Annotated in this window: 50 protein-coding genes and 3 tRNA genes (2 of these 53 cut by a window edge); 35 read left to right on the top strand and 18 right to left on the bottom strand. The window is 39.2% G+C overall.

Features of this window, described 5'->3' with window-relative positions; genetic code table 11:
* The 6 genes from sprA to I6J02_RS10015 all read left to right on the top strand — a co-directional run.
* A protein-coding gene (sprA, locus tag I6J02_RS10040; protein ID WP_201681538.1) for a cell surface protein SprA crosses the window boundary here: on the top strand, positions 1-2,482 show its 3' portion. Its footprint begins 4,544 nt before the window's first position; 2,482 of the gene's 7,026 nt are visible here — the last part of the coding sequence; its start codon lies off the left edge, out of view; the stop codon is at positions 2,480-2,482.
* A gap of 649 nt (positions 2,483-3,131) precedes the next feature.
* Positions 3,132-6,404 (top strand): SusC/RagA family TonB-linked outer membrane protein, encoded by a 3,273-nt coding sequence (locus tag I6J02_RS10035; RefSeq protein ID WP_236582393.1) that lies wholly within the window; start codon positions 3,132-3,134, stop codon positions 6,402-6,404.
* A gap of 14 nt (positions 6,405-6,418) precedes the next feature.
* Complete coding sequence (locus I6J02_RS10030) at positions 6,419-8,170, top strand: RagB/SusD family nutrient uptake outer membrane protein (protein ID WP_201681536.1); 1,752 nt, start codon at positions 6,419-6,421, stop codon at positions 8,168-8,170.
* A 27-nt stretch (positions 8,171-8,197) separates the two neighbouring features.
* On the top strand, positions 8,198-9,250 hold the full coding sequence (locus I6J02_RS10025; protein ID WP_201681535.1) for a DUF5017 domain-containing protein: 1,053 nt from the start codon (positions 8,198-8,200) through the stop codon (positions 9,248-9,250).
* A gap of 766 nt (positions 9,251-10,016) precedes the next feature.
* On the top strand, positions 10,017-11,381 hold the full coding sequence (locus I6J02_RS10020) for a family 43 glycosylhydrolase (RefSeq protein ID WP_201681534.1): 1,365 nt from the start codon (positions 10,017-10,019) through the stop codon (positions 11,379-11,381).
* A 124-nt stretch (positions 11,382-11,505) separates the two neighbouring features.
* Positions 11,506-11,979: a GAF domain-containing protein gene (locus I6J02_RS10015; RefSeq protein WP_201681533.1), complete on the top strand. Its 474-nt coding sequence runs from the start codon at positions 11,506-11,508 to the stop codon at positions 11,977-11,979.
* Positions 11,980-12,021: 42 nt separating this feature from the next.
* Here I6J02_RS10015 and I6J02_RS10010 read toward each other — a convergent pair whose 3' ends face one another.
* From I6J02_RS10010 to I6J02_RS09950, 13 genes are all read right to left on the bottom strand, one after another.
* Positions 12,022-13,242, bottom strand: coding sequence for a DUF3999 family protein (locus I6J02_RS10010; protein WP_201681532.1), 1,221 nt, complete (start codon positions 13,240-13,242; stop codon positions 12,022-12,024).
* Positions 13,226-15,730, bottom strand: a complete 2,505-nt coding sequence (locus I6J02_RS10005) for a DUF2339 domain-containing protein (RefSeq protein ID WP_201681531.1) — start codon at positions 15,728-15,730, stop codon at positions 13,226-13,228. The genes I6J02_RS10010 and I6J02_RS10005 overlap by 17 nt, the downstream gene beginning before the upstream one ends.
* 97 nt (positions 15,731-15,827) lie before the next feature.
* Entirely contained in the window at positions 15,828-16,745 is a 918-nt protein-coding gene (locus tag I6J02_RS10000; RefSeq protein ID WP_201681530.1) for a WD40 repeat domain-containing protein, read from the bottom strand.
* Between the two features lie 67 nt (positions 16,746-16,812).
* Positions 16,813-17,397 carry a bifunctional phosphoribosyl-AMP cyclohydrolase/phosphoribosyl-ATP diphosphatase HisIE gene (gene hisIE, locus I6J02_RS09995; RefSeq protein ID WP_201681529.1) on the bottom strand — a complete coding sequence of 195 codons (585 nt, stop codon included), beginning with the start codon at positions 17,395-17,397 and terminating at the stop codon, positions 16,813-16,815.
* Positions 17,398-17,501: 104 nt separating this feature from the next.
* Positions 17,502-18,254, bottom strand: a complete 753-nt coding sequence (gene hisF, locus I6J02_RS09990) for an imidazole glycerol phosphate synthase subunit HisF (protein ID WP_201681528.1) — start codon at positions 18,252-18,254, stop codon at positions 17,502-17,504.
* A 3-nt stretch (positions 18,255-18,257) separates the two neighbouring features.
* Entirely contained in the window at positions 18,258-19,010 is a 753-nt protein-coding gene (locus I6J02_RS09985) for a HisA/HisF-related TIM barrel protein (RefSeq protein WP_002997169.1), read from the bottom strand.
* A gap of 17 nt (positions 19,011-19,027) precedes the next feature.
* Complete coding sequence (hisH, locus tag I6J02_RS09980; RefSeq protein WP_201681527.1) at positions 19,028-19,621, bottom strand: imidazole glycerol phosphate synthase subunit HisH; 594 nt, start codon at positions 19,619-19,621, stop codon at positions 19,028-19,030.
* Positions 19,622-19,696: 75 nt separating this feature from the next.
* Positions 19,697-20,836, bottom strand: a complete 1,140-nt coding sequence (hisB, locus tag I6J02_RS09975) for a bifunctional histidinol-phosphatase/imidazoleglycerol-phosphate dehydratase HisB (protein ID WP_201681526.1) — start codon at positions 20,834-20,836, stop codon at positions 19,697-19,699.
* 10 nt (positions 20,837-20,846) lie between these two features.
* Entirely contained in the window at positions 20,847-21,905 is a 1,059-nt protein-coding gene (hisC, locus tag I6J02_RS09970) for a histidinol-phosphate transaminase (protein ID WP_201681525.1), read from the bottom strand.
* Positions 21,906-21,952: 47 nt separating this feature from the next.
* Positions 21,953-22,864, bottom strand: coding sequence for a ribonuclease Z (locus I6J02_RS09965; RefSeq protein WP_201681524.1), 912 nt, complete (start codon positions 22,862-22,864; stop codon positions 21,953-21,955).
* Positions 22,865-22,867: 3 nt separating this feature from the next.
* Positions 22,868-23,245, bottom strand: a complete 378-nt coding sequence (locus tag I6J02_RS09960) for an STAS domain-containing protein (protein ID WP_201681523.1) — start codon at positions 23,243-23,245, stop codon at positions 22,868-22,870.
* A gap of 125 nt (positions 23,246-23,370) precedes the next feature.
* Positions 23,371-24,318, bottom strand: a complete 948-nt coding sequence (locus I6J02_RS09955; protein ID WP_201681522.1) for a phosphoribosylaminoimidazolesuccinocarboxamide synthase — start codon at positions 24,316-24,318, stop codon at positions 23,371-23,373.
* A 90-nt stretch (positions 24,319-24,408) separates the two neighbouring features.
* Complete coding sequence (locus I6J02_RS09950) at positions 24,409-25,383, bottom strand: PhoH family protein (protein ID WP_201681521.1); 975 nt, start codon at positions 25,381-25,383, stop codon at positions 24,409-24,411.
* A 343-nt stretch (positions 25,384-25,726) separates the two neighbouring features.
* On the opposite strand from I6J02_RS09950, the gene I6J02_RS09945 reads away from it, so the two are divergent.
* From I6J02_RS09945 to I6J02_RS09860, 18 genes are all read left to right on the top strand, one after another.
* Positions 25,727-26,512, top strand: a complete 786-nt coding sequence (locus tag I6J02_RS09945) for an S-adenosyl-l-methionine hydroxide adenosyltransferase family protein (RefSeq protein WP_002997184.1) — start codon at positions 25,727-25,729, stop codon at positions 26,510-26,512.
* 59 nt (positions 26,513-26,571) lie between these two features.
* Entirely contained in the window at positions 26,572-27,123 is a 552-nt protein-coding gene (locus tag I6J02_RS09940; protein WP_201681520.1) for a hypothetical protein, read from the top strand.
* A gap of 60 nt (positions 27,124-27,183) precedes the next feature.
* Positions 27,184-29,019 (top strand): ABC transporter ATP-binding protein, encoded by a 1,836-nt coding sequence (locus I6J02_RS09935; RefSeq protein ID WP_201681519.1) that lies wholly within the window; start codon positions 27,184-27,186, stop codon positions 29,017-29,019.
* A 97-nt stretch (positions 29,020-29,116) separates the two neighbouring features.
* Positions 29,117-29,458, top strand: coding sequence for a YtxH domain-containing protein (locus I6J02_RS09930; protein WP_201681518.1), 342 nt, complete (start codon positions 29,117-29,119; stop codon positions 29,456-29,458).
* A 72-nt stretch (positions 29,459-29,530) separates the two neighbouring features.
* Positions 29,531-30,190: a heme exporter protein CcmB gene (locus I6J02_RS09925; protein ID WP_201681517.1), complete on the top strand. Its 660-nt coding sequence runs from the start codon at positions 29,531-29,533 to the stop codon at positions 30,188-30,190.
* Between the two features lie 24 nt (positions 30,191-30,214).
* Positions 30,215-30,886, top strand: coding sequence for a cytochrome c biogenesis protein CcsA (ccsA, locus tag I6J02_RS09920; RefSeq protein ID WP_201681516.1), 672 nt, complete (start codon positions 30,215-30,217; stop codon positions 30,884-30,886).
* A 15-nt stretch (positions 30,887-30,901) separates the two neighbouring features.
* Entirely contained in the window at positions 30,902-31,114 is a 213-nt protein-coding gene (locus tag I6J02_RS09915; RefSeq protein WP_201681515.1) for a CcmD family protein, read from the top strand.
* Positions 31,115-31,196: 82 nt separating this feature from the next.
* Positions 31,197-32,180 carry a DUF6427 family protein gene (locus I6J02_RS09910; RefSeq protein ID WP_201681514.1) on the top strand — a complete coding sequence of 328 codons (984 nt, stop codon included), beginning with the start codon at positions 31,197-31,199 and terminating at the stop codon, positions 32,178-32,180.
* 377 nt (positions 32,181-32,557) lie between these two features.
* Positions 32,558-33,880 (top strand): hypothetical protein, encoded by a 1,323-nt coding sequence (locus I6J02_RS09905; protein WP_201681513.1) that lies wholly within the window; start codon positions 32,558-32,560, stop codon positions 33,878-33,880.
* 12 nt (positions 33,881-33,892) lie between these two features.
* Positions 33,893-34,495, top strand: a complete 603-nt coding sequence (gene lptC, locus I6J02_RS09900) for an LPS export ABC transporter periplasmic protein LptC (protein WP_201681512.1) — start codon at positions 33,893-33,895, stop codon at positions 34,493-34,495.
* Between the two features lie 156 nt (positions 34,496-34,651).
* Complete coding sequence (locus I6J02_RS09895; protein WP_201681511.1) at positions 34,652-36,763, top strand: SurA N-terminal domain-containing protein; 2,112 nt, start codon at positions 34,652-34,654, stop codon at positions 36,761-36,763.
* 56 nt (positions 36,764-36,819) lie between these two features.
* Entirely contained in the window at positions 36,820-37,341 is a 522-nt protein-coding gene (locus I6J02_RS09890; protein ID WP_201681510.1) for a DUF2480 family protein, read from the top strand.
* Positions 37,342-37,375: 34 nt separating this feature from the next.
* On the top strand, positions 37,376-38,167 hold the full coding sequence (locus tag I6J02_RS09885) for a DUF3108 domain-containing protein (RefSeq protein ID WP_201681509.1): 792 nt from the start codon (positions 37,376-37,378) through the stop codon (positions 38,165-38,167).
* Positions 38,168-38,171: 4 nt separating this feature from the next.
* Complete coding sequence (locus I6J02_RS09880; RefSeq protein WP_201681508.1) at positions 38,172-38,735, top strand: DUF3109 family protein; 564 nt, start codon at positions 38,172-38,174, stop codon at positions 38,733-38,735.
* Positions 38,736-38,796: 61 nt separating this feature from the next.
* Complete coding sequence (locus tag I6J02_RS09875) at positions 38,797-39,768, top strand: polyprenyl synthetase family protein (RefSeq protein WP_201681507.1); 972 nt, start codon at positions 38,797-38,799, stop codon at positions 39,766-39,768.
* A gap of 2 nt (positions 39,769-39,770) precedes the next feature.
* Entirely contained in the window at positions 39,771-40,829 is a 1,059-nt protein-coding gene (locus I6J02_RS09870; protein ID WP_201681506.1) for a TerC/Alx family metal homeostasis membrane protein, read from the top strand.
* A 235-nt stretch (positions 40,830-41,064) separates the two neighbouring features.
* Positions 41,065-42,249: an aminopeptidase C gene (locus I6J02_RS09865; protein WP_201681505.1), complete on the top strand. Its 1,185-nt coding sequence runs from the start codon at positions 41,065-41,067 to the stop codon at positions 42,247-42,249.
* A gap of 127 nt (positions 42,250-42,376) precedes the next feature.
* The gene (locus tag I6J02_RS09860) at positions 42,377-43,609 is read left to right on the top strand and encodes a thioredoxin family protein (protein WP_201681504.1); all 1,233 of its coding nucleotides are present in this window, start codon (positions 42,377-42,379) and stop codon (positions 43,607-43,609) included.
* Positions 43,610-43,682: 73 nt separating this feature from the next.
* On the opposite strand, the gene I6J02_RS09855 is transcribed toward I6J02_RS09860, so the two are convergent.
* On the bottom strand, positions 43,683-45,821 hold the full coding sequence (locus I6J02_RS09855; protein WP_201681503.1) for a prolyl oligopeptidase family serine peptidase: 2,139 nt from the start codon (positions 45,819-45,821) through the stop codon (positions 43,683-43,685).
* A 213-nt stretch (positions 45,822-46,034) separates the two neighbouring features.
* Here I6J02_RS09855 and I6J02_RS09850 point away from each other — a divergent pair, with 213 nt between their 5' ends.
* From I6J02_RS09850 to I6J02_RS09825, 6 genes are all read left to right on the top strand, one after another.
* Complete coding sequence (locus I6J02_RS09850) at positions 46,035-46,799, top strand: UDP-2,3-diacylglucosamine diphosphatase (RefSeq protein WP_201681502.1); 765 nt, start codon at positions 46,035-46,037, stop codon at positions 46,797-46,799.
* Positions 46,800-46,886: 87 nt separating this feature from the next.
* Positions 46,887-47,216, top strand: coding sequence for a DMT family transporter (locus tag I6J02_RS09845; protein WP_002997227.1), 330 nt, complete (start codon positions 46,887-46,889; stop codon positions 47,214-47,216).
* A gap of 97 nt (positions 47,217-47,313) precedes the next feature.
* Positions 47,314-48,387 (top strand): peptide chain release factor 1, encoded by a 1,074-nt coding sequence (prfA, locus tag I6J02_RS09840; protein ID WP_201681501.1) that lies wholly within the window; start codon positions 47,314-47,316, stop codon positions 48,385-48,387.
* 71 nt (positions 48,388-48,458) lie between these two features.
* Positions 48,459-48,532: transfer RNA gene (locus tag I6J02_RS09835), tRNA-Asp, on the top strand.
* Positions 48,533-48,591: 59 nt separating this feature from the next.
* Positions 48,592-48,665: transfer RNA gene (locus I6J02_RS09830), tRNA-Asp, on the top strand.
* Positions 48,666-48,718: 53 nt separating this feature from the next.
* Positions 48,719-48,792 (top strand) — tRNA-Asp (locus I6J02_RS09825).
* A gap of 80 nt (positions 48,793-48,872) precedes the next feature.
* Here the strand turns inward: I6J02_RS09825 and I6J02_RS09820 are convergent.
* Entirely contained in the window at positions 48,873-49,826 is a 954-nt protein-coding gene (locus tag I6J02_RS09820) for a glycoside hydrolase family 43 protein (RefSeq protein ID WP_201681500.1), read from the bottom strand.
* Positions 49,827-50,203: 377 nt separating this feature from the next.
* Here I6J02_RS09820 and I6J02_RS09815 point away from each other — a divergent pair, with 377 nt between their 5' ends.
* The 3 genes from I6J02_RS09815 to I6J02_RS09805 all read left to right on the top strand — a co-directional run bounded on the left by I6J02_RS09815 (position 50,204) and on the right by I6J02_RS09805 (position 53,643).
* The gene (locus tag I6J02_RS09815) at positions 50,204-50,785 is read left to right on the top strand and encodes an RNA polymerase sigma factor (RefSeq protein WP_201681499.1); all 582 of its coding nucleotides are present in this window, start codon (positions 50,204-50,206) and stop codon (positions 50,783-50,785) included.
* A gap of 39 nt (positions 50,786-50,824) precedes the next feature.
* On the top strand, positions 50,825-51,931 hold the full coding sequence (locus I6J02_RS09810) for a S1C family serine protease (RefSeq protein WP_236582392.1): 1,107 nt from the start codon (positions 50,825-50,827) through the stop codon (positions 51,929-51,931).
* 197 nt (positions 51,932-52,128) lie between these two features.
* On the top strand, positions 52,129-53,643 hold the full coding sequence (locus I6J02_RS09805; protein WP_201681497.1) for a TPM domain-containing protein: 1,515 nt from the start codon (positions 52,129-52,131) through the stop codon (positions 53,641-53,643).
* 77 nt (positions 53,644-53,720) lie between these two features.
* On the opposite strand, the gene I6J02_RS09800 is transcribed toward I6J02_RS09805, so the two are convergent.
* A complete protein-coding gene (locus tag I6J02_RS09800; protein ID WP_002997239.1) occupies positions 53,721-54,356 on the bottom strand; it encodes a peroxiredoxin in 636 nt (211 codons plus the stop codon).
* A 179-nt stretch (positions 54,357-54,535) separates the two neighbouring features.
* Here I6J02_RS09800 and I6J02_RS09795 point away from each other — a divergent pair, with 179 nt between their 5' ends.
* A complete protein-coding gene (locus tag I6J02_RS09795; RefSeq protein WP_201681496.1) occupies positions 54,536-55,675 on the top strand; it encodes an acyl-CoA dehydrogenase in 1,140 nt (379 codons plus the stop codon).
* Positions 55,676-55,746: 71 nt separating this feature from the next.
* Here the strand turns inward: I6J02_RS09795 and I6J02_RS09790 are convergent, their stop codons facing one another.
* A complete protein-coding gene (locus I6J02_RS09790; protein ID WP_201681495.1) occupies positions 55,747-56,736 on the bottom strand; it encodes a hypothetical protein in 990 nt (329 codons plus the stop codon).
* A gap of 249 nt (positions 56,737-56,985) precedes the next feature.
* Between I6J02_RS09790 and I6J02_RS09785 the strand changes: the two genes are divergently transcribed.
* Positions 56,986-57,594, top strand: a complete 609-nt coding sequence (locus tag I6J02_RS09785) for a DoxX family protein (protein WP_201681494.1) — start codon at positions 56,986-56,988, stop codon at positions 57,592-57,594.
* Positions 57,595-57,604: 10 nt separating this feature from the next.
* Here the strand turns inward: I6J02_RS09785 and I6J02_RS09780 are convergent, their stop codons facing one another.
* Positions 57,605-57,671 carry the 3' portion of a type IA DNA topoisomerase gene (locus I6J02_RS09780; protein WP_201681493.1) on the bottom strand. 2,048 nt of this gene lie beyond the right edge of the window, so only the last 67 of its 2,115 coding nucleotides appear in the window; the start codon falls outside the window, past its right edge; it ends in the stop codon at positions 57,605-57,607.

Below are 57,671 nucleotides of genomic sequence, written 5' to 3'. Positions count from 1 at the left end.
AGCCCGCCTGAATCTGAAACTTGCAGATTTTGCAAACGTTTCTGTATCGGGAACTAAATCTACAATTGGATTCGGATTCCTATCTCAAAGAATGAATGAACGCCGCCGTTCTGAGGATATGTACTTTGACATTATGTCTAATGCGGAACTGGGAAAATTCTTCCCAAGAAATTACGGCCTTGTCATTCCGTTTTATTTCAGTTATTCTAAACAGACATCTACTCCGGAATACAATCCGTTGAATCCGGATATAGAACTGAACTCTGCATTAGCAACTATGTCTCGTAATCAGCAGGATTCATTAATGAGGTTGGTACAGGACTATACAACACGTAAAAGTTTCAGTCTGACCAATGTCCGCAAGATCAGAACCAACAACGAAAAGCCGATCAGACCATGGGACATTGAGAACTTCAGTGCGACATATGCTTACTCCGCATACAATCACAGAGATTTCTCCGTAGCCTCTTCCATTCAGCGCAACTATCGTGCAGCATTAGATTACAATTACAGTAACCCTTCTGTTAAGTTTATAGAACCGTTTAAAAATGTAATTAAATCTGATCACCTCAAACTGATCAGAGACATCAATTTCAACCTTGTTCCCTCATTGATTAATTTCAGAATAGATGTGAACCGGGTGTATAGTGAAAATACAATCCGGGATAATACCTCCGATAATGTGTTGCCGACATTGTATAATAAAAACTTCAACATGAGCCGTATTTATGGCATCAGCTGGGACCTGAGTAAATCCCTCCGTCTGGATTTCAATGCGACTAACTATTCCATTATTGATGAACCGGATGGTCGCTTGAACGGAATAAAACGGGATACCATGTGGAACAACTTCTGGAAAATGGGCAGAACCACCGATTATAATCACATGTTGAATATCGCCTACACTTTGCCAGTTTCCAAACTACCTTACATGGATTGGGTAAATGTAATAACCCGGTACGGAGCACAGTTTACATGGCAAAGTGAACCTCTGTTATCATTGCGCAATCCGGATATAAACGTAGGAAACAGTATACAGAATAACCGGACAATACAGATCAATCCATCATTGAATATGGTTGGGCTCTATAATAAATTTGGCTTTATCAGACGTAATTCCGGACGGAATGCAAAAGGTTCGAAAGCCTTCTTTATTCAACTGTTGACCTCCATACGCAAAATTGACGGAGCCTACACTAAAATCGAGGGAACGTATTTGCCGGGCTATCTTCCGAAGACAAAAGCTTTTGGTTATGATTTTGAAGCCAACGCTCCGGGTTGGGGATTCCTGTTCGGTAGCCAAAGTGATATCCTTCAAAAAGCGATCAATAATAACTGGCTGTCAACCGACTCTCTGCAGACACAGCTGTTTACACGTTCTTTTGCAGAAAATCTTTCACTGGTTGCCAATCTCGAGCCTGTAAAAGGTCTTCGTATTGACCTTACGGCAGCACGTACAGACAATTACAATTACACAGCAACAGTAATGTATAATTCGGGATCAGGAACGTTTGAACGTGTCACGCCATTCACAACGGGTAACTACAGTATTACGCAGATTGCCATCACTACTGCATTCAAAAATCATCAGGATCTGTTCCAAAAGTTTGAAGAAAGCCGTATGGTAGCTTCCCAGCGTCTCGCACAAACCAACGCCAACTCGGTAGGACAAAGTGCAGACTTCTATGCAGATGGTTATGGAAAAGCACAACAGGATGTTGTCGTGAATGCCTTCTTATCTACCTACCTTGGAAAAGATGTCAGCAAGAATAAGCTGAGCAGCATACCACGTACTCCACTTCCTAACTGGCGTGTCAGCTACAACGGGCTTGGCAAGCTACCGGGATTGAGCGATGTATTTTCTTCATTAACAGTTCTGCACAGCTATGCTTCACAATATACAATCAGCGGGTACAGCTCAGTGATACGCTATGAAGAAAATGCAGGTGCACCTTCGGAGAGAGATATTAATAATAACTTCCTGCCGAAAAATCAGTTCCAGCAGATCTCTATTATTGATCAGTTTGTGCCTTTGGTAGGTTTAGATGCCCGCTTCAAAAACAACATATCAGCAACCTCAGAATACCGCAAAAACCGCAATGTAAACTTCAGTCTGCAGAATAGCCAGATGGCAATTTTGACTGAAGAAGCATTTGTGCTGGGAGTTGGATTCAGAAAGAATAACTTCAGATTGCCATTCGGCTGGTTCAGCGACAGAAAAATGAATAACGATCTTAATTTTAAACTGGATGTAGCGATCAATGATCGTAAAACACTGGTCTACAGATCTGACCTGAATCGTTCGGAAGTATCCGCAGGTAACAAAAGTATTAGCTTCAATCCTACATTAGATTATATGCTGAATCAGACCTACAACATACGTCTGTTCCTGAATACGAATTCTGTAAGACCATATACCTCTCAGAATTACGCAACTTCTTATACCAACTTTGGCATCAATCTTAGAGTAATGTTTCAATAACGATCATTACTTAATGTTAGAAAGGGATTGCTAGATAATAGCAATCCCTTTTTTATTACAGCAGTCTGGCAGCATGGATTTATATTCTGTATTGAACCTAATAGTGCATTTTCCTTCCCCCGCACTGATAATTATCCTCACATTAATACCACTCCATCTAACTACTCCCCTGTTTTATTCATCTTTTCTTTCCTAATATGCGACATATCACTACATCGATTTCGCAATATATATTTGCATGAGAAGAAAAATAAATATATTATTGCAATCGGTTGCACATACAATATAAATCGCACAACTAACTAATTATATCGTTTCAATACGCTTTTAATATTTATCGGGAATAGTAAATAAAGTAAACTAACTAATCTTATTTGTTATTCTTTATAGCTCCAATTTTCTTGTAATAAGAGGTGGATGATTATGATAACTGATCAGGTACAATTGACGATAGCATAAATAACCAAATACCATATTAACGCTTAGTATTATGACAAAAAAAAATCACCTGAAAAATGAAATGTCGCTAACATTATGCTGCAGAAAATTTGGAAAAAGAAAGAGAATGCCCTACTCAAACATGACTTCACCTGGAATGTGTCCTGTTTTGAAAAAGTACACCGTCTCTTTATTTTTCAGTTTTCTGCTGATGCTAATTACAATCACGGGCAATGCCTCGGCGACACCTCAGCCAGGACAACAGAAAAAGGAAACTATTCGGGGAATCGTCAAAGATGAACAGGGTAATCCCTTAGAAGGAGCCTCTATACTCATTGTTCAACTCAAAAAAACAACTTCATCAGATAAGAAGGGAGAGTTTGCTATTGAAGACGTGCCGCATGGTACATATACCCTGCAGCTATCCTACCTTGGTTACATACCTACCCGTACTGATATTACAGTGAAAGCTGGCAATCCCAGATTATCATTTACGTTACAGACAGATGCAACAGGTCTCAATGAAGTTATCGTAGTGGGTTATGGTACTCAGAAGCGTTCAGATTTGACAGGCTCTATAGCTAAAGCTCCGGTAGAAGATATGCAAAAGGCTCCGGTAGGAAATTTTACAGATGCGTTGGCAGGACGTGTAGCTGGAGTGGTTGTAAGTGCTCCCGGAGGTCAACCCGGAAGTACGCCAAATATTGTAATCAGGGGTAACAATTCTATAAGTCAAAGCAACTCTCCTCTTTGGGTTGTAGATGGCTTTCCAATGGAAGATGCCAACGCCACCTCTATAAATCCAAATGATATAGAAAGTGTGGAAGTGCTTAAAGATGCATCAGCCACTGCTATATATGGAGCCAGAGGTGCGAATGGCGTTATTCTCGTCACGACAAAAAAAGGTAAGGCAGGTCCTCCTGTGGTTACTTTCAATGGAAGTTACGGATGGCAGAAGATTGGAAAAACGATGAAACTGATGAGTCCTGAAGATTTTCTAAACTATCAGTCAGAACGAGATATTCTGACGAACAATCTGTATCGTAATCCTGTCTCAGGTATATTGGGTCCCGGTACAGTAACAGATTCCATTTATTTTCGTAACGCCATGATTGAAGACTACAGAAACATTGAAGGAACAGATTTTCAGCGGAGTATGTTTCTTAACAGTCCAATGCAGAATTACGATATCAGTATTCGCGGAGGTACAGATAAAACCAAGTATTCCCTATCAGGTGGCATACTCGATCAGGATGGTGTCTTGATCAATTCGGGATTTCGCCGATATCAGGGAAGAATAAATCTGGAACAAGTTATTTCAAGGATATTTAAAATTGGTGCAGATGTAAACTATGCCAACCAGAAAGGATGGGGAGGTTCGCCGGTTCCGGCAAATATCAGTGGATATTTCACAGCACAAATGTCACCTTTCTACACCATGTGGGGATATCGCCCTGTTTCCCCTTTAGGAAAGGACGGAAGTCAAACAGTCGATCTGGAAACAGATTTTCTAGATCCTGCACAATGGAATACGAGCAGTATAGCCAATCAATATATCATCAATCCGCTCATCAATCAACAGCATCGCGTAAGAGACAACATCACCAATTCACTCAATGCCAATGCCTATATAGATATTGACATCCTGAAGGATTTGAAATTACGTATTACAGGAGGAATCAATCAATGGGCTCGTAAAGAGATACAATTTAATGATGCCCAGACAGCGGAAGGCAGCCCGCTTACAGCCAATGGATCTACTTATGGAGTGAATGGTTCGGTAACCAATAGTGAATTTACCGGATGGTCAAACGAAAATATACTGACATGGAATAAGAGTTTTGTCGAAAAACATAATCTGACAATGACAGGAGTAATTAGTGAACAGGGAGGACTTTATACACAGGATGGTGCCGCAGCAGTCAAATTGCCAAAGCCTGAATTAGGTATAGCAGGGCTATCGCAAGGAACTCCTCAGAATGTACTCTCTTCAAAATCAAACTGGACACTGGCCTCCTTTATGGCAAGGGCTAACTACAACTACGATTCTAAATATTTCTTAACGTTCTCCTACAGAGCCGATGGGTCATCCAAATTTGGTCCCGATAATAAATGGGGGAATTTTTGGTCTGGTGCAGTGAAATGGAACTTTTTCAATGAATCTTTTCTTAAAGATACGCAATGGTTATCAAACGGAGCACTTAGGGCGAGCTACGGACAGACAGGTAACAATCGTGTCAGTGATTTTGCGACCTATTCAAGAATGGGTATACTCACACCAGTTGTAGCACATAGTTCTGACGGAGCTATTTTTGCAAATGAAGTTCCTCCTTTTGCATATCCCAGTTCTTTCGGAAATCCGCAGTTACGCTGGGAAACAACAGAGCAAACAAATATCGGCCTTGATCTGGGAGTATTCAAAGGGCGTATTGCTCTTACAGTAGATGTCTATCGCAAAAAAACAAAAGATTTATTGCTCAACGCAGCAGTTCCGTTAGTACAGGGATACCGCTCCGTATTTAAAAATATCGGAAGTATGCAAAATCAAGGGCTTGAAATTGGACTTACAACGACTAATGTACAAACAGCTGATTTCAGATGGACCAGTAATTTTAACATTTCATGGAATCAGAGTAAAATTCTTGCCCTCGCTCAAAATCAGGAATCAATCCCGTCGACTACAGGGTTCGATGCACAGTTTTCAAATACCCCATCCTACCTTTCAAAGGTAGGGCAGCCTATCGGACAAATGTATGGTCTGGTATGGGATGGCGTCTATCAGTATGAAGATTTTAATTACACAACAGCTCTCAATACATCTGCCGGATTTCCGGGACAAGGAAGCCATTGGGTATTAAAAGATAATGTCCCTACAAACGGAAATAACAGAGCGTCTATACAGCCCGGAGATATTAAGTTCAAAGACCTCAATGGTGATGGCATAGTCAATGCGGAAGATTATACTGTAATAGGTCGCGGACTTCCTATACATACCGGCGGTTTTGGTAATAATTTTTCATACAAAGATTTTGATCTGAATCTGTTCCTGCAATGGAGCTATGGTAACAATATTCAAAATGCGAACAGGATTATATTTGAGGGGAACATCAATAATACCCCCCAATTTAATCAGTTTGAGAGCTATAACAATCGCTGGACACCGGAAAACACAAATACTACAATTTTCAGAACAGGAGGAGCAGGTCCCAGCGGAACATACTCTAGCCGGACAATTGAAGACGGATCCTATTTACGTCTGAAGACCGTCTCAATTGGCTATAGTCTGCCTGCGACAATCACAAACAAAATGAAACTTCAAAAATTAAGAATACATTTTTCCGGACAGAATTTATTAACGCTGACAGGCTATTCAGGTTTGGATCCCGAAATCAGTACCTATAACAGTGTGCTGACACCAGGGTTCGACTGGAGCGGATACCCTCAGTCCAGGACTTTCACATTAGGACTAAATGCTACATTTTAATCAATAAAGAAATTATGAACAACTTAATCCAATTTATTTCTGCTTTATTTCAATTTAAACAGAAAAAAGTCATATTCATATGCTCAGGCGCTTTGTTATTATCAACTATAAGCTGTACAAAATTTTTAGAAACTACACCTCAGGATTTTGTACCGCCAGCCAACTACTATCAAAATAAAGAAGAGCTTACTTCTGCACTTGCCGGTGTTTACGGCCCTTTGGGTTTGTATGAGGTATATGGAGAATTATTATCTATACAATCTCAAGGTGCTACAGATGAAGGATTTGGCATATATTTTTCCGGTATAGCAAATGATGTATCCATGAATCTCCAAACCTATACACACAACAAGATAAATGCGTTCTGGCAACATTGTTATACCGGAATAGAACGTTCTAATCTGTTGTTGGAGTACGCCGACAAAGCCAATGCTGACGCCAAATTTATTGTCATGGTAAAAGCCGAAGCAAAATTTATGAGAGGATATTATCATTTTTTACTTGCCCAATATTTCGGAGGTATACCCATAAAAATAGAATCGAGTAAAGATCCCGATAAAGTAGATTTTCCGCGCGCAACAGAAAAAGAAGTATACGATCAGATCTTAAAAGATATGACCGAAGCTGAGCCTGATCTGGTTGACATCAACTCTCCGGAATTAAAGTCAGCTTCAAGCAGAGTGTCTAAATCTGCTGCACAAGGTATCCTAGCAAGAGTATGTCTCAAGATGGCGGGCTATCCGTTATACGACAAAAGCAAGTATGCAGATGCCCTTTCATGGGCTAAAAAAGTGCAGTCTTCAGGCTTTCACACCTTACTCTCTACCAATGACGCAAACCCGAATGTAGTGAACTTAAGAGGAATGACTCTACAATATCCTGCTACTAACGGAAATCCTGCCTATGCTAACAATGGTTATGCGCAGGTATTTCTGAATGAACTGACAAATCGCTATGATGTGAGAGAAAGTATCTGGGAAGTAGATTATTTTATTCAGGGTATAGCTGCCGGTAAGACAGGGTACATTGGATCTCAGATCGGCTTGAGGAATGGAAACAATGATCCCATTTACGGAAGAACTGCACCTACTATCAATGCCCAACAATATTTATACAGCAAATATGCTGAAGGTGACCTGAGAAGAGACTGGGCAATAGCTCCTTATGTTAATATGGGAGATGGAGGAGCGGCAGGAGCTCCCCGAAGAGTATTTTATGCATCCAATGATCTGCTTAGCAGGTCTGTAGGTAAATGGAGAAGAGAATACGAAGCTTTGGGACCCGGGTTTAATGTGAAGCCTAACTGGTCTACTCAGATCAATTTTCCGGTATTAAGATACTCCGACGTCTTGTTAATGATATGTGAAGCCGAGTTTATGGTGAACGGACCTACTCAAATAGCGTTAGATGCCATCAATCAGGTAAGAAGAAGAGGATATGGTAAGGATTTAAATACCCCTTATCCAGCTGTAGATCTTACGGCTGCAAGTCTTACCTTATCTGAAATTCAGGATGAAAGAGCAAGAGAGCTTTGTTTCGAAGCGATTCGTAAAACAGATCTTATCCGCTGGGGAATCTATATCAAACGAATGCAGGAACTGATTGATTTCAATAATACATACGGAATGCCGGGAGGTGCAACTTTAACAAATGCTAACCGGGCTGCATTAAATGCACTTGCAGGAGGAAATAAATTCCTGCTATGGCCTATTCCTTCAGGAGAAACTCAGGTAAATAAAGAAATTACGCAAAATCCCGGTTATTAAAAATCATTAATCTTAACGTGATAACATATGCGATCATATAAAACATTATTGGCATTACCAGCATTATTTCTGTTCATGTCATGCGAAAAAAACATTTCTCCCGAACCCATCCGATTTGATGTGGAAATGTTTACCAATTCTGGTACAAAGGCAACACAATTTAAAGTGAATGATACTTTAAACTTTAAATTTACGGGTAATCCTGACCGAATTACATTCTACTCCGGTGAAGTTGGAAGTATGTATGCTAACCGGGAAAGGACAAGCGATCCTTCACCTGACAATACACTGAGATTTTTTACCAATCGAGGTACTGCCGGGTCAGGAGGATTAAAGTTGTTGCTTTCGACTGATAACATGCTCTATACACAATTTAACAACAAAGACTCTCTCTCAATACCTGCGGCTAATTGGAAAGATATCTCCGATCGTGTAACATGGGCAAACGGAGCCAGCAATATTCAATCAGGCGATATCAGCCTGAATACAGAAACCACTACAGGCTCCGGTACCGTCTGGCTGGCTTTTAAATATACTGCTCCCGCTGGAGTAGCACAAAGTACATGGACCGTTGGAAATATCGATTTACGTCACAAGTCAGGAAGTACTATTTACACCATCTTAACTTCTGCCATTGTGGTACCAACAACCTTCCCGACTTTTACAGTAAGTCCGGGTTGGGGATCCGTAAATGTGTCCAACTCTTTAATTAAATGGGCATATAACGGGGGTAGTGCAGGAGATCCGAAAATCGGACAAAGTCTTTCATCTAACACCGGCACACAGAGTTTTGTGATCCGGGGCAATACAAATGCTGCTACAGCCCTGGAATCAGAAAGCTGGATTGTGACAGGCCCGATTGATTTAAAAAGAGTTTTACCAGATGTTGGACTTTCAGTGAAAAACAAAACTGAAAATGCTGAAATCGTATCCAAAGGTTTTTATGCTTCACCAAAAGCAAATTTCACTTACAAATTTACAACACCAGGAACCTATGAGATGGTCTTCTTTTCGCAAAATGATACTGGTTTTGGACAAAATTCTATAACAAAAACAATAAAAGTAGATATTATACCCTGATACAAGGTATAATATCCCGCAAGGAATCAACTGAAAGTGATGTTTCAGGTGTAAATTACTATATTAATATGAATGGGATTGCTACAGGGTAACAATCCCATCTTTCTTTATTGTAGATTTAACAGCAGGTCAAACCTCAAAATCTACATCGTTTTCGCAATAAAAATTTGCTTTCAAGTAATATTTAATTTATTATTGCAATCGGTTGCACTAACTATTTAAATTAAAACTAACCATCTTCCATAACAATTTCCTATACTGCACAAGTGCATATTGGAGTTGAGTGATAAAATTTATCGCCACAGGGTTTTAAGTATTATTCCAATCACGAAGATAATATGTTTCTATACACAATAAATTACACCTGCTGCCTAACCATAAAGAACTAACTTTCTAATTATCTCTGTATGAAATCACTTATTAAGCTGTTGCCACTAAAATCCCTTCTAACTGCAGTTTTTATATTATCCTTTGCCAACGCTACACACATACAAAGGGAAATACTATTTTTCTTATTCCACCGGCGATACCCATAAACTAGTGTATGCAATTGGAGATTCACCTTATGGCCCGTTCATCTATCAGGGGATAGTTCTGCTCCCTGTAATAGGATGGACGACACATCACTCCATTGTTGAATTTAAAAATAAATGGTGGCTTTATTATCACGATACCGAATTATCGAATGGTAAAACCCACTTAAGAAATATTAAAGTAACCGAGTTAAGATATAACAAAGATGGCAGCATCATAACCATTGATCCTTATGGCAAAAAATAACATTTTAAACAGATCATTCATCTGTCTGTACAGTATTCTGTCGTGCAGTATAGCACTCGCACAAAATCCAATAATCGGTATACCGGGCATTTCCGATCCTCATGTAAGGGTTTTTAACAACAAAATATACCTGTATTCCGGGCATGATGACAAACCCACCGATACCACCTGGATAATGAAAGACTGGAGAGTATTCTCTACCTCTGATCTTGTAAACTGGAAACAGGAAACCATAATCTCACCCAAAGACAATTATATGGGTGCCAACTCTACAGATTGCTGGGCCGGTGACGCAGCTGAAAGAAAGGGAAAATACTATTTCTATTTTTCAGACAGGAAAAGAAGTATAGGCGTAATGAAGGCCGATTCACCTGGTGGAAAATATATGGACGCACTGGGCAAACCCCTGGTCGCACCCATGCACGATCCAACCATTATTACAGACGATGATCCAAATAAAACACCTTATTTGGTGTATGGTGACAAAGAAGGCGGAGGTTATCATATCGCAAAGCTCAATGAAGATATGATATCGCTTGCTGAAACACCCAAACCTATCACAATCACAGGCGAAGGATGGGAAAAAGTGGGCGGTTGGATGGATAAAAATTATATTTTCAAATATAAAGATACGTACTACCTGAGCTGGGGAACGGAATATGCGGTATCCAAAAACATATATGGGCCTTATACTGGAGCCGGATCTACTGGAAAAGGTCATCATTTAGGTGTATTGGCCCACAGCAGTTTTTTCTGGTGGAAAGGACAATTTTACCATGCATGGTGCTATTACCTTAAACAAGGTTACAAATTCAGATCAACGATTATTACCTATTGCCATTTCGATGATCAGGGGCGTCTTGTAACTGACACCGACTTTCTGGACAAGCACTTTGCTAACGGAGTTGGACAGTATGATGCAGGTTGGCCTAAAATAGAAGCCGAATGGTTTTATGAAAAAGACAGCCTTACCCGTAAACAATCCTCTGCTGATGGTGGCTTTGAACTTGCCGGAATGCATAACGGCGGCTGGATTCGTTTTGCAAATGTGGACATGACCAGCAGCGGCAAACAGTTTACTGCACAATTAGCCGGTCTCTCGCCAAAAGGTAAATTGGAAGTACGTACTGGTAGCATAAGCGGTCCCTTGATCGGAACAATAAAATCCGTTGCAAATAAAAGTAAAAGCCCAAATCAATATCAGATCTTATCCTGTAATATCAATCCGCCAAAAGGCAAAACGGACATATTCTTAGTGTATAAAGATGCTGATAAAAAAGCAGCTCTATCGTTGGACTGGATAAGTTTTAACCAGAAAACAGGTTCACGAAATACCGATCACAAAAAGTAACATATATAGCTATGCTCTTGAAATATTAATTTTAAAACCCAATACTCCTCCAAACATTTTGTAATTTTGAATACTTGTCTTTAATCAAAGACGAGTATTCAATACTTGTGGAGCAACAACATATATGGCAGAAGATCTGAATATACTTACAGGAAATAAAGCAGAACAATATAAAGGACTGATCCCTCAGATAGAGGCTTTAATTAGCGGAGAATCTAATCTGATTGCTAATCTTGCAAATATCAGCGCTGCACTCAAAGAACAGTTCGGATTCTTTTGGGTAGGATTTTATCTTGTTGAAGCTGAAGAATTAGTTTTAGGTCCGTTTCAGGGTCCCGTAGCATGTACACGTATAAAAAAAGGAAAAGGTGTCTGCGGAACAGCCTGGGCAGAAGAGCAAACCCTTATTGTTCCGGATGTAGATAAATTTCCCGGTCATATTGCATGTAGCTCCTTATCCAAATCAGAAATTGTGCTACCCGTACGTGTAGGCGGAAAAATTATTGCTGTACTTGATGTAGATAGCGATACCCTGAATTCATTCGATCAGGAAGATGCTGTATATTTAGAAAAAATTCTTTCTTTTATACCGGCTTAATCCGACGTGAGTATTTACATAAACGGATCCTGATTTCGGATCTTACTTCTTATTAACATCTTTCAGGAAACCGATAGCAAAATAGCATATCACGATTATTGCGATGACCATCCCTCCCCATAGCAGGATATTACCAAAAGTTTTTTTCCAGGCTTCATTCTTAATAGCTCCGATTCCCGGTTTTAGGGGTTTCAACTTGCTTACCGTCAATACGGGAAGCTGATCACTGGCATTATTCTTAAATAAAGAAAGATCATAATCCGGAGCCTTGTAAGCAGAGTCTATCACGATACTGTACTGCTTGCCCGCAGCAAGATTAGTAATAATATTTAACGCAGTCTGCCCTAGAGAAAGACTGTCAATTCGCAGAGGAGGACTATCCAGATTCTCGATCTGAATATAAAAATCCTTTACAAACAGACTCGGAACAACTATATGCGTATTGGCCGGACTCAACTCATACTGCCCGATCTCCACGAGCTGATCCTCCCATCTGTTACGCTTTACCTGTACCAACTGACTGGCAAGTACAGCAACTTTACGCTGATATAATTTCGGATCAGCAACAGACAGAGACACATAATCAATAATCTGAAAGTCAGGCAACATCACATGAAGAATAGAATTTTTATTTTCTGACTTCATATCGAATTTAACTCCCTGAACAGGCTGATATGTGGCGACTGTCTTGACGCTTTCATAACGTCCCACCTCTAACACATTGATCGGACTGGAACCTTTATCCCGAATTATAATCTTCAGATACCTGTAGTTATTCAGTGGAAAAGTAATTTCCTGATCTTTAAAGGTCTGACCTGATCCGACAAGATTGTCTAACAACTGATTCTCTGAAAGGCTGAACCAATTCACAGAGTCATTACTTCCTGTCAGTGTATACCGCTTGCTGCTATTGCTGTTCGCAATTCGTAAAGACAGAGAAGTCCAGGTTTCCTGCTTTGTATTCCGGATGATAAGAGTTGTCACACTATCCGCTATAATCTCTTTTTTGACGATAGTCAAAGGCAAAAATTTGTCCCCCGCAGATGCATTTACAAATTTCACAAACGGCACTTCCTGACCTCCGTTATCTCTGATCCGGATTTTTGAGATATCATTACCGATAACCGAACGAATCCCCGCAGAAATTTTAAACTGATAATATCCCTCTTTTTTGTTTCCTTCCAATGTGGCACTGTATTGCTGGCCATATACCTGGATAACCGCTAAAAGACTGCATAAAAAAACACTAACTATTCTTTTCATGAGGAAGTTCTTTATTATCAACTACAATTAGTTTTTTTATTCTTTGGTACACAAAAGAGATGACCAGAATAAGTACACCGAGCAGGATAAATGCTATAATCTTACCCGTCTCAGATACATCCTTAATATCATACACAAACAGCTTGAGAATAGTTACACCGAGTAATGAGAGTGCTGCAATACGCAACATTCTCCAGTCCTGTTTGATCCCCAATATCAGAAATACAAATGAAAGTACTCCCCATGCCACAGGGAACATAACCTTGAATACCATATTCTCGCGTGCATGGTAAATACCAAAAGTTTCAGCGAATGCAAGGGTATGAACGCTAAGTTCTACACTGCATATAAATACCAGTACAAATACAAGTGGCCACACCAGCAACTTGTGTCTGAAATACGTACTGGCAACATTTAATATAGTGTCTTTTACCATCCGGTAAAGTTGGAAGATCAGACAAATAAGAATCGGATAATGTAAGAAGAAAGCAAGATACCTGCCTTCTACTTTATTCAGCCGGTTCAACGTTTCTATAAAAGGAATACGGTGTACAAATACTAAATACGCCGCTATATTCAATATGACTAGCGCATAGCAGAGTATACGGGGCAATACAGGAGTATTCGATTTAGTACCATAATAAACCAGTACAGTAGCAAACACAAAATGTGTCAAGGCAATACATGCCATAACAGACCCGTCATTAGACATTCGGTTAGAAGCCTGATAAGAAACTTCTAATATCACAACAACGTAACTCAGTGCAATGGCGACACCCGCTACTATCCTCCGGTAATCAACAGGATTAAAATCCACATTAAAACTCAGACGTTCGACTTCATCACTTTGCTTAAATAATCGATAAGACACATAATACGAAGCAACGACAAGGAGTCCTGTTAGGAATATCTCATTCAATCCGATCTGCATCACCGTATCGGAAGGGACATAATCAATTGTCCAGTCTATAAATAAACTGAAGAGAACCAACACCTGCAGGATAATTCCGAAAGCATAGTATATGGTAAACTTCGATTTTTTGGCCAGCCATAGTAATATGACAGCTTCACAAGCCCAGAACGCAGTAATATAGTTGCCTTTAAACTGAATTGGAATGGTCACGACGGCAAATAGCAAAGTCAGACCAATCAACAGATAGACAATCTCTTCGCTCAATCTGTACTTGCGGTAAATAGTCACCGCAAAAATAAGATTGTATACAGCCAGAATTAAAGAAAACAGCCCTTTATACTCCGAATTCCAAACGGATAAAATGGCAAGCCCGAAACTGAAATACAGGAATGTATTCGCCAGGATAATAATAAGCTCCCATTTGGTAAACTTGTTCTTGAACCTTACATTATTGATAATAAACGCCAGACTAAAAATAAGGAAGAACAGTGTCAGATAGCCGAAGGCTCCCGCGTAAGTGGCATCCTTTACAAAATCCGTTTGAAAATACCAGCCGGCATAGATGAGAAAAGTTGCTGCAAAAGCTACAAAATTGACCCAGTTCCATCTCTTGAAATAGGATACACTCAGCATTCCTATGTTCAGAATAGAAAGATAGGTAAACAGTACGTGATAATTACCCTGACCGGTACTCACCATAAACGGAACTGCAAATCCACCGATAATAGATAAGATAGCAAGCTCCTGACGGTCATAAAGCAGTGATATAAAGATACTGAATACCGTAATCAGCACCATTATTCCGAATGCCAGCGATTGACTGAAGAGATGATAATCATGGAATGCAATCCCAATCGTCAGATAGAATACACTGACCGCTCCTGCCACAAATACAGAACTGAAGGCTGCAAATTTTCGACGTAAAAAGTGCGCTACCCCCATCAGGAGACCTCCGGAGAATATCCCTATACCCACACGGCCGGCTTCATTGATCCAGTCTCTGTCAATCGCAAATTTGACAAAGAAACTGATCCCCAATACCAGAATCAGGATACCAATCTTGTTGATCAGATTTTCTCCGATAAATTTTTCCAGATCAGGATTATTCTGTTTGAATCTTTCAAACCAGCTTAAGGCAGGCTCTTGCTCTTCAACAGGACTTACAGAATCAGAAACTTCATTTGGAATATACATACCAGTAGGTTCAGGATTAGTATTCACGAGACTTCCTGCTTGATATCGCTCAGTTAATTCTTCCGGTTCCTGAGGTAATGCCGGCAACTCAGGTTCAGTACTACTTTCCTTGATATCCTGAGGAATAGGTGGTGGGATATCGACTTCAGGTGTCTGCAATACTGGAGGTTCAGCTATTTCCTCAGCAGAAGCAGTAGATTCTGCAGCCACAGGAAGAGCAGATTCATTCAGCTTCTCGATGACCTGATCCATTTTTTTCTGAAGCTCAAACTGATGCTCCTGAAATTTATAAAGCCCTTCGTTAAGGCTCTTTAATTGATTTTTAGTATTTATAATAGAATAAATAACAAGTACAATTAAGGCAAACGCCAAATATTCCATAGTAATCCGCTTAGGTTAGTAATAATTCTAACAAACCAAATCTAACCAAAAACATTTAAAAAATTTAACGATTCTTTATAGTAGCAGATATTTGTAATTAAATATCTACTTTCCAGATACGTACAATTTTATCATCTCCTCCTGTAATAAAATACTCGCCGTCTGCTGTCCAAATACCTACATTTATAGACAGGTGATGACTTTCATACCCTTTATCCCGACTCACATTTTTCAGAAGTCCATAGGTATCTTTATCCCATATCTTAAATGTTTTATCCCTGCTAACTGTTGCAAAAAAAGGTGCTGTCGGGTGAAACAATATACCGTACACGGTAAACATATGCGGAATATAAGACAGTTGCTGAGAAAGATCCGCAATATTCCAGACCACCAGTTTTGCGTCTCTTCCACCAGAAAGCAAATGCCGGCTTTCCGGATCAAAAGATAAAGAGGTGACAGGCATATCGTGCCCCTGTACTTTAGCCATCAGATGATAGGCCTCAGCATCATACAGATGGATGTAACCTGCCTTATCTCCAAAAGCAAGTTGCTTTTCATTCGCAGATACCGCAATAACGCGTATAATGGTTTCTGATATCCTGAACTGGTATATTAAGTTAAAATCAAGAAGATTCCACACATATAACTGGCCATCTTCCCCTACAGCAATTAATTCCTTTTTATGAGTTAAGGCTTTAATGCTGAACACGGCTCCTTTGTCAACTTTAAGACGCACCACCAGCTTCTGAGCCTCTACATCTACGATCATAATGGACCCGTCACGAAGTCCTATGGCAAGATAAGCTGTCTCCGGAATAAGGTAGAGACAATATACGGACGAACTTACTGCACAAAGAATACGCTTAAATGCTCCAGCCTGCAGATCCCATTCCACCACACCTTTGTCATTACCGGCGGTAAATAAAGTGTGCGGAAAGAAACCATTTTCAATCGCAAATATTTGATTTTGATGTCCTGTCAGCGCAGTTGCCAACTCCGTAGATATTCTATTCATAAAAAAAGTGCCGGACACAAATGTACGGCACTTTGAAGACTATTATGTCATGTAAGGATAACTTTGCTTATTGATGTCTGGATTCCAGATTTTTAGCAATCGTTTCCAGTGAGAATCCTTTTTCTCTTAACAATACAATAAGATGAAATAACAAGTCTGACGTTTCATCAATAAATTCCTTGTCTGTCTCTGTCAATGCTGCGATAACAGTCTCTACAGCCTCTTCTCCTACTTTTTGAGCAATCTTGTTAATCCCTCTGCTACGCAGACGATTCACATAAGACTCATCAGAAGGATGCTCAAAACGATTATTTACAATACGTTCCAGTTCAAATAAAAAATTCTGATCGTATTCTGTCTTGAAGCAACTGCGGCTTCCTGTATGACAAGTCGGTCCGTCAGGGCGTGCTTTGATCAGAAGTGTATCCTGATCACAGTCAATATGATAACTGATCACATGTAGAAAATTTCCGCTTTCCTCCCCTTTTGTCCAGAGCCTGTTCTTACTTCTGGAGAAAAAAGTTACTTTTCTTTCTGCCTGCGTCTTTTGCCAGGCCTCTTCATTCATATACCCCAACATCAGCACTTCCAATGTCTGTGTATCTTGTACTATGACCGGAACAAGTCCGTCACTTTTAGAAAAATCTAGCATCTTTTATTTTAAAAAGTTAAAATTAAAAAGCAGAACGGATAAAGTTGGGTCTCCTGGAATAAATAGTCCCCATATCTTCTGCTTTTAATTTCTGTATTATTATTTTACCGGACTGTAATGCCGTTGGCTCTTAACGTATTTTTCAATTCCGGAATCAAAATCTCTCCATAATGGAAAACCGAAGCTGCCAATGCAGCGTCAACTCCCGTCTGTTGAAACACTTCTGTAAAATGTTCCTGATTCCCGGCTCCACCCGATGCAATCAGTGGAATCCCGATCATCGCATTAATTTTTTTCAGAAATGAACAATCAAATCCGTTTTTAGTACCGTCATGATCCATTGAAGTCAACAGTATTTCACCTGCTCCCCTGTCCTGAGCTTCACGAATCCAGTCTTCTGTCTGGATTTCCGTTTTGATCCGGCCACCGCTGAGATGCACAAAATTCTGACCTTCTGTATGTCTGGTATCTACTGCCACTACTACAAATTGAGCTCCGAAAGCAGCCGACATCTCATTGATTAACTCCGGACGACGTACTGCTGCTGAATTAATCGAAATCTTATCTGCTCCCGAATTTAACAGGATTTCTGCATCACGGATCTCATTGATTCCGCCACCAATAGTAAAAGGAATATTTACCTGTCTGGCCACCGCTTTTACTAAATCTATAGTCGTTTTGCGGCCTTCATGTGTAGCCGTAATATCAAGAAAGACCAGTTCATCAGCCCCCTGTTCAGAATACGCATACGCCAGCTCCACAGGATCACCCGCATCCCGCAGGTCAACAAAGTTGACCCCTTTCACCGTCCGACCGTCTTTCACATCCAGACAAGGAATGATTCGCTTTGCTAACATGTATTAAAAGCTTATTAAAGATTTCAAATTCCAATCCTGAATCTCTTCGATCGAAATACGATTTTCATAAATAGCTTTTCCTACCACACAGGATTCCATTCTTCCCAATTCCTGCAATTTGCGGATATCGTCCATGGAGCTGATACCTCCTGAACCGATAAGTTTGATAATAGGCGAATGATCCAAAAGTTTCTTATACAATTCTACACCCGCACCGCCTAACTTGCCGTCCTTACTGATATCTGTACACAGAAAACGGTAGAAACCTAGTGCCAGACACTTATCAATATATTCAATCAGTTTGATAGGCGAGCTTTCTAACCATCCCGAATACTTGATCACCTCATCCAGCACATCTATCGCTATCACGATGTGATCTGCATACTTTATTTTACCCTCATTAAGCGTACTCAACTCTTCCAGGAATTCAGGATTAGTGATTGCCTGTGTACCTACGATGACACGGTATACACCTGCGTCAATCAGTTCTTTTACCTTTTCGATGCTACGGACCCCACCTCCGTATTGAATCTTCATTTCAGTTTTACGGATGATATTAAATAAATACTCCTGGTTACTGAAATCTCCTTTTGCACCATTCAGATCGATGATATGCACCAATTCAGTACCATTTGCATGGTATCTGTCTATTTGTTCTTCAAGGCTTATATCGTAAGTCGTTACATCGTCATAATTTCCTTCGCGTAGACGAACTACTTTTTTGTCCAATACATCGATTGCTGGTATGATATACATAGTAAAATATTTTGTTTCTAATTTATCTTTGAAAAATTCAATAATAACTGCTCTCCGGCCTTACCCGATTTTTCCGGGTGAAACTGGACTCCATAAAAGTTTCCTTTTGACATTGCTGCCGAAAACGGAACATCATAATCGCATTTTGCAATGGTATAATCTTCATGATATTCAATAAAATACGAATGTACGAAGTAAAAATACGCATTATCTTCAATATGGAGGAATAACGGATTTCCTGCAGACGAAGAGATGCTATTCCAGCCCATATGCGGAACCTTCTGTGCTATCCGTTCTTTAAAATGTAACGTTTGTATCGGAACGATCTTCAGGAGTTCGGCATTACCTTCTTCCGAAAAATCGGTCATCAGTTGCATACCAACACATATCCCCAGTACAGGTTTCTTGATGGAATGGATATATTCAGATAAGCCCGATTCCCGAAGCTTCTGCATCGCAGCGCCGGCATGTCCTACTCCCGGGATAATAATACGATCACACTGATCGATCTCTTCAGGCAGATTGATCATCATATACGAAAGTCCAACCCTGTCTAATGCCGCTGTCAATGAAAATATATTCCCCGCTCCGTAATTGATAATTCCTATCATAATCTTTTAATGATTAAGGCTGATCAGACAGAAGAAATACCAATTCTGTACCGTTCAGATCCCTTATTTATAATTCTACAAAACACCTTTAGTGCTTGGTAACTGCATGTTATCCGCATCCCGACGCACCGCCTTTTTGATTGATTTGGCAAATGCTTTGAAGATCGCTTCAATCTTGTGATGTTCATTCTCACCCTCAGCCTTGATATTGAGATTAGATCTGGATGCATCAGAGAATGACTTAAAGAAATGGAAAAACATTTCGGTAGGCATGTCCCCTATTTTCTCTCTGTTGAATGTGGCATCCCAGACAATCCAGTTGCGTCCCCCAAAATCCAGTGCCACCTGAGCAAGACAATCATCCATGGGTAAAGTATAGGAATATCGTTCAATACCACGCTTATCACCCAATACCTTTAAAAAGATTTCCCCCAAAGCAATCCCAGTATCTTCTATGGTATGATGCTCATCTATATGCAGATCTCCTTTCGCTTTTATAGTAAGATCTATCGCTCCGTGACGGGCAATCTGATCCAACATATGATCAAAAAACGGTAATCCTGTATCAATATCTGACTTACCTGATCCATCCAGATTGAGATGGATATAAATGTCCGTTTCATTAGTCTTACGGTGATGTTCTCCTGTTCTTGAACCCAGTTTAAGGAATTCGTATATCGTTTTCCAGTCTTTGGTTTCCAGAGCAACTGCACTCGCCTCTATTTGCAGATTCTCAGCAACACCGAGATTATCATTTGCGCGTAGCCAGATAGCTTTTGCTCCCAGATTCTGAGCCAGTTTCACATCATTTACACGATCACCAATTACAAATGAATGCTGTAAATCATATTTCTCCGGATCAAAATAATCCAATAGCATGCCAATTCCTGGTTTGCGGGTGGCTGCATTTTCATGTGGGAAAGTACGGTCAATATGTTCTTTTGCAAACACCACTCCCTCTCCGGCAAAAGTATCTGTCACCAGCTGATGCACAGGCCAGAAATTAGCTTCTGGATGAGAATCTGTTCCCAGTCCATCCTGATTGGTCACAAGAACCAGTTCATAGTCCAGTTCTTTAGCAATACGAGGCAGATACTGTAATGCTCCGGGATAAAATTTCAGTTTAGCGAAAGAATCAATTTGTTCATCTTCAGGTTCCAGAATCAATGTTCCGTCACGATCGATAAATAGTACGCGTTTGATATGGTTTGGCATGATTATATAATTAGCCTGCAAAAGCAGTCATTTTTTCTAATAGTATTTTATTTTCATCAGGAGTACCTACAGTAATACGTAAGCAACCTTCACATAGTTCTACTTTGGAACGGTCGCGCACAATGATACCGTGCTGTACTAAATAAGTATATAAACCTCTCGGATCATCCATTCTGACTAAGATAAAATTAGCATCAGACGGAGTGATATATTGTACATATCCGATCTTAACAAGTTCTTTTACCAACAACTCACGTTCTGAGACAGTCTCTTTAATCCAGGCATTTACCTGATCAACCTGATTCAGAGCTTCCAGAACAATATCTTGTGTCGCCTGATTAATATTATACGGCGGTTTTATTTTATTGAATACCTCAATAATCTCTTTACTGGCAAAAGCCATTCCAAGACGTAATGCAGCCAGCCCCCAGGCTTTGGAAAGCGTCTGCAGGACAACAAGATTAGGATATTCTGCAAGCTCCTGCGTAAATGATCGGGTCTGCGAAAAATTGATATATGCCTCATCTACTACTACAATCCCGTGAAAGTTATTCAAAATCAACTCGATATCCTTACGGTTAATAGAATTTCCTGTCGGATTGTTTGGTGAACAGATAAAAATAAGCTTGGTATATGCATCTACAGCCTCCTGTATACCATCCAGATCTAGCTGATACTCTTTAGTCAGATTGACTTTTTTGAAAGCCACATCATTAATATTGGCAGATACTTCATACATTCCGTAAGTGGGCGGAACAAGAATGACATTATCTACACCCGGACGGCAGAATGCGCGGAATAAAATATCGATAGCTTCATCGCTCCCGTTTCCTAAAAACATATTTGCTGCAGGAACGCCTTTTATATGCGAAAGTTTATCTTTCACCTGATGCTGCAACGGATCGGGATAACGGTTGTAATTATGATTCAGAGGTGATCCAAAGGCATTTTCATTGGCATCAATCAGGATAGATGCTTCTCCTTTAAATTCATCTCTGGCAGAAGAATAAGGTACGAGATTTTTGATATTATCCCGTAGTAAGTCGGTTAAGTTGAATGGATTATCCATTTTAAAAAAATTAGAGCCGTAAATATGAGGAAAAATTCACAAAAACACTACACAGAAAACCATTTACCTTCAACAGAAAGCTGAGTATTCTTAAAAATGTGTTGTGCTTCCTCTAATAGTGGCTGTAATTCACGATATCTTGCAGAGTAATGCCCCAGAAGTAATTTATGTGCGCCAACTTCCTTCGCTATTTCAGCTGCCTCCTGAGCAGTTGTATGCAGTGTTTCTTTGGCCCTTTCGACCATTTCATGCAAAAAAGTGGATTCGTGATACAACAGATCTACATTGCTGATCGCAGCCAGATAGTCAGGTACACGTACAGTATCCGAACAATAAGCATAGCTTCTTGAGGGAGGTGCTGGTATAGTCAGATCAGTAGCTTTATATACTTTTCCATCAGGGGCAGTGTAATCAAGCCCTCTTTTTATTCCACCTATGTATTGTTTAGGAATATTCAACTGCTCTACCAGCTCCCCTATTATAGATGGTGAACGTTTGCCCTCATCAAACCGGAATCCTGTGCAGGGAATGCGGTGTGTAAGTGGAAATGTACTTACTTTGAAGGCAGCAGTTTCGAGAATAACTTCTTCTTTATCCGGATTCGTGGGATGAAAGATCAGATTGTACCTTAATTGTGTATCAGAATGTCTGAACTGCACATCCAGGATCTCTTTCAAAGGTGCCGGGCCATATAAATGCAGGTCCGACTTGCGGCCCACTAAATGCATAGAAGACAATAGACCTACAAGTCCCAGATAATGATCACCATGCAGGTGACTGATAAATATATGGCCTATGCGATTACTACGGATACCGTAGCGGAATAGTTGCATCTGTGTGCCTTCTCCACAATCGATCAGAAAAAACTGTTCATTAAAATTGAGGAGTTGACTCGAAGGATGACGTTCGTACATCGGCGTAGCGGAGCTATTGCCCAAAATCAAAACCTCAAACTTCATGCGCTAATCTTTCTCCCCTCTGTAATCCATTTCTAATTCATGCGCAAAGATCATATCCTCGGCTATCTTTACGGAATCTACTATAGTCAGGGTTTGGTGCAAATGAGACATTTCCAATACTTCCAGCACTGCAGAGTCTACATTGGCCAGAATAAACAGCCCCCCTATCGTATGACAAAGTCTGTTGGCCAGAATGCCAATACGAACACCTTCCTCATCTACTTCACGTACATTCGACAGATCCAACACTATATTGCGTTGTCCGGTTGTATTGCGCAATAAAAGTTCAGCTTTCAACTTTGCTGCTTTTTCAGCGTTCAACACGTCCGATAACGGTTCGATTACAATATATCGGTCATGCTTATCAATTGTATATTTCATATGCCAATTTTTTACGTTAAAGACTATCCTTCTTGTACAGGAAATCCCTTCTTCTTACTACAGCCTGTCATTTAAGCAAGAGCCGCGACAACAGGTGTTTTTAATTTCCAACTTTATTTCCCTGCTTAATGCAGTGTCTTTAATGCAGCAGAAATATTATGTTCTACTCTACCGAGGACTTCACCCTCTTTAGGATATTTGAATTGTTCTCCGGTAATATGCTCATACAGTTCAATATATCGCTCGGAAATAGAGTTTACGATTTCATCTGTCATTTCCGGCACCTGCTGTCCGTCTTTTCCCTGAAAACCATTTTCTATTAACCATTTCCGCACAAACTCTTTGGACAATTGCTTTTGAGCTTCGCCGTTTGCCTGACGTTCTTCATATCCATCTGCATAAAAGTATCTGGAAGAATCCGGTGTATGGATCTCGTCTATAAGATAAATGACTCCGTCACGCTTACCAAACTCATACTTGGTATCCACCAGAATCAAACCTCTTTCTTTTGCAATCTCCGTACCCCGTTGGAATAAGGCTTTCGTGTATTTTTCCAGTTGGATATAATCTTCCTCACTCACAATTCCTTTTTTCAGAATATCAGCTCGTGAAATATCTTCGTCATGGCCTACTGCAGCTTTTGTGGTCGGCGTTATGATAGGCTCAGGAAGTTTATCATTCTCTTTAAGACCTTCTACAAGTTTCTCTCCGCAGACTTCTCTTCTACCCGCACTATATTCACGCCACGCATGTCCGGAAAGATATCCCCGGATAACCATCTCTACCTTGAATGGCTCACACATCTTACCAATAGTCACACTCGGATCCGGCACTTCTACTACCCAGTTTGGCAGAATATCTTCCGTAGCTTTTAAAAACTTAGCCGCTATCTGATTCAGTACCTGACCTTTATAAGGTATAGCACGGGGCAGCACAACATCAAATGCAGATATACGATCTGTCGCAACCATTGCCAGATACTGATCTGCAATAGTATAGACATCACGTACCTTTCCTCTGTAAAAAGCGGTTTGGTTTTCGAAATTAAAATTTGTTTCTCTTATTGCGTTCATTTCAAAATAAAAATTCATAAGTAATAATAAGCAGTATGAACTGCCTCAGCAATGTCTTTCAGCAAATGATTTCAGCTGATAGACAAAGTACTAAATATCTCCGTATGCCTCTAATATACGTTTTACCAGTTTATGTCTCACCACATCTCCGCCACTCAGATAAATCATATCTATACCTTCTATTCCTTCCAGCAATTTCACTGCTGTAGATAATCCGGATTGATTTTTCTTCGGAAGGTCAATCTGTGTCATATCACCGGTTACAATAAATTTGGCCGTAGGCCCCATCCGTGTCAGAAACATCTTCAGCTGCATATCCGTTGCATTCTGTGCTTCATCCAGAATCACAAAACAATTATCCAGTGTACGTCCGCGCATAAAAGCCAGAGGAGCCACTTCAATAGTTCTGTTTTCCAGATATCCCTTCAGCTTTTCTGCAGGAATCATATCATCCAGCGCATCATATAAAGGTCTCAGATAAGGATCTACTTTCTCCTTCAGATCGCCCGGAAGAAAACCCAGATTCTCCCCTGCTTCTACTGCAGGCCGGGTCAGGATAATACGTTTGATTTCTTTATTGCGCAAGGCACGAACAGCAAGAGCAACAGCAGTATATGTCTTCCCTGTTCCGGCCGGACCTATTGCAAATAAAATATCATTCTTGGAAATACTGTCAACCATCCTACGCTGATTAAGCGTACGTGCCCGCACAATTATTCCATTAGGACCATACACAATCGGCTCTCCGCTAAAAGCCGGCGCACCTTCTTGTTTCTTTTCCGAACCATCAGCCTTTTTCTCCGCTACAGGATGCTTTACTCCTATTATTTCTTCCAGATCCAATATAGACAGACTATGAAACCGTTCGATATGAGATAAGATCTGATCAAAGGCTCCCTTAAAATGTTGCTGTTCCTGTTCTTCTCCCAATACTTTCAGTTCATTTCCTCTGGCTACCATTCTGATCTTCGGAAATTGCTTCTTAATGTATTCAAAATTCTCATTTTGAGTCCCCCACAGAGTGACCAAATTGACTTCCTCAAGTGTTATCAGTAGTTCGTTCAAATTAATATATTTTTCATGTAACCATAGAAAATAAAGACGCAGGTATACAATCCTTATTTCGCACTAAATGTACTAAAATTTTGTGGGCATAGTATGCAAAATACATTCAAAAACTTCGATATTTTTTTAGTATTTTGCAAATGATCAATCAAAAGTACAAACTATCTGTACCAATTAAAAAAAGATAAAGATTAATTGATTGTAAACTATGATTCCAGTAAATAACTCTTACTTTTGTAGTCCTTATCGAAAAAATATTTCGATTCAACAGATGTCGCGAGCTATTTTTGGGAAGGCCGCCAAGATCAGGATAAATTAGAGACAAAATACGTTTTGCGGTTATATGGGTGTTATTACTTTAACAACGGACTTAGGATATCAAGATTTTTACCAAGCTGCTTTGAAGGGGAGTATAATCTCTCAGCTTCCTGATGTTCGTATTGTAGATATTACTCACGAAATCCCCTCTTTCAATGTACAGCATGCCGCTTTCGTTTTAAAGAATGCATACCACTATTTCCCTAAGAAAACGGTACATCTCATCGGGATTGACACCGTATTTCAGGAAGATTCCCGATATATTGCTATGAAATACAACGGACACTTCTTTGTCGGAGCGGACAATGGTATCTTCAGTATTATATTAGGCGAAAATCAGGCTGAAGAAGTTGTGGAACTGGACATTATGCAGGACCTGAGATATCTGCACTTCCCACTGGCGGATATCCTTACCAAAGCGACCTGCCATATTGCCAAAGGAGGAAAGATGAGCGAAATTGGTATCCCTATAGATAAACCCATAGAAAAAGCTACTTTTCAACCAATCTTCGATCAGAATTCGATCAAAGGACATGTCTCTTATATTGACTCTTTCGGAAATGTGATCAGCAATATCAGCAAAGATTTGTTCAATAAAATACAAGCTGGCCGCGGATTTACGTTATACTTTAAACGTAATGAGACAATCGACAAAATGAGCTGGCACTATAATGAAGTTTCTGAGGGCGAGAAGCTATGTCTCTTCGGGATCAGCAACTTTTTGGAAATAGCGATCAACAAAGGAAATGCAAGTCAGCTCCTTGGATTATCTCAGGATGAGGCCATCCGGGTTGAGTTCCACAAGCCGTAACATTCACTAACACCGGGATTACAGTACGTTTTTTTCAAATCCGAAAAATAGAATAATACATGAAAATAAAACATCTTCTTTTTTATGTTGCTCTATTGCTGGCCTATGTACCGGCTGTACATGCACAACAACCAACTTCAGATACGCTTTCTTATGAAATACAACGTAAGAAAGTGAATGAACTGCTTCACAACCGTAGTGTCCAATTCGGAGAATATGATGTGAGCCTTCAGAAAAAAACAGGAATATTCGGACTCTTTAAGTCTAAGGGTGATATGCAAAAGTCTATCGATATCCTGAAAGACATAGTTACTACGGACAACAATATCCTTATCGAAACCAAAAGGCTTTTGGATTTGAAAGATTTTGAAAGAGAGAAATTTCAGAAACTCGCAACTGAGTATGACGGGCAGGTCACGGCCTACATGAATACGATTAACAAACTGCAGAATGAAAATGAAGCGCTAAAAAAACAAACCGATACGCTGGAGAATAGTGATCACAGTGGAAACGTCCTCCTTTATCTCGCCGTTGCTGTTATTTTTGTGCTTGTTTTCTTCCTTTATAAACTCTATAAGCAGGTTCAACAACAAAAAGTGACGAAAGCGTGATATGCTCACACAATAATATGGCTACTTTTGCAAATAGATTTTTTTTATAGGCAATAGAAAATGGCGAGAGCGAGATTGAACAGCGGTAATACGCAATCTGAAGATTTACCCAAGCCCAAACTAAACAAAGAGTTACTTCACAAGGCAAGCAAAATCTTTTCGTATATCAAACCGTACCGTGTAAAATTCGGTTTCGGTATGGCTTTTTTAATTATTTCAAGTTTGACAATGCTTACATTTCCGGCGTTGTTAGGTGCGATGATTGATGCTGCTCAAGGCAAACAAACCTACCCATGGCTTCATAATAATATAGCCTACATCGGAGGCATCAGCTTCTCGATTCTATTTATTCAATCTATCATTTCTTTTTTCAGAATACGATTATTTGTCGAAATAGCAGAAAAAGCATTAGCCAATATCCGTCGTGATACCTATAATAAATTAATAACCCTTCCTATTGAGTTTTTTGCAAACCGCAGAGTAGGTGAATTAAACAGCCGTCTTTCCTCTGATCTGGCACAAATACAGGACACCATGACAACGACACTGGCCGAGACCCTGCGCCAGGTTATCAGTCTGGCTTTTGGGGTAGTACTTCTGATTGCAGTGTCACCTAAGTTAGCATTAATGAACCTATGCATCCTGCCGATTCTGGTGGTCACAGCACTTATATTCGGACGTTTTATCCGTAATTTTTCGCGTCAGGCGCAGGATCAGCTTGCAGATTCCAACAGTATAGTGCAGGAAACATTATTAGGAATCAGCAATGTAAAGGCTTTTGTCAATGAATATTATGAGACAAAAAGATATTCCGGCAAATTGGATGCGGTAATCTGCCTGGCTGTAAAAGGCGCTACTTACCGGGGCATGTTTGCTTCTTTCATTATTTTCTGCATTTTCGGAGCAGTGATTGCAGTCATATGGTACGGTGCCTCATTAGTCTCTGCAGGAGAAATTTCAGTAGGAGATCTGACTACATATATTCTTTATTCTATGTTTGTGGCGGGTTCAATGGGAAGTTTCCCGGAGTTGTATGCCAATATACAGCGGTCATTGGGTGCCAGCGAACGCGTTATCGAAATCTTAAACGAGAAACAGGAAGATATAGCACTAAGCGAGGACAACAAAACAATCAAAAAACAAATTGAAGGTCATCTCACATTCAGGAATGTAGCATTTACTTATCCGGGAAGGAGAGACAATCAGATCCTTAAGAATATTTCTTTCGATGCCAGTTCCGGCGAGAAGATTGCCATCGTCGGGCCAAGCGGAACAGGTAAATCTACAATCGCTTCCCTTATCCTTCAGTTTTACAGTCCCGACAGTGGACAGATCCTCTATGATGGAGTCCCTTCTAAAGACTATTTACTGACAGACATCCGTAATCAGGTCGCTATAGTACCGCAGGATGTGCTTCTATTTGGAGGAACAATTCGCGAAAATATCGGCTACGGTAAGCTGGATGCTGATGCTGAAGAGATTATCAAAGCAGCAAGAAGAGCAAATGCACATAATTTTATAATGGAATTTCCGGAAGGATACGACACCCTTGTCGGAGAACGGGGAGTAAAGCTTTCCGGAGGACAGCGTCAGCGTATAGCGATAGCCCGGGCATTATTAAAAGATCCTGCCATACTCATATTGGACGAAGCAACTTCAGCGTTAGATTCCGAATCCGAAAGATTGGTACAGCTGGCCCTGGAAGAGCTCATGAAAAACAGAACATCCATCATTATTGCCCACCGCCTTTCAACAGTAATCCATGCCGATAAGATCATTGTTGTCGAAGATGGAATAGTATCTGACATGGGTAACCATGTGGAACTTATGAGCAAAGGTTCAGGACTTTACCATCATCTATATTCCTTACAGTCATCCCAAAAAGAGCAACTGTAAAAAAATGTTAATTTTTTATGTGTTGAAACTTTTTGGTGTAGCTATTGTTAATACTTATAGATAACAATAGAGTTGACAACATTAAAAACATGAAATCATGAAAAATAAAAACGGAATTTTGGCATTTGCATTATTAGGATTAGCAGCAGGTACAGCAGCTTACTATCTATTAGCAACAGAGGATGGAAAAAAACAGATGGATCGTGCGAATGACGGTATCAAAAGTCTGACAAAATCCCTAAAAGATCTTTCTAAAAAAGAAGCTAAACGCGCTTCTAAATTTGCACAATCTGCAAAAGATGAAATCATGGAACTGAAAGGTAAAGCTAAAGATTTAGGTAAAGATCTGGCAGAAAAAGCAAGCAGTGCAGCACACAACATGGCGAATAAAGTAGATGAAGGAGCTTCAAAAGCAAAATCCAGCATCGACAACGCATAATCTGATATAGCTTAAGGCTATATATCGTTTCGCTACACTATTCACATTCGATTTTTAGTATCTTTGTAGCGAATGAATTTGTTTCAACAAGTTAAGACTTTAGTATATAAAGATGTACTGTTAGAATGGCGATCTAAATACGCTATCAATGGCATCTTACTCTACGTGGTATCTACGGTTTTTGTCTGTTATCAGGCATTTACAGCCGTAGATTCCATTGTTTGGAATGCCCTCTTCTGGATCATTATGCTTTTTGCATCTATCAATGCCATCAGCAGAAGTTTTGTACAGGAGAGCACAAACCGTCAACTTTATTATTACTCCATAGTTGACGCCAAAGCAATCATTCTTTCCAAGATTATTTACAACACACTGATCATGATGCTGTTATCTGCAATAGCGTTCAGTGTATATGCTATAATCTTCCGGAATCCCCTTGCAGATCCCCTGTTCTATTTCATTTCCGTGATACTGGGAAGTATCAGCTTTGCATCAGTATTTACCATGGTATCAGGTATCAGTTCCAAGGCTGGGAATAACAGTACACTAATGGCTATCCTTAGTTTTCCTGTTATCATTCCGCTGTTACTGGTTCTCATCCGTTTGTCAAAAAATGCAATGGATGGACTGGAAAGAAGTCAGAGTCTGGATCATATTGTTGTATTACTTGCGATTAATGTGATAACTGTTACGATTTCTTTATTGTTATTTCCTTACCTTTGGAGAGATTAAAACAGTACAAAATTTAGAATTGAAATGAGAAAAAATTGGTGGAAAATCCTTGCCGTAGTTTTAGTAGCAGCATCCATCGTTGCAGGATTAATTGGCCCCGTCCCTACTCTCCCAATACTCCATGAAAGTATCCGAAATGTTTATTTCCACGTACCGATGTGGTTTGCGATGCTCACCCTCTATCTTATCTCCGTCATTTATAGTGTCAAATATCTGAATTCAGGAAACATGAAATATGACCTGATTGCTGTAGAAGCAGTAAATACAGGGATTATTTTTTGCTTTCTCGGATTAGGAACCGGTATGCTGTGGGCTAATATTACATGGGGCGATCCCTGGCCAAAAGATCCGAAATTAAATAGTTCGGCTATAGCCACACTGATGTATCTGGCCTATTTAGTACTGCGAAATGCACTTGACGAAGAGCAGAAGAGAGCCAAAATATCGGCTATCTACAACATCTTTGCCTTTCCGGTCATGATCGTCCTGCTATATGTGTTACCGAGACTCACGGATTCTCTGCATCCAGGGAATGGGGGTAATTCCACATTTAGTGACATAGATATGGACAACAATCTGAGACCTGTATTGTACGCTGCCGGTTTAGGCTGGAGTCTTATCGGAGTATGGATAGGTTCACTCCGTTACAGAGCCAGATTAATCGAGCGCGAACAATTTAACAACGAAATTAATTAATCGATAGTAAGATTCATGAAACAAACTATTCTATCTATATTCTTCATTTTGTGTACGTCATTGTATGCTTCGGCACAAGGTGAAATCGAAATGGCAACGGGACTGAGAAGCTCAGGAAAAATCTGGGTTGTAGTTCTGGTTTTACTTCTTATTTTTCTGGGTGTAGCAGCATACCTCTTTACACTGGACAAAAGAATCAGCAAATTAGAGAAAAATAACAAAAAGTAATTTTATCGGGGCGTTGACATACAAAAGTTTACGCCCTGATTGCATAACATCTAAGCGCCTAATATAAACGAGATCCGGATCAATGATCATCAATCAGTTCAGAAAATTTACACCTGTTAATATCGTATTACTCGCAGTAATTGGACTCGGGTTATGTCTTGGTGTATTTCTGCATCTTCCGGATGAACTCACCCCCATGCTGTTTGAGCCTGCGCTTAATAACCTCTTAGGCTTACAATTCGGACTGACACTGGCACCACAATCAAATGTGCTGACAACTCTTGCCCTTACGCTGATACAGGCATTTTTACTCAACAGGCTCATGAACAATTTTAATTTTCTGGGCAAACCGAGTTTTTTGACAGCATTGATGTACATGACACTGGCCAGTCTCTTCATTCCTTTTTTAGTCCTTTCACCCACACTTATCTGTAACTTTATTTCCATCTGGATGCTCAGCAAATTGCTGAATATCTATCACCATCAGGATATCAAAGGGATCATGTTTGACCTGGGTATGATTGTCGGAATAGGCAGTCTGGTCTATTTTCCGTTTATTGTCATGTTTATTCTCTTGTGGATAAGTCTGATTATTTTCAGACCCTTCAACTGGAGAGAATGGATTGCAACATTACTCGGATTATGTACCATATATTTTATTATCGGGGTTATTTATTATTGGCTAGGCCGTATAGATCAGTTTTTTGGAATATTCAAACCATTTACGAATTCATTTCCAAAGTCCTTACATATGGACTTCCATGATTACCTTGTATTGGTACCTATACTTTTTGCTCTGATACTCTTTTTACTCATATTGAAAGATCAGTTCTTTAAGAGTATAGTCCATGTCAGGAAATCCTTCCAGTTACTGTTTTTCATGTTACTTTTGGCGATCGGTTCCTTTTATCTTAATCCGGTCATTTCTGAAAGTCACTTTTTACTTTGCGCACCACCGATTACCATTTATTTGGCTTACTATTTTACTTACGCCAAAAATAAATGGATATATGAATCTCTTTATGCTATAATTATTATGGCAATTATCTACTTTCAGTTTATGTAAAAAACTGAAAATAAGAGCTTTAACCTTTTTTAACAAATAGAACTTACGGAATAATCAAAAAATAGATAGTTTTGTAACTGAAAAAATCAGGATACTACTGACATTCAAGCAGGAATATATCCGGATCTGATCACTGAAAAAACAAGAATTGTTGTTAAACATAAGCACGGAGATGTATTTCAAAACCTTATATTCGGATCAACACAAAGTTGCCAGTAAAGGTCTTGATTTTTGTTTAATACATGACCGTATTTTCGAGGATAACAGAGTTTCCTGTTTAGGAACTTTGAACAAGCGTGTTGCTAACAGTCTCCCGTATTATAGAAAAATATGCGATAGCATATACGGGAATTATGGCATCAATATCAATTTTTAACATGCAGAAACACTTTATACAAGGGCTGAAAAAGACAGCTTCGACATTATTTATTGCATTAGGTATCCTGTCTTGCGGCACAGCAGTATATGCTCAGAAGTCGACTTCAGCGTCACCTTATTCCAAATTAGGCATTGGTCAGATGCGCCTAGATTTACTCCCGCAAACCAGAGCAATGGGAGGAATTTCTACAGGTTTGAGATATCTTGGCGGAACAAATACTATGAACATAGCCAATCCGGCTTCCTACAGCGGTTTTCACCATACCATATTTGATGCCGGACTTTACGGAAATGTAACACAGCTGGAAAAAGGAAGTGCTGCAGATAATACCGCAGATTTTGCTTTCAGCCATATCACCATGGGAATTCCTTTGGGTAAAGCGGGTGGTGTTGCTTTCGGTCTTTTGCCTTTTTCAGATGTAGGTTATTCTTACAATAATATCAAGACGCTGGACACCTTGTCTTACAGAAGTACACTTTCAGGTGAAGGAGGATTGAATAAAGCATTCATCGGATACGGAATAAGTCCTTTCAAAGGTTTCAGCATAGGAGCGAACGTAAGTTATATATTTGGTAATCTCACCGATATCTCCAAAATTGAATTCCCGTACAGCTTAGGAGCTTACAATACGACACAAAATAATATTCGTTCATTTTCCGGAGCATCACTGGACTATGGGGTACAATATTTTAAATCTTTGGGCAACAAACTCAACCTGACAGTCGGATACTCAGGTTCCCTGAATAATACGATCAAAGATAAATCTACCATACTCATTACCCGTACGCAACCAAGTCTTTCAGATGTAGAAAATATTGCTACGGATACGTCATACATCAATGAAAAAGGATCCAGAAACATTAATCTTCCTTTGAAGCATAATGTTGGATTTACACTTGCGAAATCAAACAAATGGCTGGTAGGTGCAGATTTCAAATATGCTGACTGGTCAGATTTCCAGGTAAGACAAGGCGAACAACAACTGGGGAAAAGCTATGGCGTAGCAATAGGTGGGCAATTCACACCTGATCCTTCATCGATCCGCTACCTGAACCTGGTAGATTACCGAATCGGATTCAGATACGACAAGACACAAATGAATATCAATGGCACCGATATCAAAGATATGGCCATCACTTTAGGTATGGGTCTTCCTTTACCGTCTACACCTTATTCCCGTGCATTCTCTAAGATCAATGTCTCAGCAGAACTTGGACAGATGGGCACCTTGTCAAACAATCTTGTCCGCGAGCGGTATATCAATTTCAATATTGGATTTACACTCAATGACAAGTGGTTTTCACGAAGAAATTATGATTAGTAGCGATTGCTAATGACAGCATTCATTTCTATATTAAAACATACACTGCCCCTATCGATAATATTATGGTTAGGGGCAATCTTATTACACTCCTGCGAGCCCGATCTTAAAGAAGTAGACCGTATCGCCAATATGAAAAAAGGAGAGGCTGTAGACATCTCTTACGGCGTCACGATTACATATAGTGATTCTGCACTGGTAAAAGCGGTACTGACCAGTCCGGAAATGCGCGTTCATCATGACACAACAAGTAATTACGAATTTCCAAAAGGCGTAAAAATTGTATTTTATGATGCTCTTGGTAAAGAAAGTCAACAGATTGTATCGGATTATGCGATCCAGCGGGAAAAGCAGAAAACAACTACCTTCAAAAAGAATGTAGTCATCACCCGGATTGATGGTTCCATCATAAAAACAGAAGAACTTATTTATGATGAAAACTCCGATTCGTTTTATAACCACGTGATGATCACAGGTTTCTTTAAAGATGGCAGAGGTAATCTACAGGGATCATCTTTTACATCAGATGCTGACTTTAAAGATGTCCGGATTCAGAATGCAACAGGTTTATACTACATTCAGGACAACTCAGCATTCCCTTCTTTTGGCAATTAGACCGTGTAAAACAAAAAAAGTAGGAGAATAGTTTTCAACAACAATAAAATATTACGCTTTTTTTTATAAAAGTTGTATCTTGCACCTCGTTTTTAGTGTAGGTGAATTATTAAACTAAAAATCAGCATTTAAACAATAAAATACAGTTTATAAACTATGGGATTAATGACCTTTTTGCGAAACCGTGCGGGTTTGATCGTAACCGTTATCGGTATTGCAATTGTTGCATTTTTGTTAGGAGACGTTGTACGTACTGGAGCGCCTTTTTTGGCCGACTCAAAGAATCAGGTAGGAAGCGTCAATGGAGAATCAATCAGCTACCCTGATTTCAATGTTCAGGTTGAACAAGCATCAGCAATGTTCCAACAACAAATGGGTGGAGGAAGCCTCACCCCGCAAATGAAAAATTATGCCGTTCAGCAAGTATGGAATCAATTTGTAACCAAAGAAATTCTAAAACAGGAAGTTGAGAAAATCGGTTTGTCAGTAGGTAAAGACGAATTGAATGCATTGGTAAATGGTCCAAACCCATCTTATCAGGTCGTTCAGGCTTTCACAAACCCTCAGACGGGTCAGTTTGACAAAGCACAACTGAATATGTTCCTGAGCAGATTGAAAAGTGAAGGCACCCCTGAAATGCAGCAACAATGGGAAATGTTACTGGAAAGCGTACGTGACGAGCGTATGGGCACCAAATACACAAACCTGCTTAACAACAGCATTTACGTCACTTCTCTGGAAGCAAATGACGATTACATTCAACGTAACAAACTTGCAAACTTTAAATATGTATTGTTAGACTACTCTTCTATCAAAGATGCTGACATCAAACTGACAGATGCAGACTATAAAGAGTACTACGATGAAAATAAAAATGCATTCAAAAATCCTGAAGAAACACGCTCTATTGAGTATGTACTTGTAGACGGACGCCCTAATCAAAGAGATACAGCTGCAACATTAGCTGTTGTTCAGAAATTAAAAGCGGATCTTGCTGCATCTACAAATGACTCTTTATTTGCAAGTGTAAACTCAGATACAAAATATCCGTACACTTATCTGAAAAAAGGTCAGGTAAGCCCTGCTCTTGATTCCGTATTGTTCAATGCTCCGGTAGGTGCTACAGTAGGTCCGTTTCTTTCAAATGGCGTATACGAAATCGCTAAAATCAAAGATGCTACTTTCAGCCCTGATTCGGTAAAAGCAAGTCATATCTTATTAAACCCGACTGCAGAAGGCGGTGTTGACAAAGCTAAAGCCAAAGCAGACTCTATTAAGAATCTGATTGCAAAAGGCGAAGCATTCGGTCCATTGGCTATTCAGTTCAGTCAGGACGAAGGCAGCAAAGCAAACGGAGGTGATCTTGGAACATTTGGAAGAGGAAGAATGGTTCCTGAATTTGACAAAGCAGTATTCGAAGGCAAGACTGGAGATGTATTGATCGTAAACAGTCAGTTCGGTGTACACATTGTAAAAATCGAAAAACAAGTCGGAAACTCTAAAGTAGTAAAAGCTGCCATTGTAGATAAAGCCATTTCAAGTGGTAAAGAAACAATCGATGCAGCATATGCAAAAGCAAACAGCTTCTTCTCTGCTTTGGATAAAGATAATTTCACAGCTCTGGCTGCGAAACAAGGTTTGAAAGATGCAACAGCAAAACGTGTTACTGCAATGGACAATACGTTAGATGGCAACGAAGTACCAAGAGAATTGTTGAGATGGGCATTTGATGCCAAAAAAGGAGATGTAACAGATAAAGTTTATGAAACAGATCATACTTTTATCGTTGCTCGTCTGGCAGATATTCAACCAAAAGGACTTCTTCCTTTGGAAGCTATTAAAGCTGATATTGAAACTCCGGTAAGAAATCTGGTAAAAGCCAGACAACTGAAAGAAAAAGCAGAAAATGCTTTGAAAGGAGCATCTTCAATTGATCAGGTTGGTCAGAAATTAGGTAAATCACCTATTCAGGTTGAAAACATAGTATTAGCAAATCCTGTTATCCCGGGAGTAGCATTGGAAAACGCAGTTGTAGGTACTGTATTTGGATTACAGCCAAACAAACCTTCAACAGCGATCAAAGGAAATCAGGGTGTATATGTTGTACAGGTAAACGGATTTGTAAATCCTAAAAACCAGGTAGCAACAGAGATCAAAGCACAACAGAAACAGTTGATCGCTTCTAAAGCGCAACGTTCATGGAACTCTATCTTCAAAGCACTTCAGGATAAAGCTAAGATTGATGACAATCGCATTAGATTCTTTTAGAATATAATTAAGTAACTTTGTAGCCGGACAGTATTTGTCCGGCTTTTTTTATTTTTATGATCATGGAAATTCAAGAAAATATCGTTAATAAAGTAGCACAAAGCGGACTAATAACCTTTGATCTGGCCAGCCTTGCTCCTGCCGGAGAGCTTACCGAATATGACATCAAGGATAATCTTTTTCATGGATTGATATTAAAGGAAAAAGACTTCAGAGAATTTATTAAAGAAAACGACTGGACAAGATATACAGACAAACATGTTGCCATTACTTGTTCTACAGATGCCATTATCCCGACATGGGCAATCATGTTGTTAGCAAATAAACTTGAACCTTTTGCAAAAACTGTTATTTTTGGAACAAAAGAAGAACTGGAAAGCCAGTTATTCCAAGAAAAGTTAGCAACTTTGGATATGTCAAAGTTTGTTGATCAGCGCGTTGTTGTAAAAGGTTGTGGTGATGTGCATATTCCAGAGTCTGCTTTTGTGACATTTACGGTAAAATTAAGCAAAGTTGCAAAAAGTATAATGTACGGTGAACCATGCTCGACAGTACCGGTTTTCAAGCGAAAGCCTTAATGTAGTTTTTTAGAATTGTAGTTTTAATTGATATATGAAAAGAATCTTTACGTTACTTATTATTGCATTATACTGCATTTCAAATGCACCGGCACAAATGCTCCCGTATTTAAAAGAATCATCTTATCAAGCGGGAGAAAAACTACAATACAAACTCAGGTACGGTATCGTATCAGCCGCTACAGGCTCCCTGATGGTGTCCGATTCCAAACTTCGGTTCAGTAATCCCAAAACATTTCAATTGACAGCTTTTGGATCAACATCCGGGGCTTTCTCGGTATTGTATACTGTAAAAAACAAATACAATTCATATATAGATGGCAGTACATTCCTTCCCTACCTGTATACGGAAGATATTCACGAAGGAAGCTATACCAGACAGGATTATGTAACCTTCGATCATAAGAAGCAATCTGCAAAAGGGAAAAAAGGGACTTTTCAAAGTCCTACTCCACAGACTTTCGATTTACTGTCCGCTTATTACTTTTCACGTAACCTCGACCTTTCTAAACTTAAGATAGGAGATTCATTCAGAATCACTTATTTCTTGAACGATGAAATGGCCTCTCTGGGCATCAAATATCTCGGAGTAGAGGACGTGAAAACCAAGCTTGGCACATTAGAATGTATAAAATTTAGCCCAGAGATCAAACCCGGACGTATTTTTAAGAAAAACAGTCAGTTGTATCTTTGGGTCACAAACGATGGAAATCGTATTCCGGTAAAGGCCGAAGTCGAAATATTAATCGGCTCGATTACTATGGAACTTACCAAAGCTGAAGGTTTGAAATATAAACTAGGTCAACGAGTAAGCTATTCAAAATAACATCATGATAGAAGTAGGAAGTGTCCTGGTACACGAAGATTTGATTGAAAATGATTTTGTTTGCAACCTTTCCAAATGCAAAGGCGCGTGCTGTATAGAAGGAGATTCAGGAGCTCCGCTAAAAGAGAGTGAACTGGCTGTCCTGGCAGAAATATATCCGAAAGTAAAGCCTTACATGACCCAGAAAGGCATCCAGGCTGTAGAAGAACAGGGTACTCATGTCATTGATGTGGACGGCGATCTGACAACAACCTGCGTAGACGGCAATAAAGAGTGCGCATATGTTACCTGGGAAAACGGAGTAACAAAATGTGCCATTGAAAAAGCATATGAACAAGGTGAAATTCATTGGAAAAAACCTATTTCATGTCACCTCTATCCTATCCGTACGACACATTATCCCGAGTTTGATGTCCTGCATTATGACAGGTGGCATATCTGCAAAGATGCATGTTCGTTCGGCAAAGAACTACAGGTACCTGTGTACCGCTTTTTGAAAGATCCGCTTATCCGTGAGTATGGAGAAACCTGGTATCAGGAATTAGAGAATACTATAGAATCATTATAATCTATTTCTTATCTTTAGACTTCAAAAAAAGTATCTAAATCATGGTTTTTAACCATCATACATGCTAAAGTTAAACGATATACAGAAGCCTATAGCCAATGAACTGGCGGCATTTGAACATAAATTTAAGGCTTCCATGCAAAGCTCCGTTCCTTTGCTGGACAGAATTACGCATTATATAGTAAAGCGTAAAGGAAAGCAAATGCGCCCTATGTTCGTTTTCTTTTCAGCAGGGCTATGCGGATCGATAAACGAATCTACATTTCGGGGTGCTTCACTTGTAGAGCTTTTGCATACTGCATCTCTCGTACATGATGATGTGGTTGATAATGCAAATGAAAGAAGAGGTTTTTTCTCAGTCAATGCACTATGGAAAAATAAGGTTGCTGTATTAGTCGGTGATTTTTTATTATCAAAGGGACTTCTGCTTTCTGTAGATAATAATGATTTTCATCTTCTTAAGATCGTATCGGAAGCTGTAGAACAAATGAGCGAAGGGGAACTGTTACAGATCGAAAAGGCACGTAAACTGGATATAGAAGAATCGGTTTATTTTGAAGTCATCAGACAAAAAACAGCCTCCCTCATTGCATCTTGCTGTGCCTGCGGAGCAGCCTCTACAGATGTAGATGAAGAAACCGTAAAAAAAATGCATGCTTTCGGTGAGAAAGTAGGGATAGCTTTTCAGATAAAAGATGATCTTTTTGACTTTGGACTGGATGATGTCGGCAAACCTCTCGGGAATGATATTAAAGAGAAAAAAATGACCTTGCCGCTAATTTATGCATTGAGCCAGACGGATAAATCAGAGAAAAGACGGATCATTAATCTCGTTAAGAATCATAATGAGGATAACAAGAAAGTCGCAGAAGTCATCGCTTTTGTCAGAAGCAGCGGAGGACTTGACTATGCTACCGAAAAAATGTTTCAATACCAGCAGGAAGCATTCGAAATATTAAACTCTTTTCCGGAGGGTGTTTACAGAACCGGGCTGGAACAATTGGTGAGATATACTACTGAACGAAAAAAATAAATATGAGTCACGAATTAATGTTTTTTGGAGGATTTATTCTTTTTATCATCCTCATGTTAGCCATTGATTTAGGTTTATTCTCCAAAGGAGACAAACCTATTTCCCTAACCACAGCCGCCGTCATGAGCGTGATATGGGTGCTGTTTGCATTAGGTTTTTTCGTCGTATTAAGAATCTGGGGTAATCAGCTCCATGATGTACATGATATTGCCCGCTTACAGGAAGTCATCGCCAAGCATTATCACAACATCAAAATCAATCCAAATGACTTAGCTGCCAGCATAAAGATCTACAACAATAACCTCTCATTAGAGTATATAACAGGTTATGTAGTCGAATATGCGCTGTCTGTGGACAATATTTTTGTCATGGTGCTACTCTTCCATTCCTTCGGTATTCCGGAAAAATATTACCACAAAGTATTAGTTTGGGGTATATTGGGAGCGATTATACTACGTTGTATATTCATTTTTGTCGGAGCGGCATTGATTGCTAAATTCGGATGGATCTTATATGTATTCGGAGCATTCCTTGTGTATACCGGAATAACGATGTACATCAACCGTAATCAGGAAGAAGAAGTCGATCCGCAAAATCACGCAGTTGTTAGATTTGCATCTAAATATTTCAAAGTATATCCTAAGATTGAACATGGAAATTTCTTTCATATCGAAAACGGAATACGCTATGTAACACCATTATTTCTTGTTCTGCTGGTTATTGAATTTACAGATCTGATCTTTGCAGTAGATTCGATTCCAGCTATCTTTTCTGTAACCAAGGATCCGTATATCGTATTCTTCTCCAACATCTTTGCCATATTGGGATTACGTTCTATGTTCTTCCTGTTAGTCAACATCATCCACAAATTCCATTACCTGAAAGTCGGACTGGCATTTCTCCTGGTCTTTATCGGATTAAAAATGTTGTTGCATAGCTGGTTGGAAAAATTTGGTTTTACAACGACTCACTCTCTGATCATCATCCTCAGTATACTGGTCATTAGTGTCATAGCTTCACTCCTCTTTCCACAAAAGAAAGATGATCCTGCTTTAAAATAATCAGAAAAGGCACCTTAAAGGTGCCTTTTCTGATTGTCAAATCTCCGGCACTTGCTATGTTGTAATATTTTTACATTAGACATGAAGCAATTGTCATTAATAAAGTTAAATTCGTCCCATAAATTATAATACAAATTACATCAATATGAAATATCCATGCTGTACAGACTGCACAAACACCAATAAATAGAGTTTGGATATTCCATATGGCCATTGAAAATCAAATTAAATACATATGAATTGGAATAAATCACTTGTGCTGGCTGCATCATTATTTGTTGCATCTTTTCAGGTACAGGCACAAGACAATTTAATTAACGCTTTAAAAGCAAATCAAAATGACAACAGTAAGGCTGGCTTTACGTTTACAGAAGTAATTAATCTGGCTAATACATCTATTAAAGATCAGGGTTCTTCGGGTACGTGCTGGTCTTATTCCGGAAACTCATTCTTAGAATCTGAAATGATACGTATGGGCAAAAAACCTGTGGAAATCTCTCAGATCTTTAGTGCCAGAAATACCTATCTTGAAAAAGCCAAAACATATGTTCGTCTTCACGGCGGATTGTCTCTTGGCGAAGGAGGACAATTCCACGATGTGTTAAATGCGTATCGCAAATACGGAGCACTTCCTCAGGAAGTATATACAGGCTTACATTACGGATCAAAGCGTAATAATATCGGTGAAATGACCAATATGCTGGATGCTATGTTAGGTACATTTGTAAAAGCAAAAAAATTGACACCAAACTGGGAGAAAGCATATACAGCAGCAATGGACTCCTATCTGGGTGAAGTACCTGAAAAATTTGATTATCAGGGTAAGTCATATACACCAAGAACATTTGCTGATCAGGTAATCGGAATCAATCCGGACGATTACATCGGTCTGGCTTCTGTAACAGATCATCCTTACTACAAACAATTTGTATTGTTGATCCCAGACAACTGGTCATTTGACAGATTCTATAATGTTCAAATGAATGATTTGACATCTGTTATTGATAATGCATTGAAAAACGGATATACAGTGGCATGGGCAACAGATGTATCTGAAAAAGGATTCAGCTGGAAAAACGGTGTGGCTTATGTTCCGGAGAAAGCATTTGAAGACATGAATGATGCAGAAAAACAATCGATGTTCGTAGGTCCTCAGCCGGAAGCCAAAATCACTCCTGAGCAAAGACAACTGGCATTTGACGATTATACAACGACAGATGACCACGGTATGCACATTGTAGGACTTGTAAAAGATCAAAACGGAAAAGAATACTACATCGTTAAAAACTCCTGGGGTGTTTCAAACGATTACAAAGGATACTTATACGTGACAAAAGAATTTGTTCGTTACAAAACAACATCTTTGCTTATACATAAAAACGCAATTCAAAAAGATTTAAGATCAAAAATGGGATTCTAATCCACTTTTAATCAGAATGAAAAAAGTCTCCGGTGATATAATATGGCCGGAGACTTTTTTTTATACATATTATTTTCTACATTGATCCTGAACTTCAGATTAATGCTGACTACCCAATTTAAATATTATGAAAACGAAAAAGCTAATTATTCTATTTCTTCTGGCTCCGCTTTTGAGTTTTGCTCAAGGATCAGGAATCAAATTTGAACACGGTCTCTCCTGGAATCAAATCAAGGAAAAAGCAAAAAAAGAAAACAAACACATCTTCGTTGATTGTTTTACAACCTGGTGCGGTCCATGTAAATACATGGCAAATACCGTTTTTCCACAACCCAAAGTCGGAGAATTTTTTAATTCCAACTTTATCAATGCCAAGATACAGATGGATCAGACAAAAGATGACAGCGAGGATATAAAAGCATGGTATGCAGAAGCCAGCCGATTTGAAAAAGATTACAATGTCAGAGCATATCCAACCTTCCTTATTTTCGATCCAAACGGAAACTTAGTACACCGTATCGTAGGTGGCGGAGAGGCCGATCAGTTCATCACAAGAGCAAAAGAAGGACTGGATCCTGCAACTCAGTATCATACATTGCTCAGCAAATTTGATGCAAAACCGGATGATATAGAGATTGCCCGCAAACTAGCTGTAGCAGCAGAGAATGCATATGATCAGGAAACTTTAAAAAGAACACAAGCCGTGATTATTAACGCTCTTCCTGAGCAGGAACTGTTTCAGAAAGAAAACGTGCAGCTGCTACTTACCAGTGCTACCAGTTCAGATTCGCGGTCTTACCAACTGATAAAAAATAATATCGACAAAATAGATGCTACATTAGGAAAAGGAAGTGCAAACAATGCCATGGCGACTGTATTAATGAGCGAGTTCGTATTGCCTTTGGTAAAAAATGATCAGAATATCAATTTAGATGATGTACAGCAACAGCTTTCCAAAAGTCATCCGGAAGTAGATATGACGAGTATGTTCGTTCGTTTTAAACCTCAGTTCTACTTTAGCAAAAAAGACTGGCCGGCTTTCAAAGATGCTGTAAATGCTTACATCAACACCTCTAAAGTTGCTCCTAATCAGCTTAATTCCTTTGCCTGGACAATTTTTGAGAATTGCGAAGATAAAGCATGTATTGAATCAGCACTTGCCTGGAGTAAAAAGTCATTGGAAGAAGGAAATGAGGATGCCGCTTATCTGGATACTTATGCTAATCTTCTATATAAAAAGGGAAATAAAAGTGAAGCCATCACTACTCAGGAAAAAGCTATCGCTGCTGCCGATGAAGATAGTAAAGCCGAACTACAGGCCAATCTCGACAAAATGCGAAAAGGTGAACCTACATGGTAACAACAAACATATAAATACTACAATGGCCACCTTTTCAGGTGGCCATTGCTATTTTGGAGGAGTAAAGAATCTGCTACTTCAAAGTAGTGATCCCCATATTCCACAAGGTAAAAGCAAATTTATCCGCCGTCTCATTGATCACTACATCCGTAGAACGCCCTGCTCCATGGCCTGCCTTGGTCTCGATACGGATTAAGACCGGATTAGCACACCTCTGTTTTGATTGCAGCTCTGCCGCAAATTTATAGGAATGTGCAGGCACAACACGATCATCATGATCACCTGTGGTCACTAATGTAGCAGGATAACAAACTCCTTCTTTCACATTGTGCACAGGAGAATACCCTTTCAGATACTCAAACATTTCTTTACTGTCATTAGCCGTACCATAGTCATATCCCCATCCTGCACCTGCAGTAAACGTATGATAACGCAACATATCCAGTACACCGACAGCCGGTAATGCAACTTTCGCCACATGAGGATTAATCGTCATTGTCGCTCCGACTAACAGCCCTCCGTTAGAACCTCCTGAAAGCGCCGTATATTCCGGAGAAGTATATTTATTTTGCTGCAGATATTCAGCAGCAGCAATAAAATCGTTGAACACGTTCAATTTATTAAACTGACGCCCGCCATCATGCCACTTTTTACCATATTCGCCTCCTCCCCTTAAGTTCGGAACCGCATATACACCACCATTTGCCAGCCATGTAGCGGTAGCGACACTGAATCCGGGAGTCAGGCTGATATTAAATCCTCCGTATCCATATACAATAGTCGGATTTTTCCCATCCAGCTTCAATCCCTTCTTATGAGTAATGATCATCGGCACTTTAGTCCCGTCTTTGGAGGTATAGAATACCTGCTTAGATTCATATTCATCAGGATTAAATTTCACATTAGGCTTAATATAAAGTTCAGACTTACCTGACTCTACATTAAATTTAAAGCTGGATGACGGCGTGATATAATTTGAAAAGCTGAAATAAATATCTTTTTCCTTTTTCTTACCGCCAAAACCGGAAGCCGTACCTACCCCAGGCAGTTCAATCGCACGGACTTTTTTTCCTTCATAAGTATACTGCTCTACAACAGAAATCGCATCTTTCAGATAATTGGCAAAAATATAGCCGCCTCCTGTAGAAATACTCAATACATTGTCTGTTTCCGGAATAACTGTTTTCCAATTAGCCGCAGTTGGGTTTTTGCTATCCACCTTGACTAACTTATTATTCGGTGCATCTAAATTAGTTTTCAGAAAAAATATATCCCCGATATTGTCTATAATAGCTGTATTAGAATTAAAATCACCTACAACTGTTTTGATCGTTGATTTCGGATCAGACAGATCTTTAAAATAAAGCTCATTTCCAGTAGTGGTATTTGCCGCTGTAATAATTAAAAATCGTTCGTCATCTGTCAGATATGCTCCCACATAACGTCTTGGTGTCTCACTTCCTCCAAAGATCAGTTTATCAGTAGACTGTGCTGTTCCCAGTTTATGATAATATAATTTATGCTGATCTGTCTTTTCAGACAATTCAGATCCCTTTGGTTTATCATAGCTGGAATAGTAAAATCCCTCATTTCCTTTCCAGGCAACACCGGAAAATTTAACATCGATAAGTGTTTCCCCTACCGTTGATTTATCATTTGTATTCAACACGATTACCTTTCTCCAGTCAGATCCGCCTTCGGAGATAGAATAGGCCATCAGGCTACCATCTTTCGAAAAGCTGACATCTGATAAAGATGTGGATCCGTCTTTTGAAAATGTGTTAGGATCAAGAAAAACTTCTTCTTTACCCTTATCCCCTTTTTTACGATATAAAACAGAATGCTGTTGCAAGCCATCGTTTTTATAGAAATAGGTATAAGCACCCTCTACAAATGGCGTACTTACTTTCTCATAATTCCATATATCAGTCAATTGTTTTTTCAGCTCATCCCGGTAAGGAATGGCATTCAAATAATCAAAAGTTGTCTTATTCTGACTCAATACCCATTCTTTTGTTTCAGCAGAACGGTCATCTTCTAACCAACGGTAAGGATCTGCAACCGTAACACCAAAAAAATCATCGCTTACATTCCCCTTTTGTGTAGAAGGGTAAGCTTTTACCTGAGGTCCTGTTTGCCCCGAAACATGCTGTTGCTGCAATGTGGTCATACTTAACACCATTAAGATCAATCCTAATTTCTTATTCATCATAAATTTGCTTATACGTTAATGCTATTATCACAAATCTACTAATTTATGTGTGAACTCAATAGCCGGATAAGACCGATTTTGATTTCACTGCAATCTGATTACGGATAATCAGACTGCAGATGCGACCATTACTTTTTTAAAAGCAAGGTAAGGATTGTAATTTAGTCTGTATCCGAATTTGAATATTACACTGATTTAGGTAGTTTTGAAAAAATGTCTGACAGAAAAAATATCTATTTCGCATCCGATTTTCATTTAGGATCCTATCCTGAAGCAAAATCAATTGCCCGTGAACATGAGATAGTAAAATGGCTCAATCACATCAAATCAGATGCAAAAGAACTCTATCTTATGGGGGATGTATTTGACTTTTGGTTTGAATACCAATCCGTGATTCCTAAAGGATATATCCGTTTTCTGGGAAAATTAGCAGAATTAGCTGATGAAGGAGTCAAAATTACCTTTTTCAAAGGCAATCATGACATGTGGATGTTTGGATATCTGCGGGATCAGCTTGGAGCAAACATCATAGATAATGAGCTCGAAATCATCAGAGATGGTAAATCATTCTATTTACATCATGGAGATGGATTGGGAGATGGTGATAAAAAGTATAAATTCCTGAAAAAAATATTCCGCAGCAAAGCCTGCCAATGGCTGTTTGCCAGGCTGCACCCCAATCTGGGTATAGCTATTGCTCAGCGCTGGTCCAGATCCAGCAGAGCAGCCAATGATATCGATGAAATCTTTTTAGGTGAAGACCGGGAGTGGCTGATCCAATATGCCAGACAATTGGAAAATACTCAGCATTTTGATTTTTACATATTCGGTCACCGCCACCTTTCTTACCATCTTCCGCTCTCTTCCGGAAGTCAGATTATTAATCTCGGAGAATGGTTCAAAGGTAAATCTTATGCCGTTTGGGATGGAACCAAGCTAGAATTGCTACAGTGGAACAATGAGCTTAACACAAAATAAGCCCGTTTCAGCAATTAAAAAATGATAAAAAAACTTCGATTTAAATTTGTTATTCACACCTTTGCCCTACATATTTAGATATAAATTATGAATTGGATTATTCTTATCATCGGAGGGTTATTTGAAGTAGGTTTTACGACTTGCCTGGGTAAGGCAAAAGAAACCTCAGGGACACAAATGTATCTGTGGTACCTGGGATTCATAATATCTTTGTTCCTCAGTATGGGCTTGCTCATGAAGGCTACACAAACATTACCACTGGGAACAGCGTATGCTGTATGGACTGGAATAGGAGCAGTAGGAACTGTATTAATGGGTATCTTTTTCTTCAAAGAACCCGTCGACTTTTGGAGAGTTTTCTTCATTTTCACCTTAATAGCTTCGATAATAGGATTAAAGGTGGTTTCTTCCCATTAATATAACTTATAAAAAGCGACAAAATTTCTTTATTTTTGTGCACTAAAAAAAGACACATCTTAGCCGCTGGCAGGAAGTGTCGTCATATTTTGATTTTATGTTAGATAAATTACAAGCTATAAAAGAACGTTGGCAGGAAGTGGAAGCTGAATTAAGCAATCCTGATACAATCAGTGATATGAAACGTTTCGCCAAACTTAATAAAGAATATAAAGATTTGGGTAGAATTGTTGATCAGTACCATATTTACAAAAACATGGTCAGCAACATTGATGCAAATAAAGACATTCTGGCAAATGAAAAAGATCAGGAGCTTAGAGAAATGGCCAAAGAAGAGCTGGATATACTCTATGGACAGAAAGAGGAGAAAGAAGAAGAAATTCGTCTTATGCTTATTCCCAAAGATCCGGAAGATGCTAAAAATGCAATTATTGAGATTCGTGGAGGAACAGGTGGAGACGAAGCCGCATTATTCGCAGGGGATCTTTACCGTATGTATACCCGCTTTTTTGAAACAAAAGGCTGGAGAAATGAAGTAATGGATGTCACAGAAGGAACTTCAGGTGGTTATAAAGAGGTAATTCTTAAAGTAATCGGTGATGATGCATATGGCCAGTTAAAATATGAGTCAGGAGTACACCGTGTACAACGTGTACCGGATACAGAGACTCAGGGTCGTGTACACACATCAGCAGCCTCAGTTGCGGTTTTACCGGAAGCAGAAGATGTCGATGTCGAATTGAATCCCGGAGATATTGAAATGCAGACATCCCGTTCGGGAGGTGCCGGTGGTCAGAACGTAAATAAAGTAGAAACCAAAGTACAATTAACACACAAACCTTCGGGAATCGTAGTGGTATGTCAGGTAGAACGTTCGCAATTGGCCAACAGAGAACTGGCAATGGAGATGCTTCGTAACAAATTGTATGAGCTGGAAGTTCAGAAGAAACACGGAGATACTGCTGCAAAAAGAAAAACAATGGTATCTACAGGTGACCGTTCGGCAAAAGTACGTACCTACAACTACCCTCAGGGTAGAGTTACCGAACATCGTATCGGGTTAACATTGTATAACTTACCAGCTGTTATGGACGGTGATATTCAAGGAATTATCGATGCATTACAGTTTGCAGAGAATGCAGAAAAGATGAAAGAAGGAACTGTAGAGTAGTTTTTTTTCAAAAATTATTAGCAAATAAAGAAATTAACGCTATATTTGCACACCTTCTCAGGAAGGAAAAAGGTCTGGTAGTTCAGCTGGTTAGAATACATGCCTGTCACGCATGGGGTCGCGGGTTCGAGTCCCGTCCAGACCGCTAAAAAACAAGAAGTAAATAGTACTTCATCATGTTCTTTATTTAATTAAAAAATTTGAGGTCTGGTAGTTCAGCTGGTTAGAATACATGCCTGTCACGCATGGGGTCGCGGGTTCGAGTCCCGTCCAGACCGCTTCAAACGAAGTGAAAACTTCAAATTTGTTCTTTATTACAATTAAAAAATTAGGTCTGGTAGTTCAGCTGGTTAGAATACATGCCTGTCACGCATGGGGTCGCGGGTTCGAGTCCCGTCCAGACCGCTTTTAAAGCATCCACATAATATGGATGCTTTTTTTTGTTTATAAAGGCACTACTTCCCCTTCAAATCTTTTCAATATGCTTATTTTAAAGGATGACTGACACCTGTGGAAGTCATTTTTACAGGTAAGATATAACCATCCTTATCAAAATTCAATTCATCAATACATGTTTCTCTTTCATTCGCACTGGTTTTACCTATTAGGCGTCGGTGATACACAATAAAGTATTTATCGGCATCAGGAGCTTTTATAACGGAATGATGACCTGCACCAACAGCAATAGTCGAATCCTGTTCTAAGATAGTAGAGACCCTTTCAAAAGGGCCAAACGGAGAATCAGCTATAGCATATGCGACCTTATAATCCGGACCGGTCCATCCTCCTTCAGACCACATAAAATAATACTTATTATTATAAATAAACATAAATGGTCCTTCCACATAATTTTCAGGAGTTACCTCTTTGTATACCTGTCCGTCCGGAAATGGCTGTATACCCGTAAAATCATCCTTCAGCCGCACCACATTACAATGTTTCCACCCTCCATAATACATATAATAGCCACCGTCCTTATCTTTAAACACAAACTGATCAATGGGTTGCGCACCATTAATGACATCTTGTATAAGAGGCTTACCTAACAAGTCTGTATAAGGACCTTCAGGCTTGTCCGCCACAGCAACTCCTATCCCTCCTACTTCTCCCGGATGTACATCATTTGCGCCAAAAAACAGATAATACTTCCCCTCCTTTTCTATTACACTGGGCGCCCACATAGCTTTTTTTGCCCACTTGACAGCAGCAGTATCCAATATACGTTCATGCTTATCCCAATGGACCAGATCTTTGGATGAAAAAGCATCGAAAAGAATCTGCTTTTCATATGGAGCAGAATACGTGGGGAATATCCAGTAGGTATTATTATATACAATACCTTCGGGGTCAGCATACCAGCCCTTAATCACGGGATTTTGTTGGCAAAAACCAAGAGTCATAAAACTCAAACAGACAAACAGGGAAATTCTCTTTTTCATAGGCAGATCATGTTAATTCTAAAAGCTGAACAGCATTTTAATTTTAGAATTTATAGTTATAGGTTTGTTTTCAGATTGAAGATAGCAAAAAGACTTGATAAATCGATTTATCATTTGAAATTAAAGATCTCATCCGGTTATCTATTCCGGATTTTCAAAAAATGATAAATACGGAAAAAATCTCTGTTAAAAAATAAATCTTTGAGACACAACATTCCAGCAATTCTAACCGTTTTAATTCAAAAATTGCCCAAATAATCCTATCCATTTTAAAAAAAATAGTGTACGTTTGGAATGAGTAACTACATGCTTTTCGTTAAAAGTTTCAAATTCATCAAAGTAATTGGGTTACTATTAGTTATAAAAGGTATTAATAGGTGAGTAAGTTTAGCAAATCATTCACTCCGGAAAATGACCAGGAAATAATCGATGGGATTCTGACTGGTGATCATTTAGCTTTAGATGCAATCTACAAGTTATATTATCCCAGTATCAGCCATATGATTATCCAGAACAATGGTAGTGAGGAAGAAGCGAAAGATATTTTTCAGGAAGCAGTAATCGTGCTTTATGATAAAGTATCGCACGGAGATTTTGAGTTGAAAAGTAAACTTAAAACTTATCTGTATTCGATTTGCAGAAGACTATGGCTGAAGCAGCTCAATCGTAATGGTGCAGGATATGCAACAAATGACATTCGTGATTATGAAGATACCCTTCCATATGAAGATGATATCGACAAACACGAAGAGCTGGATCTCAGATTTGCACAAATGGAAGAAGCCATGAGCAAACTGGGGGAGCCCTGTAAGACAATTCTTCATGATTTTTATATCCTGAATCATTCTATGCAGGACATTTGTGAAAAATTCGGCTATACGAATACTGACAACGCCAAAACTCAAAAATACAAATGCCTGCAAAGGCTGAAAAAGTATTTTTTTCAGAGTGAGAATTAATTTGTAACTAATATAATAATAAGGACCAGTGTCATGGCAATGATGAGTCAACAAGAATTTTATGACCTCGCAGACCGATACCTGCGAAATGAGATGACCACGGAAGAGCGCATGTCCTTTGAAGTATTTTGTGCTGAAAATCCGACTTTTAGCATCCAGCTTCAACAGCACCGTACATTTATCAACGATATGCAATCTGTATCAGCACGCATGGATTTCAAAAATCAGCTGAAGAATGTATCGACATCTTACCACCGCAGTCATAAACAAAAAACACAAACAAAAGAAACGCCTGTTGTTCCGATTCAGGCACGCTTTAAATTAAATATTGCTGTAGCTGCAGCGGTTGCTATTATTTCTGTATTCTCTACATTGTGGATGAGCGGCTATTATACCAATCTGGAAAAAGCATCGACGGACTACAGTGCTTTACGCAGAGATATGAACAATGTAAAGCGCAATGTCAACGAACATAATGCCGCATTACGCAATATCGACAACAAGAAAAAAGACATCAATAATAAAGTAGACAGTCACTATGGAGCTACAGGTTTTATGGTTACTAAAGACGGTTATGTTGTTACCAATTTTCATGTGATCAACGGTGCTGATTCTATCCATTTACAGAATAACAAAGGAGATTCCTTCAGAGCAAGTGTTATCTATACAGATGCTGCAAAAGATCTGGCTATTCTGCATATTAACGATAGTAATTTCAGAAAACTTAAAAGTATTCCGTATACCTTCAAATCAAGATCTTCAGATTTAGGTGAAGATATCTACACTATCGGATTCCCTCGTGATGAAGCGGTCTATGGACAAGGATATCTGAGTTCCGCAACCGGATATGCCGGCGATACCATCGCTTATCAGATATCTATTCCGGTCAACCCTGGTAACAGTGGAGGTCCTGTATTGGATAATAAAGGAAATATCATTGGTATTATCAGCGGTAAACAAACAGGCATTGACGGGGCAGGTTTTGCAATCAAAACTAAAATCCTGATAGATGCATTAAATGAAATCCCTGCAAACTCATTAAACGGAGAAATTGTTTTAAACAAAAAGAATAGTCTGTCGAATTTATCAAGGACAGATCAGATCAAACAATTGCAAGACTATATTTACATGGTAAAAGTCTTTTAAAAATACTTTTACAATAATGAAAGAGCTTCATTTCTTAGAAAGATGAAGCTCTTTTTTTGTTATTTATGTTTCAGTTTTTTTATATTCGGTGAAGTACAATACATTTATGTTTCTTTCGTATTATATATGAATTGTGAAGAAATAACCAACACCCCCGAAATAAATGATCGGATTCTTAAAGAAGTAAGTAATACCAAATGAAAAACAACAAGAGTTTCATGCATGTATTCTGCTATACTGCATTCAGTATAATTATTCATGCCTCTCTCCTTTTCGGATCCCTGCCTTTGCAAGCTCAGTATGCCGTAGAAGAGATTCCCAATCCTAAAGAGAGTGGACAGAATTATTATGTGAGCAATCCAAATGGCATACTTAGCAGTGCTACTGAATCTGAACTAAATCAGATAGCAGTTGAGATTGAAGAGAAGACAAAAGCCGAGGTCGCAGTTGTTATTGTCAATGATTTTCAGGGTGATGATGACTTTGCTTTTGCACATCGTCTTTTCAATACCTGGGGTATCGGCAAAAAGGAAGCAAACAATGGCCTCCTACTCTTTATTGGAAAGGATAGACATTATTACCGTTTTATAACAGGCTACGGGATGGAAGCTCTTCTTCCTGATGCTTATCTCAAAAGAGTAGGTGAATCCTTTCTCGTTCCACATTTTCGAAATTCAGACTATGACGCAGGGGTTCTGGCCGCTATGCAAGCTATTAAGCAATCCCTGTTAGCTCCGGATTCTGTAAAAGAACTGGATTCTATACTCAAACGCAATAACTCCTTCTGGTTCAAACATGCTGAACTTTTAAATAAAGTCGGTATCATTTTCTTAATCGTACTGATAATATATCTCTATCTGGGATGGATTACCAAATCCGTATCGGGACAAATCAAAATCAAAAAAGGACTTAATCCAGTCGTCAGCGGATGCGGATGTTTCGGGATAATGTTATTCTTCAGCATCTTTATCTTTGCTTTTGGATTCAACAACCTGGAGCAGGTTTTTAAACTCAAAAATCTCCCTATATTTTTAGGCATACTTGGCAGTCTGATCCTGGCCATGAAATACAACCAATCGAGAACACTCATCAGCGATTCGTATCAGGATGATGAAAGCAAGTCCACAGCCCTTTCCAAATTTTCGTCAAGAGCCTTTTTAATTCCTTTTATTGCTCCGCTAGCCTTCTTTGATCTTTTTGCCGTATTTAAGTTTAGAAATAAAGTAAAAGTCCGGTTTATTCCTCCGGATGAGTCAGGACAATGGAAACGAATAAATAAAGATGAAATAAGCGCAAAGGAACTTACAAAATATCTGAACGATGGTCAGAAAAACGAACAGAAGGTCAAATCAAAAATTTTCGAATTCTGGAAAAACCTGCAGTCAGGAAAAATTCAGGTAAATGCTTTTGATGGAGAAGAAGCTTATTCCTATGAGCAGTGTCCGCAATGTCACTTCTTTACCTTCCACACTCCTTATGTCAAAACAATCACTGCAGCTACTTATTCCAGCTCAGGCACAGGTATAGAAAAACAGGATTGTAGAAATTGTAATTACGAGATAGAGCTAGGCAAAGTCACTATACCTAAAAAAGTCAGAAGCACTTCTTCAGGATCTTCCGGTTCATCGGGATCCTCCGGTTCCTCCGGATCATCAGGTGGCAGTTTCGGTGGAGGATCAAGTGGAGGTGGCGGAGCCGGAGGCAGATGGTAATTTATGCAAATAAAAATGTCTTTCATTTTGTATTAAGCTAATACAAAATGAAAGACATTTACCATTATAATAATTTGCTATAAATTCGGTTGCGGAGTAGTACGCAGATAAGGTTTTATTTCCTTAAATCCTTTTGGAAATTTAGCCGGTATATCTTCGGTCTTAATAGCCGGCACCACGATGACATCCTCTCCGTGTTTCCAATCTGCAGGTGTAGCAACAGAATAATCAGCTGTAAGCTGTAAGGAATCAATCACACGTAGTATTTCATCAAAATTACGCCCTGTAGATGCCGGATAAGTCAATGTCAGTTTGATCTTCTTATCAGGTCCGATAATAAATACCGAACGCACTGTTGCAGTAGCAGAAGCATTCGGATGGATCATATCATATAATTCCGAAATATGACGGTCGACATCCGCTACAATCGGAAAATTGACTGTCGTATCCTGCGTTTCATTAATATCCTTCACCCAGTTGTGATGATCTTCCAGATTGTCAACACTTAAAGCAAGTGCCTTCACTCCTCTTTTGTCAAACTCAGATTTCAGTTTGGCTGTACGTCCAAGTTCAGTTGTACATACCGGCGTATAATCTGATGGGTGTGAAAAAAACACAACCCAGCTGTCTTTGATATAATCATGAAAATCAATATCTCCTATTGTTGTTTGCGCCTTGAAATTCGGGGCTTCGTCTCCTAATCTTAAACTCATAATTTCTTAATATTATTAAATTAAAAACCTATTTACCCTACTAATATAGTAGATTTTATTTTATAAACAAATTCCTCTTCTAAATTGTGACAATGAAGAGATAAAAAATAAAATTTTACTATGCAAGCATAATATATTTTTAATATATTTGGATATAAACCATCAAAAATGAGTGCTTTATGATATTTGAACTAAGCGAAGAACATAAAATGATACAGGCTGCTGCCCGTGACTTTGCACAACAGGATCTTAAACCGGGTGTAATTGAACGCGATGAACTCGCCAAATTTCCCTTTGAACACGTTAAGCAAATGGGACAACTTGGCTTCATGGGTATGATGGTCGATCCCCAATATGGTGGTGCAGGAATGGATACAATCGCCTATACACTTGTGCTGGAGGAGTTGGCCAGAATTGATGCATCTGCAGCTGTAATTATGTCTGCCAACAACTCTCTTGTATGCTATGGGTTAGATGCGTTTGGAACGGAGGAACAAAAACAGAAGTATTTACATCCGCTTGCCTCCGGCGAAAAATTAGGTGCTTTTGCTTTGTCAGAGCCTGAAGCTGGGTCTGATGCAACTTCACAGCATACAATTGCAGAGGATAAAGGAGATCACTACCTGCTGAACGGCACAAAAAACTGGATCACTAATGGTGGAAATGCAGATTACTATCTTGTGATCGCTCAGACGCATCCTGACAAAGGTCATCGCGGCATTAATGTTTTGATTGTAGAAAAAGGAATGGAGGGATTCACCGTAGGCCCGAAAGAAAACAAACTGGGTATTCGCAGTTCAGACACCCACTCTCTTATGTTTTCGGATGTCAAAGTGCCTAAAGAAAATCGTATAGGAGAAGATGGATTCGGGTTCAAATTTGCAATGAAAACACTGGATGGTGGGCGCATAGGTATTGCAGCGCAGGCACTCGGTATTGCAGCGGGAGCGTATGAGCTGGCGCTGGCATATGCTAAAGAGCGGAAGACATTTGGTAAACCGATTTCCGAACATCAGGCTATTCAATTCAAACTCGCTGACATGGAAATGGAAATAGAAGCAGCACGACTCCTTATTCATAAAGCCGCCTGGCTAAAAGATAACGGACAGCCTTATGGCAAAGCAGCAGCTATGGCCAAATTATTTGCTTCTGAAGTTGCAATGAAAACAACAATAGAAGCGATTCAGATTCACGGCGGATATGGATATGTCAAGGAATACCATGTCGAACGTCTGATGCGAGACGCAAAGATCACGCAGATCTATGAAGGTACTTCCGAAATTCAACGTCTGGTTATAGCCCGTGAAATCTTAAAATAAGATATCTAAAAAGTATAATTGTTAATAAATCAACTTCGTCCCGATCGCAGCATGTGACCGGGACTTTTATATTATCCCAACGGTAGCGTAATTTCTGTGTTCGGAATAAAAGCTTTCTGTTCATCCGTAATAAAACTCATCGGGTTCTCTGGGTCTTTGATAATTTCAAACAATATAAAACCCCATGGTTTCCAGAAGTTTTCCAACACCTGTCCATAAGTCTTCACCTGCCAGTGATCAAAGATTGGTTTCATCGACATATCAGCAAGTGGCATAGGTTCCACATACACCATTGCAGGCGTATGCAGGTAAGTATATTCAGGTAGCCTGTTGAAAAGGTATGCAGAATAAAAATATCGTGCAGCTAATTCTTCAAACTGTATCGGATGCAGTTGTTTGTCATTCAGCAACTGTAAAGCCTCTTCGTGATAGATATTATTGGTAGCATTATCCTGCAAGCAGGCAATAAGCCCGAAATCATTCATACGAAGTGAAAAAATCAAAGTATTGATCTCATCCCGGTAATTGAAGGTTTGAGGAGGATTATCTACAGGCACTACAACCAGAGAAAACGGCAGTGTATTTTCAAATTCCATAGGCACAAGCAAAGATTGTAACATCGCATGTAGATTTTTAAATTTCTGCACAAGTGCCTGTGAAAAATTCATATCCTCTCCGGATAACACCTGCTGGCGTATGCCCGATTGAATCTCATTGAATACAACTCCGTATACAATTTTTGCCATCCATTGAAAAAGAGTAACAGGAGGAAGATTTTTAACGGCCGCATAGCCATCGGCAAAAGCACGCTCTACCTCCGACTCCATCTTTTCGATGGTCAATGCAGCTTCAGCACTACAGGGAAGTTTTAATGATTTGTATGTCACTACATTTTCGTCCAGCATTTTGAACGGCTTATCTTCCAGATCAAAAGCGCGCATCATCCATACGGGAAAGACCTGAATTTGCTCGTCTGCAGAAGCTAAAGGTTGACCTGTCAAAAAACAGGTGTTATTATCAAATTTAAATGCTTTAAAAGGATTGTATAATGTTGTCGACATAAGGATACAAAAGTAGCCTATTTCCAATATAAAAAAGTTTACATACTGTCAAGAATTCCTTTCGATACAACACATAATTATTTACAGAGACGCTTTTATAGATTTTGTCCCTCTTTTCATCCCATAGAACACGTGATTTCTATTCGGTGTCTGTTGTATTCTGGGCTAGCGATATCCCCATTTTTTATTTCTTTATGGAATGTTGTAATTTCCGGCATCTATATATTACTAACCAACCGCTTATAAATTATGCAATTACTAATCAATAAGGAAAAGACTTTAGATCTTATCATTCTTTCTATCCGATATTTACTGGCATTTATTTTTTTATCTTATGGTATTGGTAAACTTTCCGGAGGGCAATTTGGGAATCTGTCCGCAAAGGAGCTGGCTACCCCCATAAAAGACCTTTCGCTCTTTAAAACAGGCTGGTATCTTTTTGACCATCAACCCTTTAAATATTTTATCGCAATTTCACAGATTACAGCCTCATTATTACTTCTTTATAAAAGAACGGTCATTATCGGGGCATTAATGCTTATTCCCATAATAGTGAACATTCTGATCATCGATCTGACTATAATGCCACATAGTTTCAAAATAGCCTTTACTTTCCGTCTGTCTTTTTACCTGCTCTTTATTGCATTGTTACTGTATTATTATCGAGAAGATTTAATGCCAATGCTGAAAAAGCTAATGAATATACATACACTCAAATACAAACATAGTAAGCTGTCTTATCTGCTTATACCTGTTTTTATGGTGCTTCTCGAATGTTTAAACGGGGTTTTCAAAATCATCTATCTGATTGCTTCAAACCCGCAACGTAGCTGGGAAATGTTAAAGGATATATTCTGATCAAGCAGAATTATGCAATACTGACTTTCAGATTTTCAAAAACTAAAACACCGTCAACTTTTTTACCTTCTTTGTCC

Source organism: Sphingobacterium spiritivorum (assembly GCF_016725325.1).
Classification (GTDB): Bacteria; Bacteroidota; Bacteroidia; order Sphingobacteriales; family Sphingobacteriaceae; genus Sphingobacterium.
Note: the sequence above shows the minus strand (reverse complement) of the source record. Positions and strands in the feature narration are given on the sequence as shown.

Coding starts and splice junctions, on each gene's coding strand:
- I6J02_RS09940 (WP_201681520.1), top strand. CDS start 26,572: ATGAAAATAAAACATCTTCTTTTTTATGTTGCTCTATTGCTGGCCTAT.
- I6J02_RS09885 (WP_201681509.1), top strand. CDS start 37,376: ATGAAAAGAATCTTTACGTTACTTATTATTGCATTATACTGCATTTCA.
- I6J02_RS09870 (WP_201681506.1), top strand. CDS start 39,771: ATGAGTCACGAATTAATGTTTTTTGGAGGATTTATTCTTTTTATCATC.
- I6J02_RS09925 (WP_201681517.1), top strand. CDS start 29,531: ATGAATTTGTTTCAACAAGTTAAGACTTTAGTATATAAAGATGTACTG.
- I6J02_RS09785 (WP_201681494.1), top strand. CDS start 56,986: ATGCAATTACTAATCAATAAGGAAAAGACTTTAGATCTTATCATTCTT.
- I6J02_RS10025 (WP_201681535.1), top strand. CDS start 8,198: ATGCGATCATATAAAACATTATTGGCATTACCAGCATTATTTCTGTTC.
- I6J02_RS09965 (WP_201681524.1), bottom strand. CDS start 22,864: ATGAAGTTTGAGGTTTTGATTTTGGGCAATAGCTCCGCTACGCCGATG.
- I6J02_RS09960 (WP_201681523.1), bottom strand. CDS start 23,245: ATGAAATATACAATTGATAAGCATGACCGATATATTGTAATCGAACCG.
- I6J02_RS09910 (WP_201681514.1), top strand. CDS start 31,197: ATGATCATCAATCAGTTCAGAAAATTTACACCTGTTAATATCGTATTA.
- I6J02_RS10015 (WP_201681533.1), top strand. CDS start 11,506: ATGGCAGAAGATCTGAATATACTTACAGGAAATAAAGCAGAACAATAT.
- I6J02_RS09790 (WP_201681495.1), bottom strand. CDS start 56,736: ATGTCGACAACATTATACAATCCTTTTAAAGCATTTAAATTTGATAAT.
- hisB (WP_201681526.1), bottom strand. CDS start 20,836: ATGCCAAACCATATCAAACGCGTACTATTTATCGATCGTGACGGAACA.
- I6J02_RS09895 (WP_201681511.1), top strand. CDS start 34,652: ATGGGATTAATGACCTTTTTGCGAAACCGTGCGGGTTTGATCGTAACC.
- hisF (WP_201681528.1), bottom strand. CDS start 18,254: ATGTTAGCAAAGCGAATCATTCCTTGTCTGGATGTGAAAGACGGTCGG.
- I6J02_RS09820 (WP_201681500.1), bottom strand. CDS start 49,826: ATGAAAAAGAGAATTTCCCTGTTTGTCTGTTTGAGTTTTATGACTCTT.
- I6J02_RS09880 (WP_201681508.1), top strand. CDS start 38,172: ATGATAGAAGTAGGAAGTGTCCTGGTACACGAAGATTTGATTGAAAAT.
- I6J02_RS09800 (WP_002997239.1), bottom strand. CDS start 54,356: ATGAGTTTAAGATTAGGAGACGAAGCCCCGAATTTCAAGGCGCAAACA.
- ccsA (WP_201681516.1), top strand. CDS start 30,215: ATGAGAAAAAATTGGTGGAAAATCCTTGCCGTAGTTTTAGTAGCAGCA.
- I6J02_RS09915 (WP_201681515.1), top strand. CDS start 30,902: ATGAAACAAACTATTCTATCTATATTCTTCATTTTGTGTACGTCATTG.
- hisIE (WP_201681529.1), bottom strand. CDS start 17,397: ATGCTAGATTTTTCTAAAAGTGACGGACTTGTTCCGGTCATAGTACAA.
- I6J02_RS09865 (WP_201681505.1), top strand. CDS start 41,065: ATGAATTGGAATAAATCACTTGTGCTGGCTGCATCATTATTTGTTGCA.
- I6J02_RS09905 (WP_201681513.1), top strand. CDS start 32,558: ATGCAGAAACACTTTATACAAGGGCTGAAAAAGACAGCTTCGACATTA.
- I6J02_RS10010 (WP_201681532.1), bottom strand. CDS start 13,242: ATGAAAAGAATAGTTAGTGTTTTTTTATGCAGTCTTTTAGCGGTTATC.
- I6J02_RS10035 (WP_236582393.1), top strand. CDS start 3,132: ATGCTAATTACAATCACGGGCAATGCCTCGGCGACACCTCAGCCAGGA.
- lptC (WP_201681512.1), top strand. CDS start 33,893: ATGACAGCATTCATTTCTATATTAAAACATACACTGCCCCTATCGATA.
- I6J02_RS09850 (WP_201681502.1), top strand. CDS start 46,035: ATGTCTGACAGAAAAAATATCTATTTCGCATCCGATTTTCATTTAGGA.
- I6J02_RS09955 (WP_201681522.1), bottom strand. CDS start 24,318: ATGAACGCAATAAGAGAAACAAATTTTAATTTCGAAAACCAAACCGCT.
- I6J02_RS10005 (WP_201681531.1), bottom strand. CDS start 15,730: ATGGAATATTTGGCGTTTGCCTTAATTGTACTTGTTATTTATTCTATT.
- I6J02_RS09890 (WP_201681510.1), top strand. CDS start 36,820: ATGATCATGGAAATTCAAGAAAATATCGTTAATAAAGTAGCACAAAGC.
- I6J02_RS09795 (WP_201681496.1), top strand. CDS start 54,536: ATGATATTTGAACTAAGCGAAGAACATAAAATGATACAGGCTGCTGCC.
- I6J02_RS09810 (WP_236582392.1), top strand. CDS start 50,825: ATGATGAGTCAACAAGAATTTTATGACCTCGCAGACCGATACCTGCGA.
- I6J02_RS09875 (WP_201681507.1), top strand. CDS start 38,797: ATGCTAAAGTTAAACGATATACAGAAGCCTATAGCCAATGAACTGGCG.
- prfA (WP_201681501.1), top strand. CDS start 47,314: ATGTTAGATAAATTACAAGCTATAAAAGAACGTTGGCAGGAAGTGGAA.
- I6J02_RS10020 (WP_201681534.1), top strand. CDS start 10,017: ATGGCAAAAAATAACATTTTAAACAGATCATTCATCTGTCTGTACAGT.
- I6J02_RS09845 (WP_002997227.1), top strand. CDS start 46,887: ATGAATTGGATTATTCTTATCATCGGAGGGTTATTTGAAGTAGGTTTT.
- I6J02_RS09860 (WP_201681504.1), top strand. CDS start 42,377: ATGAAAACGAAAAAGCTAATTATTCTATTTCTTCTGGCTCCGCTTTTG.
- hisH (WP_201681527.1), bottom strand. CDS start 19,621: ATGATAGGAATTATCAATTACGGAGCGGGGAATATATTTTCATTGACA.
- I6J02_RS09985 (WP_002997169.1), bottom strand. CDS start 19,010: ATGTATATCATACCAGCAATCGATGTATTGGACAAAAAAGTAGTTCGT.
- hisC (WP_201681525.1), bottom strand. CDS start 21,905: ATGGATAATCCATTCAACTTAACCGACTTACTACGGGATAATATCAAA.
- I6J02_RS09945 (WP_002997184.1), top strand. CDS start 25,727: ATGGGTGTTATTACTTTAACAACGGACTTAGGATATCAAGATTTTTAC.
- I6J02_RS09805 (WP_201681497.1), top strand. CDS start 52,129: ATGAAAAACAACAAGAGTTTCATGCATGTATTCTGCTATACTGCATTC.
- I6J02_RS09930 (WP_201681518.1), top strand. CDS start 29,117: ATGAAAAATAAAAACGGAATTTTGGCATTTGCATTATTAGGATTAGCA.
- I6J02_RS09855 (WP_201681503.1), bottom strand. CDS start 45,821: ATGATGAATAAGAAATTAGGATTGATCTTAATGGTGTTAAGTATGACC.
- I6J02_RS10000 (WP_201681530.1), bottom strand. CDS start 16,745: ATGAATAGAATATCTACGGAGTTGGCAACTGCGCTGACAGGACATCAA.
- I6J02_RS09935 (WP_201681519.1), top strand. CDS start 27,184: ATGGCGAGAGCGAGATTGAACAGCGGTAATACGCAATCTGAAGATTTA.
- I6J02_RS10030 (WP_201681536.1), top strand. CDS start 6,419: ATGAACAACTTAATCCAATTTATTTCTGCTTTATTTCAATTTAAACAG.